Below are 57,671 nucleotides of genomic sequence, written 5' to 3'. Positions count from 1 at the left end.
TTTGCGGAAAACATCGCGTTCATGCAGCAGCTCATGGCGCGCACCGGTGACGGGAAGAAGCTGTGCCGCCCGGAAATTGCGCGACAGTTCTTCCTGCGCTTTATAGGGCGTAATCGTATCCAGCATCGGCGCCAGAATGAGGGTGGGGATGGTGATGTTCGTCAGATGATCCTGACGGGTCACCCGCGCCATGGCCTTCAAGGCTTCATAGACCCAGCGCGCCGTTGGCGCACCGATGAACAGTTCCGGAAATTGCCGGTGCAGCAATAGATTTCGCGCAAAACGCTTCGCATCCGAGGTCAGCGGGTTGCCATCGAAATCCCGCTCACGTTGATCCTTGCCGAGCTGAATTCTTCCCAGGCCAATGAGACTTAAGACCGTCGAGACAAGCCGGATGACGGGCGAGGGAATGGATTGCTGGCTGTCCAGCTCGATGAATGGCGAGCAAAGCGCCAGTCGATCTATCCGGTTGGACAGGTCGGGTGCCGCCGCAAGTGCTGCAAGCGCACCGGTGGAATGCGCGATCATGAAGAATGGCAGCCGTGTATCCGGCAACACCACCTGCTCGAGAAACAGGCTGATATCGCGCTGATAGTCGGAAAACCGCCGAACATGCCCGGCGCCCGGCCTCTTCAGCAGCCGTTCAGAACCGCCCTGCCCGCGCGTGTCGAAGGTCGCGACCCAGAAGCCCATGGCCGTCAGATCGGCAATCGTTTCGAAATATTTCTCGATACACTCGTTGCGGCCGTGCAGAAGAACCACCGTTCCGCGGGCAATATGGCGGCTGGCGCGAAAGATCGCATATCGAAGCTGCTTGCCGCCATGGCCGGCAAAATATCCGACGGTATGGTTGCCGGGAACCGGGTTATCTTCACTGACGCGCAATGTGGCTTCGATCATCGGTCTTTTCCGGCTTTTCAACTCTTTTCGGATAGGTCGGCGGCGACAGAAGGTCAAAGAAAAAATTGCCGGAACCGTCGGTTAAAGCAGTCGCGGTTCCGGCCAGTAAGACAGAAGAAGAAGGGACGTTATTGCTTCTGTCCACGGAGAATGTCTCCGATGACCGCAGTTTTATGGCGCTCAAACTGAACGATGCCGGAACCGGATGTTCAGCCATGGTTCATGTTGTGACCACCCCTTGACGCAGGCTCCAGCCATTCCCATCTCCTTCATGCGGTCGCCAGAACGGGACCGCGCCCTATGTCCGGCCGTTGCCAGAACGGGACGCCGGATCTAACCGCAAACAGTCGCTTCTTAGGAGGACACCATGCGTCACGTCGATTTTTCCCCCCTTTATCGCTCCACCGTTGGCTTCGACCGTCTTTTCTCGATGCTTGACGGCCTCGGCCAACCCGAGCAGGCCCAGTCCTATCCGCCCTACAATATCGAGCGGACGGGTGAAAACACCTATCGTATCACCATGGCTGTTGCCGGTTTCGATGAGACCGAACTCAGCATTGAATCCCGCGCCAATGCGCTGACGGTGAAGGCTGAGAAGTCCGGGGACGAGAAGTCATCCGAAGGCGAATTCCTGTATCGCGGCATCGCCACGCGCGCTTTCGAACGCCGCTTCCAGCTTGCCGACCACGTCGAAGTCCAGACCGCTTCCTTAAAGAACGGCCTGCTCCATATCGATCTCGTCCGCAATATTCCGGAAGCCATGAAGCCGCGCCGCATCGCGATCTCGTCCGACAGCGCCGATGCGCCGAAGACGATCGAAGCCCAGATCACGCCGGCTCAGGTCAACTAAACTATCGTGAAATGCAATCGGAACGGCCCCTTCACGGGGCCGTTTTTGTTTGCAGAAATTTTTGTGTCAGCGGGTGGATGCCGCCACGCCTTCTGCAGCAGCCGTTTCCATAATCGCTGCCTTCTCATGGGCCTTGCGGGCATAACGCTGGGCCAGCACGGCGCAGACCATCAGCTGAATCTGATGGAAGAGCATGATTGGCAAAACGATTGCGCCAATGCTCTGGCCGGCAAAGATCGCGCCCGCCATGGGCACGCCACTGGCAAGGCTCTTCTTGGACCCGCAGAAGGTGATGGTGATTTCATCCGCCTTGTTGAAACCAAGCGCCCGGCTGCCGAACATCGTCACGCAGAGGACAAACGCCAGAAGCACGATGTTGATGACAATGACCACGCCGATGTCGCGCAGGGAAAACGTCTGCCAGATACCCTCGATGACAGCATCGGAAAAAGCGAGATAGACAACCATCAAGATCGAGCCGCGATCAACGGGAGACAGCAGTTTTTTGCGCGCCCGGATCCAGTCGCCAATCCACGGCTGCAACACCTGACCGACGATGAAAGGCAACAACAGCTGCAGGAAGATTTGCAGGAAAGCGTCCAGCGAAAACCCGTTGCCATGGCCGCCGACCGTAAACAGCAGGCCAACCAGCAATGGCGTCAGGAACATGCCGAAAATATTCGATGCCGAAGCCGAGCAGATCGCCGCCGGCACGTTTCCGCCCGCCATGGAGGTGAAGGCGATGGAGGATTGCACAGTGGATGGCAGGACACAGAGAAAAAGCACGCCCATATAAAGCGGCGCCGGCAGGATGTTTTCGGGAATGAAACCGATCGCCACGCCCAGCAACGGGAAAAGGCCGAAAGTGACGAGCAGGATCGCCAGATGCAGACGCCAGTGCAGGATGCCGGCAATCACCACATCCCGCGAAAGTCGCGCACCATGCAGGAAGAACAGAAGCGCAATCGCCAGCTTCGTCGCAAGGCCGAAATATTCCGCCGGCTGACCGCTGATTGGCAGAAAGGAAGCCAAAATCACGGTGGCCACCAACATCATGGTGAAGCGGTCAGGCAGGAAGCGGGTCATGGGAAAATCTTTCCGGCATCAGTTTTACTTGAAATGTCAGCCACTATCGCTAATCATGAATTCGAATGCAAAGACTAACAGTTATCATGATTTGAGATAATGCTGAACCTTCAACATCTAGCCAGCTTCGTCATGCTTCAGCAAACCGGCAGCTTCACGCTGGCCGCCGAGCGACTGGGTGTCGGCCAATCCACCGTCAGCCAGCATATTCAACGGCTGGAAGCCTCGCTTGGTCGTCGACTGATTGCGCGCAGCACCCATCAGGTGAAACTGACCGGTGAAGGCGAAGCCCTGCTCGGTTATGCCCGCAATATGCTTGACATCGACAGCAAGGTCTCTTCGCTCTTCAGCGAAAGCCGCCTGCGCGGACGGCTGAGGCTCGGTGTTTCCGAAGATTTCGTCGCCAGCCGGCTGACGGCCATTCTGGAAGAGTTCATCCGTCTTTATCCTCTGGTGGATCTGGAACTGACGGTTTCGCTGAGCGGCGTGCTTTACCAGATGCAGGATAATGGCGAACTGGATGTGGTGCTGGCCAAACGCCGTCTTGGCGATAAGCTCGGACACTTCCTCTACCGCGAACCGCTGGTGTGGCTGGCGCGTGACCCCGAGCGCATGCTGAACCAACCGGACGCCCTGCCGCTGATCGCCTTTCCGCCGCCGAGCATTACCAGAAAGGCGGCGCAGGAAGCGCTTGACCGCGCTGGCCTCTCCTGGCGCATTGTCTGCACCTGCGGCAGCCTCAGCGGGCTGACGGCTGCTGCAAGAGCGGGCATGGGCATTCTGGTGCAGCCACGCAGCATGGCGCCTGCCGGTCTCAAGGAGATTGCGGCGGATGTGCTGCCGGCACTCGAAGACGTGGAATTCGTGCTTCAGCCGAGCAAGGGCACAGATACGAAACTGGTGCGCGCCCTTTCCGATCTCGTGTCCAGCAAGAGCATCGCGCCAGGCAGCTTCGTATAGCTTCCCTGACGCATTTCCGGACGCAAAACCGCTTCACACTTTTGCTGGAAATGCTCTAGTTTTCCCGCCGTGAAAGGCACCGGCCGACGCTGTCACGCCAGCCGGCGATGGCGTTTTTCCGCTCCGCCTCGTCCATGTCAGGAGCGAAACGGCGGTCACGTTTCCAATGGGCTGCGAAGGCTTCACGATCCGGCCAGATGCCCGCACGCGATGCAGCGAGCCATGCGGCACCCAGAATGGTCGTCTCCAGAAAGACCGGCCGGTCTACCGGTGCAGCGAGAACATCGGCCAGCCTCTGCATTGTCCAGTCAGAGGCAACCATGCCGCCATCGACCCTCAGCACCGTCTTGCCATTGTCACCCGCCCAGTCCTTGCGCATGGCATCCAGGAGGTCAAACGTCTGATAGGCAACGCTTTCCAGCGCAGCACGTGCGAATTCCGCAGGTCCTGTTCCACGCGTCAGGCCGAAGATCGCTCCGCGCGCATCAGCATCCCAATAGGGCGCACCAAGGCCGGTGAAGGCCGGCACCAGATAAACACGCTGATTGGGATCGGCCTTTTCGGCAAGCGCGCTGACTTCCGAGGCGACCGAGATGAAACCCAACTCGTCACGCAGCCATTGCACCGCCGCACCGGCAATGAAGATCGAACCTTCGAGCGCATAGGTCGTCACACCATCGAGACGGTAAGCAATCGTCGTCAGCAGCCGGTTGGTGGAAGCGACGCGATCCGTGCCGGTATTGAGAAGCGCGAAGCAGCCGGTGCCATAGGTTGATTTCATCATGCCCGGTTCGAAGCAGGCATTGCCGATGACAGCTGCCTGCTGATCGCCGGCAACACCGAGGATCGGGATTTCTGCGCCTAGAAGCGCCTTGTCCGTCACGCCGAAATCAGCGGCGCAATCCAGCACCTCCGGCAGCATGGCGCGGGGAATGTCGAGGACCGACAGCAGCTCGTCATCCCAGGCATTGTCCTCAATATTGTAGATCAAGGTCCGAGAGGCATTGGTGGCGTCGGTCACATGGCGACGACCGCCGGTCAGGCGATAGATCAGGAAACTGTCGACGGTGCCGAAGCAGATGTCACCCCTCACCGCCTTTTCGCGAAGACCGCTGACGCTATCCAGAATCCATTTCAGCTTGGTGCCGGAAAAATAGGGATCGAGCAGCAGGCCGGTCTTTTTCGAAAACAGCGGCTCCAGGCCACGGCGTTTCAGGTCCTCGCAGATGGGTGCGGCGCGCCGATCCTGCCAGACCACCGCACGGTGTACGGCTTCACCCGTGTTACGGTCCCAAAGCACTGTCGTTTCGCGTTGGTTGGTAATGCCGATAGCCTCGATATCGGAAGCGGCGATGCCGGCATCGGCAAGCGCCAGCCGGATGGTTTCGAGCACGCTTTTCCAGATATCCTCGGCATCATGTTCCACCCAGCCCGAGGCCGGGAAATGTTGCGGAAATTCTCGCTGTCCGACACCGATGACCCGCATGTCGCGATCAAAGACCATCGACCGTGTCGATGTCGTTCCCTGATCGATCGCCAGAATATAACCGCCCATTATGTAACTCCCTTTCAGACGCAATGACGGGGCGGCAAAGCCGCCCCGGTTTCAGAGCACGTCGTCGGACGTACTCTGTATCTTTGTTTTCACGCATTTTCCGGACGTAAAACCGCTACGCACTTTTACTGAAAATGCTTCATGTCACGCAGAGATTACTTCTGCCAGCTTTTGACCAGTTCGTCGTAATTGACGGTGACCGGCTTTTCCTTTTCGTTGGCGATCTTCAGCTGCGGAGCCAGATTGCCCTTCGAAACGGCGTCCTTGTTCCAGTAGTCGATATCGTGCTCCTCCGCCAGTTTCGGGCCGATATCACCCTGCACACCGGCGCGCTCGATACGGGCCATGACTTTTTCCTGCTCGGCGCAGAGCGAGTCCATGGCTGCCTGCGCGGTTTTCGCACCCGACGACGCATCGCCGATTGCCTGCCACCACAGCTGCGCCAGCTTCGGATAATCAGGAACGTTGGTGCCGGTTGGAGACCATTGCACGCGGGCCGGCGAGCGATAGAACTCGATCAGACCGCCGAGCTTGGCAGCCCGATCCGTGAAGCTCTGGTGATGGATCGTGCTGTCACGAATGAAGGTGAGACCCACATGACTCTTCTTCACATCCACCGTCTTGGAGGTCACGAACTGCGCGTAAAGCCATGCAGCCTTGGCGCGGTCGTCGGGGGTGGATTTCATCAATGTCCACGAACCCACATCCTGATAACCGAGCTTCATGCCGTCCTTCCAGTAGACGCCATGCGGCGAAGGTGCGACGCGCCATTTCGGCGAGCCGTCCTCGTTGACGACAGGCAGGCCGGGCTTGGCCATATCGGCGGTAAAGGCCGTGTACCAGAAGATCTGCTGGGCAATGTTGCCCTGCGCCGGCACCGGTCCGGATTCGGAGAAGGTCATGCCCTGTGCTTCCGGCGGCGCGTATTTCTTCAGCCATTCGAGATATTTCTCGATGGAATAGACCGAAGCCGGACCATTGGTATCACCACCGCGCGCCACGCAGGAACCGACGGGCTGCGACTTGTCGTTGACCTTGATACCCCATTCATCGACCGGCAGGCCGTTCGGCAGACCCTTGTCGCCGTTGCCAGCCATGGAGAGCCATGCATCGGTGAAGCGCCAGCCAAGCGACGGGTCCTTCTTGCCATAGTCCATATGGCCGAAGACCTTCTTGCCGCCAACATCGCGGCCGGTGAAGAATTCGGCGATATCCTCATAAGCCGACCAGTTGACCGGCACGCCGAGGTCGTAGCCGTATTTGGCCTTGAAATCGGCCTTGTTCTTGTCGTCGTTGAACCAGTCGTAACGGAACCAGTAGAGGTTCGCGAACTGCTGGTCGGGAAGCTGGTAGAGGTTCTTGTCCGGCGCCGTTGTAAAGGCGCTGCCGATGAAATCCTTGAGGTCGAGACCGGGATTGGTAACGTCCTTGCCTTCATTGGCCATGAAGTCCGTCAGGTTGCGCACCTGCTGGTAGCGCCAATGGGTACCGATGAGATCGCTGTCGTTGACCCAGCCGTCATAAAGGTTCTGGCCGGTCTGCATCTGGGTCTGGATCTTTTCGACGACGTCACCTTCCTGGATGATGTCATGCGTGACCTTGATGCCGGTAATGGCGGTAAAGGCCGGCGCCAGAACTTTCGATTCATATTCATGCGTGGTCAGGGATTCGGAAACGACCTTGATGTCCATGCCGGCGAAAGGTTTCGCGGCATCGATAAACCATTGCAGTTCCTTCTCCTGATCCGCACGGGAAAGCGACGACATATCGCCGATTTCCTTGTCCAGAAACTGCTTTGCTTCCTCCATTCCGGCGAAAGCGGAACCTGTCATTGCCAGCAGCATGGCTGCCGTCGTCGTCATCAGATGCCGTCGCATATCAGTCCTCCCAGGGGTTGCGATTGCATGAAGTCCTCCAGTGCGGTTTTCCTCCGCCGCACCGTTCTTTCTGCTCTAGACGAAACGGAAAACGCCGATGGCGTAGACCACGGACAGAGCGAGAGCCCACCACAGGTTCGGGCCGACCAGCCCGAGCCATGCGAGATGAATGAAGGCGCTGCCGAGCAGCGAAATGAACAACCGGTCGCCGCGCGTGGTTTCAAAGCGCAAGAGGCCGAAACGGGGATTGCCGCCGGGCGAAAAATATTCCCAAACCCACATGCCGACGAGCAGCGCGGCGATGGCGCAGAAAAATGCGGCCGTAGCCCAAGTCCACGCCATCCAGGTAAAATCGGGCATCTTTATCATGGTCAAACCCTCCCCAGCGCAAAGCCCTTGGCGATGTAATTACGCACGAACCAGATCACCAGCGCACCCGGAATGAGTGTCAGCACACCGGCGGCGGCAAGCAGGCCCCAGTCCATGCCGGCGGCGGACACGGTTCGCGTCATCGTCGCGGCAATCGGCTTGGCGTCCGTCGTCGTCAGCGTACGGGCGATCAGAAGCTCGACCCACGAGAACATGAAGCTGAAGAAGCAGGCCACACCGATGCCGGAAGCGATGAGCGGCATGAAAATCTTCACGAAGAATTTCGGGAAGGAATAGCCGTCAATATAGGCGGTTTCGTCGATTTCCTTCGGCACGCCCGACATGAAGCCTTCGAGGATCCACACCGCCAGCGGCACGTTGAACAGGCAATGCGCCAGCGCCACAGCAATATGCGTGTCGATCAGCCCGAATGCCGAATAAAGCTGGAAGAAGGGCAACGCGAACACGGCGGGCGGCGCCATGCGGTTGGTCAAAAGCCAGAAGAACAGGTGCTTGTCGCCGAGAAAACGGTAACGCGAGAAGGCATAGGCCGCCGGAAGTGCCGCTGCAACCGAGATCACCATGTTCATCACGACGTAGATAATCGAGTTGATGTAACCCGAATACCAGGAGGAATCGGTGAAGATCGTCCGGTAGTTCTGCAGCGTCGGCTGATGCGGATAAAGCGTCATCGACGAGACGATTTCCGCATTCGTCTTAAAGCTCATATTGACGAGCCAATAGATCGGCACCAGCAGAAGAATGATGTAGATCGTCGGCACCAGCCAGGAAAAACGCGATGGCCCATGGCGGCGGCGCGATCGTGCCGCAAGGCCCGACAATCCCGCCGAGGCAGCTTTCACCGGGGAATTTCCCATCCGTTCCACGCTTGTGGTGACATCAGAGGCGCTCATGTCTCAAGTCTCCGCGTCGTGGCTGGTCATCACGGTGTAGAACACCCAGGACAACAGCAGGATGATGAGGAAGTAGATCAGCGACATGGCTGCTGCAGGACCAAGGTCAAACTGGCCGAGCGCCATCTTCACGAGATCGATGGACAGGAAGGTGGTGGAATTGCCCGGGCCGCCGCCGGTGACCACGAAAGGCTCGGTATAGATCATGAAGCTGTCCATGAAGCGCAGCAGGAAGGCGATGAGCAGTACGCGTTTCATCTTCGGCAGCTGGATGAACCGGAATACGGCGAAACGCGATGCGCCATCGATCCTGGCCGCCTGGTAATAGGCATCCGGAATGGAAACGAGGCTGGCATAGCAGAGCAGCACGACGAGGCTCGTCCAGTGCCAGACATCCATGATGACGACCGTGATCCATGCATCGAGCGGATCATTGACGTAGTTGTAATCAAGCCCAAGCTGGTTGGCGTAATAACCGAGCAGCCCGATATCGCTGCGCCCGAACACCTGCCAGATTGTGCCGACCACGTTCCACGGCACGAGAAGCGGCAGCGCCATCGTCACAAGGCAGACAGGCACGCCGATGCCGGATTTCGGCATTTTGAGCGCGATGAAAATGCCGAGCGGAATTTCAATCGCGAGGATGATGCCGGAGAACAGCAGGTTGCGCCCCAGCGCATCCCAGAACCGGGCCGATGCCAGAATTTCTTCGAACCATTGTGTGCCCGCCCAGAAGAACTGGTTATTGCCGAAGGTATCCTGCACCGAATAGTTCACGACGGTCATCAGCGGAATGACGGCGGAAAAGGCGACCAGTACCAAAACCGGCAGCACCATGAACCACGCCTTGTTGTTCCAGCTCTTTTCCATGGTCAGGCCCCCATCTTCACACGCCAGGAATCGGCAAAGACGCCGATGGCGGCCGGGTCGAAGCGAACACCCGCCTCCGCCGGAATTTCCTCGTCTTCGGCAACGACAATTGCCAGCTTCTGGCCGGCAAACCGGGCGCGGACGATTTTCTGCCGGCCGATATCTTCGACCTTGTCGACGGTGATCGGCATGCCGCCCCGTTCCAGCCGGATGAATTCCGGGCGAACGCCGATCTCAATGCGCTGCGCTCCATCAACCTTCGGTACACCGGCAAGCGGCACACCGAGGTCGCCGATCATAGCGGTTGCGCCGTCTATCCTGGCGGGCAGCACGTTCATGCCAGGCGAGCCGATGAAGTAACCAACAAATGTATGCCCAGGCCGCTCGAAAAGCTCCGCCGGCGTGCCGATCTGGACGATCTGCCCGTCATACATCACCACCACCTTGTCGGCGAAGGTCAGCGCTTCGGTCTGGTCATGCGTCACGTAGACCATGGTGAAACCGGATTGCCGGTGCAGCCGTTTCAGCTGCGAGCGCAGCACCCATTTCATATGCGGATCGATAACCGTCAGCGGCTCGTCGAAGAGGATGGCGTTGACGTCGGAACGCACGAGGCCGCGTGCCAGCGAAATCTTCTGCTTCTGATCTGCCGTCAACCCGCGCGCATGGCGTTTGGCCATGCCGGAAAGATCGGTCATCTCAAGGATGTCCCGCACCCGGCGATCCACTTCTGCTTCCGGCACATGCCGGTTGCGCAGCGGAAAGGCCAGATTGTCGTAGACCGTCATCGTGTCGTAGACGACCGGGAACTGGAATACCTGGGCGATATTGCGGTCTTCGGTGGCAAGATCGGTCACGTCAGTTCCGTCGAAAGCGATACGCCCTTCGGAGGGGCGCAGCAGCCCGGAAATGATGTTGAGCAACGTGGTCTTGCCGCAGCCGGAAGGCCCGAGCAGCGCATAAGCCCCGCCGTCCTCCCATTCGTGATGCACTTCTTTCAGGGCATAATCGCCGGCTGCCTGCGCCTTGGCGTTATAGGCGTGGCGGATGTGATCGAGCGTGATGCGTGCCATGACCGATCTCCCTTTAAGCCGCTTTGCCGATGGCGCGGCCATTCGCGTCAAAGGCCATCAAATGCCGCGTATCAAGAAACAGTTCGATGTCCCTGTCCGGCTCGATATCGTGAATGCCGTGCGCCAGCATGACCCAGCGCCGGCCCGAAAATTCCACATGCACGAAGCTTTCCGATCCGGCGATTTCCGAAATCAGCGTTCGCGCCCGAATGGATTGCCGCGCTTCTCCCTTCGCATAGGGGAAGAGGTGGTGTGGCTGGAAGGCAATGGTGACGGGACCATCCGGCATGCTGGCAAGATGTGCGGGGACTGCCACGACGGCATGGTCCGCACGGGTGAAAGCATTGCCGGCCTTGATGACCTCGATGGTGTTAAGCGGCGGATCTGCGAAGATTTCCGCAGTCACGATATCCACCGGATGCCGGTAAACCTCGATGGTGCGGCTGAACTGCGTCACCCTTCCCTCATTGAGCGTCGCGGTATTGCCACCCAGCAGCAGCGCCTCGGAAGGTTCGGTGGTGGCATAAACGAAGATTGCACCGGATTCCGCGAAAATGCGCGGCAATTCCTCGCGCAACTCCTCGCGCAGCTTGTAATCAAGATTGGCCAACGGCTCATCAAGCAGCACCAGATTGGCGCTCTTGACGATGGCGCGGGCGAGCGCCGTGCGCTGCTGCTGGCCACCGGAAAGATTGAGTGGAGTCCGGTCGAGATAGGGCGTGAGCTTCAGAAGCTCGGCGGCCTTTCTCACCTCCCGATCAATGGTTGCCTGGTCTTTACCGGCGACCCGCATCGGCGAGGCGATGTTTTCGTAGACACTCAGCGCCGGATAATTGATGAACTGCTGATAGACCATGGCGACGTTGCGCTTCTGCACCGGCCAGCCCGTCACGTCCTCACCATTAAAGAAGATCGCGCCGCCGCTCGGCTTGTCCAGCCCGGCCATCAGCCGCATCAGCGTCGTCTTGCCCGAAAGTGTCGGTCCAAGCAGGACGTTCAGGCTTCCGCGCTGCAACGTCAGATCGGTCGGGTGAATATGATATTCACCGCCGGCCATCTTCGAGACGTTTCGCAATTCAAGCATGTTGATCCAAAGCCTCCTCCGCTTTTCGATCGGATCGTCAGATTGCCTTCAAGCGTTCCCCTGCAATGTCTTCGATATAGTCCTCCAGCCCGCGCACCTCTTCAGGAGTGAAAAAAAGCCCCTGCTTGGTGCGGCGCCACAGAATATCCTCCGCCGTCAGCGCCCATTCCCGCGCCATCAGCCAGTGAACCTCGACCTCATAAAGCGTACCGCCGAAATGACGGCCCAGTGCTGCGGCTTCCGTGGCAGAACCGATCATTGCCGTCGCATCCGTTCCGTAGCAGCGGACGAGCCGCCCGGCATGTCGCTCTTCCAGGAAGGGGTAACGCGAACGCAGGGCCGAAACCTCTGCACCGTAAGCCTCTGCACCGAAGTTCCCGCCCGGCAAATGCGAACCCGCCGTCCAGGGCGCACCCTTTTCACCCAGCGCATCGCCGATTTTTTCAAGAGCATGTTCGGCAAGCCGCCGATAAGTGGTGAGCTTGCCGCCGAAAATATTGAGCAAAGGTGCTTCGCCCTCCGCTCCATCAGTTTTCAGCACATAATCGCGGGTCGCTTCCTGCGCTTTCGACGCGCCGTCGTCGAACAGCGGCCGCACGCCGGAATAGGTCCAGACGATATCGTCCTGCGTAACCGGTTCGGCAAAATATTCGCTGGCCGCGCTGCAAAGATAGCTGATTTCCTCCGCGGTGATCTTAACAGCGCGGGGATCGGCGGTATAGTCGCGATCCGTCGTGCCGATCAGCGTGAAGTCCTGTTCGTAAGGGATGGCGAAGATGATCCGCCCGTCTGGATTCTGGAAAAAATAGGCGCGCGGATCGGCAAACTTCTTGCGCACGATGATGTGGCTGCCCTGCACGAGGCGGACATTGTGAACGTTGTTTTTGCCGAATGCCGAAGACAGGACCTTGTCGACCCAGGGGCCGGCGGCATTTACCAGCATGCGTGCCCGGTAGGTCGCGCTTTCCCCGGCTGCGCTCCGGGTTTCAACCCGCCAGAAGGCGCCTTCGCGTCGCGCTGAAACCACCTGCGTGCGGTTGAGGATCAGGGCGCCACGATCAGCGGCATCGCGGGCGTTCAGCACCACAAGCCGGGCATCATCCACCCAGCCGTCAGAATATTCGAAAGCGCGGGCGAAAATCGGCTTCAGCGGTTTTCCGGCGGGATCGCGGCGCAGATCAAGCGAACGGGTGGCAGGCAGAAGCTTGCGGCCGCCGAGGTGATCATAAAGAAAAAGTCCGAGACGCACGAGCCAGGCCGGACGCACGCCACCTTTCTGAAACGGCAGAACGAAACGCATGGGCCAGATGATGTGCGGCGCCATGGCCCACAACACCTCCCGCTCCATCAGCGCTTCGCGCACCAGACGAAACTCATAATGTTCGAGATAACGCAAACCACCATGGATGAGCTTGGTCGCGGCGGACGAGGTGCCTGAGGCAAAATCGTTCATTTCCGCAAGTGCAACGGAATAACCCCTGCCAACGGCATCACGCGCAATGCCGCAGCCATTGATGCCGCCGCCGATCACGAAAATATCGTGGATTGCCTCGTCAGACATGAATTCTCCCGCGCTTTCATCGACGCTCTCCTCATCGATATATTGAAAGCATGGACATCTAATTCGAAGACAAAACGAATGTCAAACGAAATTCCGATGGCGCAGGATCAGGTCTCCCGCGCCTCGGTTTCAATAAGCCGAACGTCATGATCGGCACAGATGGAACGGATCGAATCGACCGGGCAATGGTCGGTAATAAAAGTATGCACCTGCGAAAGATGGCCGATGCGCACCGGGGCCGTCCGCTCGAATTTGAGCGAGTCCGACACCAGAATGACATGGCGGGCATTGGAAATGATCGCCTGCGCGACCTTGACCTCGCGGAAATCGAAATCCAGCAGAGCGCCGTCCTCATCAATGGCCGAAACGCCGATGACGGCAAAATCGACTTTGAACTGGCGGATGAAGTCGACCGCCGCCTCACCGACGATGCCGCCATCGGAACCGCGCACCACGCCGCCGGCAATCACCACTTCAATGCCCGGGAAAACCCGCAACCTGTTGGCAACATTGATATTGTTGGTGATGACCATCAATTCGTGGTGGTCCGCCAAAGCTTCACCCACCGACTCGGTCGTCGTGCCGATGTTGATAAAAAGCGACGAGTTATTGGGAATGAGGGCAGCGGCAGCAGCCCCGATCGCCTGTTTTTCAACAGATGCAATCGCGCGGCGCGCTTCGTATTTGACGTTTTCATTGCCGCTTGGAAAAAGTGCGCCGCCATGGATGCGCGTCAGCACCCTGGTGTCGCAGAGATCGTTCAGGTCCTTGCGAATTGTCTGGGGAGTCACCGAAAAGCGCGCCGCCAGCTCATCGACCAGCACCCGCCCGTTCACTTTCGCCAGCGCAACGATTTCATCCTGACGCGGTGTGAGCAGCATTTCACCCTCCCTCCTCTTTCAATTTTTTCGTTTTATTGAAGAGCGAACGAAAAACCAATGTCAAGGGAAGGTTTGTGGCGGTGCGTTCTACCTGTCTGCGAATATGCCTAAAACACGCAATGGCGTTGCCCACGAACTCACTAGCCGGCTTTCTGAGCCATCCTTGAGGCGACACCCTGCATATCGATACCGGAGAATCCCGAAGACGCGGCACTGAACGCATCGCCGATACCGATCAGGATAGGTTCGTTCACGCCCAGTCTCTCGACTGCCGCAGCCAGTTGCGCGAGCGAACCGCACCAGCGCTGTTCATTTGCCCGGCTGACGGCAATCATCACCGCCACGGGCGTCGAGGCAGGCATGCCGTTAGCGAGCAGGTAAGACTGGATATCAGCTGCAGTGCGGCCGCCCATATAAAAAACAGTGGTCACGGCGGGATTGGAAAGCGATGCCCAATCGATATTCTCCGGTAACTTTCCCTGTCGCGAATGACCGGTGACGAAGCGAACAGACTGCGCATGGTCGCGATGCGTCAGGGAGACGCCGAGGCGGGAGGCCATGGCACTTGCGGCGGTAATGCCCGGCACGACGTCGACCGGGATATTTTCAGCCTCCAGCGCGGCGATCTCCTCGCCGGCGCGCCCGAAAATCATCGGATCGCCGGATTTCAGCCGCACTACCCGTTTGCCGGCCTTGGCGAGGCGGATCATCATGTCATTAATGTCTTCCTGCTTGCAGCTTTCCCGGCCACCGCGCTTGCCGACCAGCATGCGCTTCGCCTCCCGCCGCGCCAGTTCCAGTACCTCCGCTGACACGAGATCATCGAATAAGATGACATCGGCGGCCTGCAGGGCGCGAACCGCTTTCAGTGTCAGAAGCTCAGCGTCACCGGGACCGGCCCCCACGAGCGTTACGCGTCCGTGCCCTGAGCCCGTGCGCGCGTCCTGCATTCCGATATCCGTCAGCAGCCGCTCTTCGCTGCTCTCATCCAGCCTTTCGGTAAAGGCCCGATCGACGAAATTTTCCCAGAAAGATCGCCGTGACGGGCCGGGTGCGAGCCGCAGATTGACGCGATCACGGATCGTCTGGGCAAGTGCGCCCCAATCCTTCAGGGCCAGCGGCAGCAATGTCTCGATGCGCCGGCGGATGGCCTGCGCCAGAATGGGGGCTGCGCCATCGGTGGAAATCGATACCACCACCGGCGAGCGATTGACGATGGAGCCGAACTGGAACTGGCAAAATTCCGGCTTGTCGATGACATTGACGGGAACGCCGGCAGCCCGCGCAGCGGAATAAAAGGCTTTTCCTTCCACATCCGTTTCGCAATCCGCCAGCGCCAGTTCGGCATTGTCGAATATGCCATAATGCCAGGATTGGTCGTGAAAGCTCAAGGCCGGGTTCTTTGCAATAAGGGTCGTGAATGTCTCCGACAAATCTTGCTTGTCGCAATAGACATGCACCGTAGCACCGCAGGCGAGCAGCAGTTCCGCTTTCCAGGCGGCCCCATCCGACCCTCCCGCAAGCACCACACGCTTACCCTCCAGCCCCCAGAAAACTGGTAATTTGGCCAACTTTTCCATGCGCGCCGGTTCATTCCGCTGCGGTTTTAAGGCATCCATCGATGATCCCCCTGATTTCGGCGCGGCACGAGCCGCAATTGGTTCCGGCATTCAACGCCTTGCCGATGGCTTCGACGCTGTGGCAGCCATCGCGGATGGCGGCGGTGATCTGATTGACCCCAACATTAAAGCAGGAGCAGACCGTCGCACCCGGATCGGCCCGCCCGGCACCGGGGCGACCGGCAACCAGCGCAAAGCGCATGCGCAAATCCTCATGGCGCTCGGTCAATTGCGATATCGCCCAGTTGCGGGCGACGGCCACCGGCTGATTGGCGATGAACAGCGCTGCCAAGAGGCTCTCACCATCGAAAAAGGCAAGCCGCAGATTGCCCGTCTGCCGGTCGTTGTAACCAAGCGGCTCGACCCTGACATCGATGCCGAAAACCTGCCGCGCCCAGAGCGTCCAGTCCTGCGGTTCTTCCTCGAAGGCCAGCTCCATGCGATAGCCGCCATCCGCCTTGGCTGTCGCCCAATAGGAGCAATCCGGTGCATCCGGCCGGGTGCGGGAGATGGCGAAGCCATAGGCCTTTGCCGCAAAACGCCTTGCCCTCACCGCCACGTTTTTAGAAGCCGGCTGGCCGGAATGCGGGTCCGTGACCGGCGCAACAACCACATCGATGCGCGCCCGCGAGGCGAACTGGTCGTTCCAGTGCATTGGCGCAAAGACCGATCCACGCGCCTGCCTTTCGCTGACCAGTGCGCGCAGCAGAACCTTGCCGTGCGGGCTTTCCAGTTCCACCAGATCGGCGCTTTCGATGCCCAGCGCCTGCGCATCACGCGGGTGAAGTTCGGCGAAAGGCTCGGCGATATGGGCGGTCAGCCGCGCACTTTTGCCGGTACGGGTCATGGTGTGCCATTGGTCGCGGATGCGGCCGGTATTCAGCGTCAGCGGATAATCGGGCGACGTTCTGCCGGTCTCCGGCAAGGCTGTGGCGATGAACCGCGCCTTGCCATCGGCATGGTAAAAACGACCATCCGCGAAAAAGCGCGTTTCGGCATTGCCACCGGTTACGGTTTTCGGCCATTGAAAGGGTGGCATCTCTCCATAGGAATCCGGCTCGATCCCACTAATATCAAAATCCCGGCTGCCCGCATTCTCAAAGCCGGAAAGGGCCGCGTGTTCGGCAAAAATCTCCGATGGCTGGCGATAAGCGAAAGCAGCGTCGAAACCCATGCGCCGGCCCACTTCCGCCATTTGCCACCAATCGGCCTTGGCTTCGCCGGGCACAGGGAGAAAACCGCGCTGACGGGAAATGCGCCGTTCGGAATTGGTAACCGTGCCGTCCTTTTCGCCCCAGCCGAGTGAAGGCAAAAGCACATGGGCATGACGGGCCGTATCGGTATTGGCCATGACATCGGACACCACGACGAAAGGACAGGCCTTGATCGCGGCTTCGACGGCACCGGCATCCGGCATCGAGACGACGGGGTTGGTGGCCATGATCCACAATGCCTTAATGCGGCCGTCGGCCACGGCCCGGAACATGTCCACCGCCTTTAGCCCGGGCTTTTGCGCAATGGCGGGCGAGGCCCAGAAACGTTGCACCCGGTCGCGGTCCTCAGCGCTTTCGAGGGCCATATGGGCGGCCAGCATGTTGGCGAGCCCGCCGACCTCGCGCCCGCCCATGGCGTTCGGCTGGCCGGTCAGCGAAAACGGCCCCATGCCCGGCCTGCCGATACGGCCGGTTGCGAGGTGGCAGTTGATGATCGCATTGACTTTGTCTGTGCCGCTTTGCGACTGGTTGACGCCCTGGCTGTAACAGGTGACGGTTTTTTCCGTGCGTTCGAACAATTCGTAAAAGGAAATCAGTTCGGCGATGGTCAGGCCGGTGGCTTCGGCGATCCCCGGCAGGCTATGCTCGCTTGCGACCTGCATGGCGGCGTCGAAACCGGCCGTGTGGTTTTGCACGTAAGCACTATCGATCACGGAACTGCCGGAAAGATGCGCCAAAAGACCGGTAAACAGCGCCACATCTCCATCCGGGCAGATGGCGAGGTGCATATCGGCAATATCGGCGCTCATCGTCCGGCGCGGATCGATGACCACGACCTTCATTTCCGGCCGTGCGGTCTTTGCCGCCGCCAGCCTTTGGTAGAGAACCGGATGACACCATGCGAGGTTGGAACCGGTGAGGATCACCAGATCGGCAAGCTCCATATCCTCATAGGTGCCCGGCACCGTATCGGCTCCGAAGGCGCGGCGATGGCCGGCGACCGAAGACGACATGCAAAGCCTTGAATTGGTATCGATATTGGCCGAGCCGATGAACCCCTTCATCAGCTTGTTGGCGAGATAATAATCCTCCGTCAGCAATTGGCCGGAGACGTAAAAGGCAACCGAATCCGGGCCGTGTTCGGCGATGGTTTCGGAGAAGCGGGAGGCGACGAGGTCAAGTGCTTCGTCCCATGCAACTTGCCTGCCGGCAATTTCAGGATAGAGAAGACGTCCTTCGAGGTCTATGGTTTCGGCGAGAGCCGAACCCTTGGAGCATAGCCGACCGAAATTGGCAGGATGGTCCTGATCGCCCTTGACGGACACGACGCCGGTGTCGCTGACGGTGGCGATGACGCCGCAGCCGACACCGCAATAAGGACAGGTGGTTTTTGTTTCAACGGGCATGGGTTTGCCCTCTCGGTGAGCGGCGTTTACCCCCCTCTGTCCTGCCGGACATCTCCCCCTCAAGGGGGGAGATCAATTGCGGTGCCGGCTTTATTTCAAAACTTGAGTCGCCGACAACAGAGATGAGGCTGGAAGCACGCCGCTTGTCAATCTCCCCCCTTGAGGGGGAGATGCCCGGCAGGACAGAGAGGGGTAACGCCACCGCCATCGCCATTCACTCCGCCGCAATCATCAGCGTTTCGAACGCTATCGAAAGCCGCCCATCCAGATTACGCACCGGAATAGTCCGCACCTCGCCCTCATCCGCCCCCAGCGCCTTGCCGGTTTCCAGCGAAATGACCCAATTGTGCAAGGGACACGTCACCGAAGCCCCATGCACGATGCCCTGGCTCAGCGGCCCGCCCTTGTGCGGGCAATGGTCCTCAATGGCGAAGACCTGATTTTCCGCCGTGCGAAACACCGCGATTTTGCCCATCGGCGTTTTCACGCAGCGCGCGCCACGCAATGGAATGTCGGAGATGTCACCAATGTCGATCCAGTTGCTGTCCATCGTTCTCACTCCGCTGCCTGGTTGAAACCGATTGCCGCCATGGGCCTGAACTCATGCTTGTCGTGACCGGACACACGTTCCGACCAGGGATCGACCTGCGCGAATTTCTGGCTGAAGACGAAGCGATCGAAATAGGCCCGGCGCTTTTCGGCGTCGTCCATGATCTGGCGGCGAACCTCGTCGTAACCGATGCGCTTGGCCCATTTATAGATGCGCTCGAGATAGCGCGCCTGTTCACGATACATCTGGGTCAGCGCCACGATATGCTCCAGCGCGTCGTCTTCATTGTGGACGAGCCCCAGAATTTCAGTGCCCTTGATATCGAGACCGGCGGCACCGGCGAAATGGATCTCGAAACCGGAATCGACGCAGATGACGCCGATATCCTTGCAGGTGGCCTCGGCGCAGTTGCGCGGACAGCCGGAAACGGCAAGCTTCAGCTTGGCAGGCGTCCACGAACCCCACATGAATTTTTCAATGCGGATGCCGAAGCCGGTGGAATCCTGCGTGCCGAAGCGGCACCATTGCTGGCCCACACAGGTCTTTACCGTGCGCAACCCCTTGGCGTAGGCCTGACCGGAGATGAAACCCGCCTTGCCGAGATCGGACCACACCGCCGGCAGATCCTCCTTCTCGATACCGAGAAGATCGATACGCTGGCCGCCCGTCACCTTCACCATGGGTATGTCGAACTTGTCGACCACATCCGCAATCGCTCTCAACTCCGAGGAAGAGGTGACACCTCCCCACATGCGTGGCACAACGGAATAGGTGCCGTCCTTCTGGATGTTGGCGTGGACACGCTCGTTGATATAACGAGACTGATAATCGTCGGCATATTCATCCGGAAAATCGCAGACGAGATAATAATTGAGCGCCGGCCGGCATTTGGCGCAGCCGCAGGAGGTTTTCCATTCCAGTTCCTGCATCACGGCCGGGATGGTCTTCAGGCCCTTGGCCTTGATGAGACGGCGCACATCGTCATGGCCGAGATCGGTGCATTTGCACATCGGCTGCACGGCAGCGGGATTGTAGCTGTCGCCGAGCGTTATCGTCATCAGCTGCTCGACAAGGCCGGTGCAATTGCCGCAGGAGGCTGATGCCTTGGTGTGGGCGCGTACATCGTCCAGCGACGTCAGCCCCTTGGAGGTGATGGTCGAGGTAATCTTACCCTTGCAAACGCCGTTGCAGCCGCAGATTTCCGCATCATCCGGCAAGGCTGCAACGGCCGCCATAGGGTCCAGCGGCGACCCTCCCTGATAGGCCTGGCCGAAGATCAGGGTTTCACGCATAGCGGAGATATCGGTCGATTTTTTCATCAGGTCGAAGAACCACGACCCATCACCCGTCTCGCCGTATAGCACTGCACCGATGATGCGATTTTCCTTGAGGATCAGGCGCTTGTAGACACCGGCCGTGGCATCACGCAGCACAATTTCCTCGCGGTCGTCACCTTCAGCAAAATCACCGGCGGAAAACAGGTTGATACCGGTGACCTTCAGCTTGGTATTGGTGACCGAGCCGTGATATTCGGCCGAACCGCCACACAGCCGGTCGGCCAGCACGCGGGCCGATTCATAAAGCGGCGCAACGAGGCCGTAACACATGCCGCGATGTTCGGCGCATTCGCCGAGCGCATAGATCGAGGCATCCGACGTCATCATGCCGTCATCCACGACGATGCCGCGATTGACGGCTATACCGGCCTCCTTGGCGAGACCCGAAGCGGGACGGATACCAACCGCCATCACCACCATGTCGCCCTTGATGACACGGCCGTCTTCCAGCTCGATGCCTTCAACCTTATCCTCGCCGAGAATGCATTTGGTATTGGCCTTGGTGATGATGTCGATACCGCGCTCATTGAGCGCCTTTTCCAGGAGATAGGCCGCTGCCGGATCGAGCTGACGCTCCATGATCGTCGGCATCAGGTGGATGACGGTGACATCCATGCCCTGCCGCTTCAGGCCATAAGCCGCTTCAAGCCCCAGAAGCCCAGCGCCGATGACGATGGCGCGGCCCTTGCCCTCGGCAATCTCCAGCATCTTCGTCACATCATCGAGATCGCGATAGGCGAGCACCCCCGGCAATTGATGGCCGGGAACGGGAATGATGAAGGGCAGGGAGCCCGTGGCGATCACCAGCTTGTCGTAGGAAGCCGTGATGCCGTTTTCGCTGGTCACGGTTTTCTTGTCCCGGTCGATGCCGGTGACTTTCGCGCCCTTGTGCAGCGTCACGTTATTGGCGGCGTACCATTCGTCATTATGGATGACGATATCCTCATAGCTCTTTTCGCCTGAGAGCACCGGCGAGAGCATGATGCGGTCGTAATTGACGCGCGGCTCGGCGTTGAAGATCGTGACGTCATAAAGGCCGGGGGCGGTTTCGAAAAGGTTTTCCAGCATGCGCCCCGGCGCCATGCCATTGCCGATGATGACGAGTTTTTGCGTCATGGTCGTTACTCCGCGGCTTCGACAAAGCGGTGACGTTCGTAAAGGAACTTCAGCACGGCTTCGCGGCATTTGAGATAGGTCTTGTCGGATGCAAGCTCGATGCGGTGGCGCGGGCGTGCCAGCGGCACATCAAGCACTTCGCCGATATGGGCGGCGGGACCGTTGGTCATCATCACGATGCGGTCCGAAAGCAGCACCGCCTCATCGACATCATGGGTGATCATGACCATGGTATTTCCAAGCCGGGCATGGATTTCCATCACCGCGTCCTGAAGGTGGGCGCGGGTCAGCGCATCCAGTGCACCGAAAGGCTCGTCCAGCAGCAGGATCTTCGGCTCCATGGCGAGCGCGCGGGCGATGCCGACGCGCTGCTTCATGCCACCGGAAATTTCCGAAGGCTTCTTGTCCTTGGCATGCCCCATCTGCACGAGATCGAGATTGCGCATGACCCAGTCATGCCGCTCGGCCCGGGTTTTTGTTCTGCTGAACACTTTCTCCACGGCGAGATTGACGTTTTCATAAACCGAAAGCCAGGGCAGCAGGCTGTGGTTTTGAAACACCACGGCACGTTCCGGGCCGGGTTCGTTGACTTCGCGGTTTTCAAGAAGGACCGCCCCGGCGGAAACTTTCGTCAGCCCGGCGATGAGGTTGAGCATGGTGGACTTGCCGCAGCCGGAATGGCCGATGACGGAGACGAATTCACCTTTTTCGATAGTGAGGTTGACGCCTTTCAACACCTCGGCACGCGAGCCGCCCTTGTCGAAATATTTGTCGATGTGATCGAGCTTCAGGTAAGCGTTCATGATTTTTGGCCCTCTCAATTCGCCGCAGCGCCACGGGTGATGACTTTGCCGAGCGCCGCCACCAGCTTGTCGAGCATGAAGCCCACGACACCGATGTAGGCGAGTGCCACGATGATGTCGGGCAGGCGCGAGGAGTTCCACGCATCCCAGATGAAGAAACCGATGCCGACGCCGCCGGTCAGCATTTCAGCGGCGACGATGGCGAGCCACGACAGGCCGATGCCGATGCGCAGGCCGGTGAAGATGTAGGGCGCTGCCGATGGCAGCATGATCTTGAAGAAGAATTCGAGCTGGTTGAGCCGCAGCACCTGCGCGACGTTGCGGTAATCCTGCGGAATGTTGCGCACGCCGACCGCCGTATTGATGATGACCGGCCAGATGGAGGTGATGAAGATCACGAAGATGGCCGACGGGTTGCTGTCCTGAAAAGCGGCCAGCGAAAGCGGTAGCCAGGCAAGCGGCGGCACGGTGCGCAGCACCTGAAAGATCGGGTCGAGGCCGCGCATCGCCCAGACCGACTGGCCGATCACGGCACCCATGATGATGCCCGCGATGGCGGCAAGGCCGAAACCGTAAGCAACCCGCTCCAGCGAGACCAGCACGCGCAGCCCAAGGCCGATATCCTGCGAACCATTATGGAAAAACGGCGATACGATGAGATCGTAGCTTTCCTCGAAGACCTGGCTCGGCGGCGGCAGCGATGAGCCGGGGGCGGAACAGAGCAGCTGCCAGACACCGAGCAGAACAGCGAGGACGACAAGCGGCGGTATGGTGTTGCGGGCCGCTGCCGCACCCCATTTGCGCAGATCGATCCGCGACAGGTGTTTGGGCGAAAGCGCTACGACATTTGCCTTTTGCGCTGCCGGCTGCTGAGGCTCTTCGTTGTATTTTCGGGCCAATGCGGACATGGGCGTTTCCTCTTGATTTCGATTGCAGTTGGGTCTCGCCCCTCACCCGGTCTTCAGTCTCAGCCGGTGAACGGCGGCAACTGGCGGATGAAGGGCGAAACCCGGTCTCCTCCTCAGGAGGCCGCCTTGATGGAAAGACTTTCGAGATAAGCGGACGGATTTTCCGGGTCGAAGACCTTGCCGTCGAAGAAGGTTTCCTTGCCGCGCGAGGTGGAAGCAGGAAGATCGGTTACGCCGAGATCCTTGGCCGCAGCACGCCAGATATCCTCGCGGTTGACCTTCGCAACCAGCGCCTTCACGTCGGTATCGGGCGCAAATTTGCCCCAGCGGATATTTTCCGTGATGAACCAGCTGTCATGGCTGTGGAAGGGATAGGAGGCGTGGTCCTGCCAGAACTTCATCTGCAGGCCGGTGTTTTCGAGCACACGGCCGTTACCGTAATTGATATTGCCCTTGAGACGGCCGAGAACATCCTTCGGCGGCACGTTGAACCATTGGCGCTTGCCGAGGATGGTGGACATCTCTTCCTTGTTGGCCATCTCGTCGCACCATTGCTGCGCTTCCATCACAGCCATCAGCAGTGCCTTGGTGGCGTTGGGGTTCTTTTCCACCCAGTCGGCGCGCATGCCGAGCGCCTTTTCCGGATGACCCTTCCAGAGTTCGCCGGTGGTACAGGCGGTGAAACCGATGCCCTGATTGACGAGCTGCTCATTCCACGGCTCGCCCACACAGAAGACGTCCATGTTGCCGACCTTCATATTGGCGACCATCTGCGGCGGCGGAACGACGATGGTGGAGACGTCCTTGTCCGGGTCGATGCCGCCGGCAGCGAGCCAGTAGCGAATCCAGAGATCATGCGTGCCGCCGGGGAAGGTCATCGCCGCCTTGATTTCCTTGCCTTCAGCCTTCTTTTTCTCGAAAGCCGCCCTCAGCTTCGAAGCATCCAGCTGAACGCCGGTATCTGCATATTCCCTGGCGACGGAAATGCCCTGGCTGTCGAGGTTGAGGCGGGCGATGAGCGCCATCGGCACCGGCACGTTATTCTGGGTCACCTTGCCGGTATGCATGAGATAGGGCATCGGGGTCAGAATATGCGCGCCATCGATGCCATTCGAGGCGCCGCCCAGCACGAGATTGTCGCGTGTTGCACCCCAGGAGGCCTGCTTTAGAACTTCGACATCAGGCATGCCATGCTTGGCGAACAGCCCCTTTTCGGCCGCGATGACGAGCGGCGCGGCATCTGTCAGCGCGATAAAGCCGATTTTCGCGCCTTTCACCTCGGGTTCTGCGGTGGCGGCGAAAGCGCCAGACGGAAAGGCATTGCGCACGGCGGTGACAAGGGCTGCGGTGGCAGTCGTCTTCAATATCGTGCGGCGGCTGACAGCACCCGAGAATATCTTTTTCATTCGCATGTTCCCCTTATTGAGCCACCTTTGCCGGTGGCGTTTTCGCTTGCGAAAAAAGCCTGAAAATAAAAAAACGCCGCTCGGTGTCTGCGCCTGCGGAACGGGAGGTGTTCCGGGCAGCAAAACCTTGCGACGTCTATGTCTTTGAAAGCGCCTATGCCGCGCCTTGCCTGCCCCGATCGCCGTTGACCGGTGCAAACAGGAAGAAGCAAGAGGCGTGCCAGTTTATGAAAAACGAACTATCACACTGAAATTAATCGGTAATTTTTATATTTTTGCGATGTGATTAAATTTTAATCAGTGTATTTTTTGTCTTCTGTTTGTGCAAAGCAAAAAATTCCGCGCTTGAAATTTGCGCAGCCTGCAAGGCGAAACGTCAGTCACGCCTCTCCGGAAGACGGGGAAAATGGCGCGGATGTCCGCACCGTAAAGCCGCTCACATAGCCTTCAATGTCAGCGGGATCGAACACGAAACCATCCACGAAACGGTCGCCCTCTTGCCTCCCTTCGATACGGATATCGGCATCGTCAGGTGCATTGGTCTCTCCCAGCGCCGCCCGATAAATATCCGGCCGATAGGCGGAAAGTGCTGCTTCCACGCCCGCTTGCGAAAACTCTGCTTGGCCCCAGCGGATCATCTGGCTGTAAATCCACAATGCCTGGCTTTGGCGCGGATAATTGGCATGGCCTCTGTGGAAAAGGAAATAATTGTCGATCACCCGGCGATTGCCCTGGCTGTCGATGCTGAATTCACCTGACAGCACCCGGCGGATGATGCCTTCAGGCGCGCCAATGTAGCGAGGGTCGGCAAGAGCCGTGCTCAGATCGTCGTGATTTTCCGCAACGTCGCACCAGCGAGCGGCCGCATCCAGCGCCGTCAGCAGCCGGCCGACCGTCTCTTGCTGGCTTTCCGCCCATTCGGGCCGCATACCGATCACCTTTTCCGGCGCGGACGGCCACAGGTCCTGCTTGGCCGCAACGATCCTGCCGACGCCGCGCTCGGCGGCGACGATGTTCCAGGGCGCTCCGACGCAGAAGCCATCAATGGCGCCCGCCTCCAGTGCATCCGACGTCAAGGGCGGCGGCACCACCACCAGCTTGACATCGTGATCGGGGTGAATGCCGCCGGCTGCGAGCCAGTAGCGAAATTCGTAATTATGCGAGGAGAACGGATAGGTCATGCCAAGCGTCGGCGGCGCTTCGCCACGCGCCCGCATATCATCGAGCACCCGCTTCAAGGCCTTGGCGTTTTCAAGCGCTCCTGCCGTTTCAGACAGCCCCGTCAATGCCTTCATCCGCCCAAACAGCCGGGTCGAAAGCGTGATCGCATTGCCACCGCGCCCGAGCGAAAAAGGCGTGATCGTCGGTAACGGATTGGAACCGAGGCCGAGCATCGAGGCAACGGGCATGGGAGACAGCATATGGGCGATATCGAATTGTCGAAACGCCAGCCGGTCGCGCACATTCGCCCAGGACACGTCCTTGACGAGATCGAGTGACAAGCCTTCGCGCTCGGCAAATCCGAATTCGGCCGCCGCAACCAGAACGGAGGCGTCGACAAGCGGAATAAAACCCGCACGCAGAATTTTCTGCCGGTCACTGCTCACAATTGCCGGCGCGCCAGTCTCTACGCTATCCGATCCGGCCAATTTTCCCGGTGCCGCCATGTCATTCACTCCACACTGTCCGGCTGGTCTTTGTCACATCAATAGACCGGCCGCGGTGACCACGCTTTGCGCGATCTCGGAAATTTTCTTTTTCTCGTTCATTGCCGTTTGCCGCAAAAGCGCAAAGGCCTCCTCTTCGGAAAGGCCACGCATCTTCATCAGGATGCCCTTGGCGCGCTCGATGACCTTGCGTTCCTCCAGCGCCGATTTCGCCTCGGCAAGTTCCCGCTGCAGGCGGCTGAATGCATTAAAGCGGCTGACCGCCATATCGAGAATGGGTTTGACCCGCTCCTTCTTCAGCCCATCCACCACATAGGCGGAAACACCCGCCTCGACGGCCGCCTCGATAGACGCCGTGTCGGAACGATCGACGAACATGGCGATCGGCCGGCCGACTGTGCGGGTAAGCTGGAACAAATGCTCCATCATGTCGCGGTTGGGATTTTCAAGATCGATGAAGATGACATCGGGCTGCAGCATCTCGATGGTGCGCGCCACACCGTTCACTTCGTGGATAACGGTGACGCGATGATAGCCGGCCTCGCGCAGCCCCTCCTCGATGATGGAGGCGCGGATCGCGTTTTCGTCTATGACAAGAATGGTAAGGTCGCGAAGCGTCATGTCAGCATTGATGACGCAGTGCAGCAAACTTGGCAATCGGCTGCCGACGCAAAAATGAATGGAGGGACAAGGGGCTTTCTCTCCCTGCCGCCTGCCCTGTCAGGATGCGTGTTCGACGGCGCGTTCAAGCGCCTTCAAAACCGTGCGCTCGGAGAGATTGAGATAAATTTCCATCTCGTTGCCAGCCTCGGCCGCTTTGCCCTCTTCCATGAGCGATAGAATCTTGCTGTTCATGTCCACAAAGGGCGAATGAAGCTGCTCGGGATCTTTCAGCAGGCCGAAACAAAGCCTGAGCTCAGCAGCGATACGCTCGTAAAAATCGCTGAGGCGGGCGCTGTCCAGGAGATCGACCACCGCGGCGTGAAACTTCATGTTGGCACTGCCCACGCCCAGCCAGTCAGCCGTTTCACGCTTCACCTTGGCATCTTCGACCGCTGCGCGCATGGTCCGGATGGCCGGGTGCTTGTGCCAGGCCTGGCGCAGCGCGCCGCATTCCACCATGCGCCGCACACGGTAGATATCGATCACCGAAGCCATGGTGGGAACGGCAACGAACACGCCGCGATTGGCCTCGTGGCGCAACAACCCGTCCTTTGTCAGAAGCCGGAAGGCTTCTCGCAACGAATTGCGGGAGACATCGAAACGTTCACTGAAGGCTGCCTCTGAAAGGCGTTGCCCCGGCATCAGCTCGCCCGAAATCAGCAGGGTACGGATACCCTTGGCCAATCGGTCCGCAAGCGGCAGAGCCTCTATCGTTTCCGTCATGGCGCTCCTTTCCTAAGAGCAATGCGGCATCGGGAATTCCGTGACAGGCATGTTCGGACACGGCATGTTCTGCCCATAGCACAAAGCATTAGCAAAGCACGAAAAAAACGTGATTAAATCGCGGTCATTGCGTCCAACAAATAGACAAAATGAAAGAACGATAACTTTATATTGTTCAACAAAGTTGACAATTTCGCAGAACAGGACAAGATCGGCCGCATAAAGCATCCGCGAGGGGCGGATTGCGACAGGAGCGGAGAAAATCCATGGAGCAGAAAATGCCCACGCCCGCCGACCCGAATGCGGCGGCACAGAAGGCAAAAACCCAGCGATATGCCTTGCTTTCAGCCATGTTCTTGATGTCGATGTCAGCCGTAGGGCCTGGCTTCATTACTCAGACGGCGAATTTCACGGTGAAACTGGGCGCCGCATTCGCATTCGCCATTCTCATTTCCATCCTGATCGACTTTGTGGTGCAGGCCAATATCTGGCGTATCGTCACCATCACCCGCATGCGGGCGCCGGCCATCGCCAATGCCGCCATTCCAGGCTCAGGTTATCTGCTCGCCATCCTCGTCATCATCGGCGGCCTGTTCTTCAACGTCGGCAATATCGGCGGGGCCGGCCTTGGCTTTAACGCCATGATCGATCTCGACCCGAAGATCGGCGGCGCAATCGGCGCGCTGGCAGCCATCGGCATCTTCCTGTCGCGCCGGGCCGGTATCGCCATGGACCGCGTCGTTTTCGTGGCTGCTTTCGTCAAGCTCGCGCTGATCCTTTATGCGGCATATGTTTCCGGTCCCCCGGTGGCAGAAGCTTTCCGCCAGACCTTCTTGCCTGATACCATCGATTTCGTCACCATCACCACCATCGTCGGCGGCACCGTCGGCGGCTATATCACCTATGCCGGCGCGCACCGCCTGCTGGACAAGGGCATGGTCGGCGTTGAAAATATCAGCGCGGTCAATCGCGCCGCACTCAGCGGCATCGCAATAACAGGCGTGCTGCGCTACATCCTGTTCCTTGCCATTCTGGGTGTCGTCGCAAGCGGCGTGATCATCGATCTCTCCGGCAAGGCGGCAAACCCGGCAGGCCAGGCGTTCCACGCCGCCGCCGGCAATATCGGCTACCGTCTGTTCGGTGCGGTGTTCCTCGCCTCTGCCATGACCAGCATCATCGGCGCGGCCTATACTTCCGTTTCCTTCCTGACGGCTTTCAAGCCGGAAATGACGGAACGCCAGCGCAATTTTGCTACCGTCGGCTTCATCGCCATCTCGCTGATCGCTTATATCATCATCACCACACCGCCCGCGGCCATGCTCGTCTTCGTCGGTGGCCTGAACGGTCTCGTTCTACCGATCGGCCTTTCGATCTTCATGTATGCAGCATGGAAACGCGCCGACCTGATGCACGGTTATCATTACCCGCGCTGGCTGCTGATACTTGGTGTGCTGACCTGCGCACTCACCTGGTATATGGCCTATAAATCGGTCGGCGCGATCTTCGGCCTGCTCGGCTACTGACAATAAAGGGAGGCAAACATGGCCGCTATCGATCTCAACAGTGATCTTGGCGAAAGTTACGGCGCGTGGCGTATGGGTGATGACGAGGCGATGCTTGCCATCGTTTCCAGCGCCAACATAGCCTGCGGATTTCACGCAGGTGACCCGGCCGGCATCTACCGCACAGTCAAGGCCGCTGCCGAGAAAGGCGTGGTCGTCGGCGCCCATGTCTCCTATCCGGACCGCGTCGGCTTCGGCCGCCGCGATCTGGACGCAACCTCGGAAGAACTGATTGCCGATGTCATCTACCAGATCGGCGCGCTGAAAGGCGTTGCCGCCACTGCCGGCACCACGGTGCGTTACGTCAAGCCGCATGGCGCGCTCTATAACCGCATCGCCAATGACGCAAAACAGGGACAGGCCGTCATTGATGGCATCAAGGCCATCGATCCGTCGCTGGTCCTGATGGGCCTTGCCAATGCCCCCATCCTCGATCTTGCCCGCAAGGCGGGCCTTTCTGTCGTCGCCGAAGCCTTTGCCGACCGCGCCTATACGCCTGAAGGCCAGCTCGTGTCGCGCCGGGAAGCCGGTGCGGTATTGCATGACGCAGCAAAAATCGCCGACCGTATGGTTCAGCTTGCCGGCGAAGGTACGCTGGAGGCGATCGATGGCAGCATCATAAAAATCGAGGCGCAATCCATCTGCGTGCATGGCGACAGCCCGGGCGCTGTCGCCATCGCTCAGGAAATTCGCCGTCGTTTCGAGGCTGATGGCATCGACATCCGCTCCTTCGCATCCAATCGCTGAAAGGGGTAGTCAATGACGATACCAACATCCTATCTCAACCATACCGACGCCGAAGTCGCCCGAAACGCTCGCGCCACCTATCGCGACGGCCTCGTCGCCCCCACTTCCGGCATTGCGCCCGGCTTCACGCAGGCGAACATGATCGTGCTGCCGCGCGACTGGGCCTTCGATTTCCTGCTCTATGCGCAGCGCAATCCAAAACCTTGCCCGGTGCTCGATGTCTCCGATCCCGGCTCGCCCACCACGCTTCTGGCGCCCGGCGCTGATCTGAGAACCGACTTGCCGCTTTACCGCATCTGGCGGGACGGCAAGCTTGCCGAGGAAACCGCTGATGCCACCGCCGCCTGGACGGAGCGCGATGATCTCGTTGCCTTCCTGATTGGCTGCAGCTTCACCTTCGAAACGCCGATGGTGGAAGCGGGTATCGAAATCCGCCACATGACCGACAAGAGCAATGTGCCGATGTACCTCACCAACCGGCCCTGCCGCCCGGCCGGCCGGCTGAAGGGCAACATGGTCGTTTCCATGCGGCCGATCCCGGCATCACGCGTCGCCGATGCGGCCACCATTTCCGGACGTTTTCCGGCGGTGCATGGCGCACCCGTACATGTCGGCGCGCCGGAGGAAATTGGCATCACCGACCTCGCAAAGCCTGATTTCGGCGATGCTGTTCGGATCGAACCGGGCGAAGTTCCGGTATTCTGGGCCTGCGGCGTGACCCCACAGGCCGCCGTGATGGCATCGGGTGTTCCCTTTGCCATTACCCATGCGCCGGGCCACATGTTCATCACCGATATTCCCGACACTGCCTATCACGCGTGAGGATATGATGCGTTTTCTCCCCGTCAGCCTCACCACAATCCTTGTCGAACTCGCCGATCTCGATGAAACGCTGGCGCTGTTCGCCTCGCTTCAGAACGATCCGGTCGAAGGCATTGAAGAGACGGTGCCGGCTGCCCGTACCCTGATGATCCGTTTCCGCCCTGAGAAGATCGATGCCGAAGCGCTGGCCGCGCGGCTGGCAAGTCGCGATCTCTCGGCAAAAATCGCGCCTTCGGACAATCTCGTGGAAATCCCCGTCCATTATAATGGCGAGGATCTCGCAGACGTTGCCGAACTGACCGGCATGAGCATCGAAGAGGTCATTCGCCGTCATACCGAAAGTGAATTCACCGTGGCCTTCTGCGGGTTTGCGCCCGGTTTCGGTTATCTGGTCGGCGGCGATCCGGCCCTGCATGTGCCACGCCGGCAAAGCCCGCGCACCCGTATTCCCGCCGGCTCGGTGGCATTGGCCGGCGCATTCAGCGGCGTCTATCCGCAGAACAGCCCCGGCGGCTGGCAGATCATCGGTACCACGCCGGTCAAGATGTGGGACATTGACCGCGACCCCGGCGCGCTTTTCCAGCCGGGTTATCGGGTGCGGTTCTTCGACATGGACAAGGCCGGTCGAACGGTGGATATCCCCGTCCCGGCTGCGCGCGGCTCCGAGAAGGCGCCGACAAAAGACGGTCCGCATTTCGAGGTGCTAACCGCGCCGATGCCCGCCATCTTCCAGGATCTTGGCCGTTTCGGCCAGACCGGGCAGGGTGTTTCCGCCTCCGGCGCTCTGGATCGCGGCGCATTTAATGCCGCAAACCGCATCGTCGGCAATCCGGTCAACACGTCCTGTCTCGAACTGACGCTTGGCGGTTTCTCCTTCAAAAGCGCAAGCCGCACCGTCATCGGTATAACCGGTGCGCCCTGCCCCGTTACCATCACTACCGCGGATCGCAGTTTCGCGGCCAAGACCCCTGGTCTGGTCTCCCTCGAGCCCGGCGATATTGTTACCTTCGGCCAGCCGCCGAAGGGAATGCGCTGTTATCTTGCCGTGCGCGGCGGTTTTGATGTCGAGCCGGTGCTCGGCAGTTTCGCAACGGATACACTGGCTGTTGTCGGCCCGAAACCCGTGGGTGCAGGTGCAATCCTGCCGCTCAAGGGCGAGAAGTCCGGTCTTTCCAGCGTGTCGATCGATGAGGTTCCGGCCTTTGATCCTCCGGCAACCGGCGAGGTCGTGACACTGGATGTCGTTCTCGGGCCTCGCACCGACTGGTTCACACAGAAAGGTATCGAGACCCTGACCGGCCAGCTCTGGCAGGTCACGCCGCAATCAAACCGGGTGGGCATCCGCCTTGCCAGCGACGTGGCAGTGGAACGTAAGGACAGCGCCGAATTGCCAAGCGAAGGCACGGCGACCGGGGCAATCCAGATTCCCCATAGCGGCCAGCCGGTTCTCTTCCTTGCCGATCACCCCTTGACTGGCGGTTATCCCGTCATCGGGGCGGTAGCGGAATATCATCTCGATCTTGCGGGACAAATTCCCGTCAACGCCAAAATCAAGTTCCGCCCGATCGGCCCCTTTGCCGAAATCGTGGCCAAAAACACATAATTCCGAGGAGAAGAGCGATGAAAAAAGTGCTGATTGCCAATCGCGGCGAGATCGCCGTGCGCATCATCCGCGCCTGCCGCGATTACGGCCTGCAATCGGTCGCCGTTTATGCCGATCCAGACCAGGATGCGCTTTTTGTCCGGCTGGCGGATGAGGCCTATGCGCTGGAGGGCGTGCGCCCTGCCGAGACCTATCTCGATATCACCAAGCTGATCACGATTGCCAAACGCGCCGGTGCCGATGCCGTCCATCCCGGCTACGGCTTCCTGTCTGAACGCGCCGAATTTGCGCAGGCTGTTCTCGATGCCGGACTGATCTGGATCGGCCCCAACCCTGATGTCATCGAGGCACTGGGCGACAAGGTCGAAGCACGGCGCATCGCCACCGGCGTCGGCGCGCCGCTGGTTGCCGGCAGCGACGGCCCGGTTTCTTCCGCAGCCGAAGTCACTGCCTTTGCCGAAGAGTACGGCCTGCCCGTCGCGATCAAGGCGGCGCATGGCGGCGGCGGGCGCGGCCTTAAAGTGGCGTGGAAAATGGAGGAGATTGCCGATCTCTATGAATCCGCCGTGCGCGAGGCGACAGCCGCCTTTGGCCGTGGCGAGTGTTTTCTGGAACGCTTTCTCGACCGCCCACGCCACATTGAGGCACAGGTTATCGCTGACAAGCACGGCAATGTACTGGTGCTCGGCACCCGCGACTGCTCGCTGCAGCGCCGGAACCAGAAACTGATCGAGGAGGCTCCTGCCCCCTTCCTCTCCGACGAGCAACGCCGGAAAATCCATGACGCCGCCAAGGCAATCTGTGCCGCAGCCGGTTATTCCGGCGCCGGCACCGTCGAATTCCTGCTCGGCGTCGACGGCACGATTTCCTTCCTCGAGGTCAATACGCGCCTGCAGGTGGAACATCCCGTTACCGAAGAAACCACCGGCATCGATCTCGTCATTGAGCAGTTCCGTATTGCTGAAGGCCACAAGCTTCGTGTGCTTGAAACGCCGGAACCGCGCGGCCACTCCATGGAATTCCGCATCAATGCCGAAGATCCCGGCCGCGGCTTTCTGCCGACGCCCGGCTCGATCTCGGTTTTCGATGCGCCCTCCGGCCCCGGCATTCGCACGGATAGCGGCGTTGTCAGTGGCTCCAGCGTGCCTGGTGTGTTCGATTCGCTGATGGCGAAGCTCATCGTCACCGGTGTGGATCGCGATCAGGTTCTGCGTCGTGCCCGCCGCGCGCTCAAGGAATTCCGCATCGAGGGTATCGCCACCGTTCTGCCATTCCATCGCGCCGCAATCGAGACTGATGATTTCATCGGCACGGATGGCTTCAAGGTTCATACCCGCTGGATCGAGACCGATTTCGCCGCCATGCCCGACGCCATGGAGCGCCCGGCACCGGCCGATGATCCGTCGATAACCCGCACCTTTCTGGAAATCGACGGCAAGCGCGTCTCCGTCGGCCTGCCGAGCCTGCTGCTATCAGGGCTTGGTGCCGTCAGCGGCAGGAATACGGCTGCTCCCGGTGCTGCGATCAAGGAAAAGGAAGGCGAAATCATTGCCCCCGTTTCCGGCACCCTGCAATCTTTCAAGGTGAAAGACGGTGATGTGGTTTCCGAAGGCGATCTGCTGGCCGTCATGGAAGCCATGAAGATGGAGACGCAAATTGTCGCCACCAAGGCCGGAAAAGTACGCCTGATCGTCCAGGAAGGCGACTATCTGCAGGCGGGCGCAGCCCTCCTCGACATAGCCGGCTAATATACGTCGGACCTGCCGGCCTCACAATTGCAGATCGCGCATCTCCGGCGGCGGAACCCTTTCGCCGCCGGGCCGTTTATGGCGCGACCTGCTAACCATCGTGAGGGAAATATGGCCGGACGCACCTTGCTTCAATTCTTCCATTGGTATTATCCGGACGGAGGGAAATTATGGAGCGAGGTGGCCGAAAAGGCCGAAAGCCTTGCCAACATGGGCATCACCGATATCTGGCTGCCACCGGCCTACAAGGGCGCTGCCGGTGGTTATTCGGTCGGGTACGATACCTACGATCTCTTTGACCTCGGCGAATTCGACCAGAAGGGCACCGTCGCCACCAAATACGGTGATCGCGCCGCCCTTGAACACGCCGGCCGGACGCTGAAGGAAAACGGCATCCGCGTCATTCATGATGTGGTTCTCAACCACAAGATGGGGGCGGATGAGAAGGAGAAAGTTCGGGTTCGCCGCGTCAATCCCGAAGACCGCACTGATATTGACGACGAGGATTTTCAGGCGCTCGCCTATACCAAATTCACTTTTCCCGGGCGAAAAGGCGCACATTCCAAGTTCATTTGGGATTTGAAATGCTTCAGCGGCGTGGACCACATCGAGGAGCCGACTGAAGACGGCATTTTTCGTCTCGTCAACGAATATGGCGATGGCGAGTGGAACGAAGAGGTCGATCAGGAAAACGGCAATTTCGACTATCTGATGGGCGCTGACGTCGAGTTCAGAAATCGGGCGGTTTACGAGGAGGTCAAATATTGGGGCCGATGGCTCTCCGAGCAGGTGCAGGTCGATGGCTTCCGTCTGGATGCCGCCAAACATATTCCGGCATGGTTCTTCCGCGACTGGGTCGGCCATATGCGTGAGACTGTCGATCCCGATCTTTTTGTCGTGGCGGAATATTGGCATCCCGATATCGACGCGCTGAAAAGCTATCTTGAACTGGTCGACAAGCAGTTGATGCTTTTCGACGTCGCCCTTCACCATCGCTTCCACGACGCCGCAAAACAGGGTGGCGATTTCGACATGCGCAGCATCTTCGACGGCTCGCTGGTAGCGGCCGTTCCCGACCATGCCGTCACGCTGGTCGACAATCATGACACGCAGCCGCTGCAATCACTGGAAGCGCCGGTGGAACCCTGGTTCAAACCGCTGGCCTATGCCATCATTCTGCTGCGTGAAGAGGGCGTTCCCTGCGTCTTTTATCCGGATTTGTTCGGCACGAGCTACACCGACACTGGCAATGACGGCAATGAGCACAAAATCGACATTCCAGCGATCGAATGCCTGCCGAAGCTCATTGAAGCGCGCAGCCATTTCGCAAACGGTTCCCAGACGGATATTCTCGATGATCCAAGCTGCATCGCCTTTATCCGCCACGGCACTGCCGATGCCCCGGGCTGCGTTGTGGTGATGTCGAATGGCGAACCGGCGGAAAAGCAGATTGATCTAGGACCGGACCATGCAGGCACGGTCTGGCGGGACTTTCTGGGGCATCGAGACGAAAAAATCACCCTCGACGATAGCGGCAGGGGCGTTTTCCCCACCAATGGCGGCAGCGTCAGCGTGTGGGTTTCAGCCGAAGCCGAGTGAGGGCAACCGCCAGGAAATATCCCTCATTCACCGGGTACGAGACGGCGCGGACCTGCGCCGTCATCGGCTAGGACATCGTTCGGATTGCGTAGCGGACAATCGTCCAAAGAAAGGCAACCGCAACCGATGCAGCCGGTAAGCTGGTCGCGCAGCATCACCAGATTGTTGATGCGAAGCTGAAGCATCTCCCGCCACGACTGTGAGAACCGTCGCCAGTCCGCCGCCGTCGCTACCCGATCCTGTGGCAAATCCGCCATCGCATCCCTGATGATGCTGAGCTGGATACCGGCCCGCTGGGCGATGCGGATGATGGCTATACGCCGAAGGACGGCACGATGATAACGGCGCTGATTACCGGCAGTCCGCCAGCCCTCGATCAAGCCCTTTGCTTCGTAAAAATGGATGGTGGAAACCGCAACGCCGCTACGATGGGCAACCTCCCCCACCGTCAGGCTGTGCTTGAACACGGTACTTTCCATTCTGGCTCCTGTTTCCGGAACGATTTCCGCTCGGAAACGCGGAAACTCGTTGAAGAGCAGCCGGTATAATTCCTCAACTATAGTTGAGGTCAATAGGTGAATGGTAAAAAAAGAGGCGCCCGGTGGGCGCCCCTTCAGATCCTGCAAACAAAGCGTGATCAGAACTTGGCCGTCATGCTGATCCAGAAACGGCGGCCTTCCATGACAGTGTTGAAATCGTCAGTGCCAACATCTTTGTCGAAGACGTTGTAGACTGCAGCGTTAAGATCGACATTTTCGGCAACCGCATATTTCGCGCCGATATCGAGGGTGGTGTAGGCCTCATATTTGCGCCCGGCCATACCATTGATCGTCACCGGCGTACCATTGGTGCCGATGCGCGGTCCGGCATTGATTTCCGATCCGTGATAGTTGACCGAGGCCCAGGCTTCGAGACCATCGATCGGTGTCACCCAGTCACCCCGCAGATTGGCCATATGCTCCGGTGTCCGCGCCAGCGGGAAACCTTCATAATCGCCGGTTTTCTGTTCGGAATGTGTGTAGGTATAGTTACCACGCAGCGTCAGTTCCGGCGTGGCGTACCAGGTTGCGGTCAGCTCCACACCCTGAATCACCGCATCGTCGATATTGTAGTTATACCAGAGGCGATAATTGCGGTCCTCGCTCCAGCGGGCAGGCGTTCCATCCGGATTGAGCACCAGCGCGTTGGAAATCTTGTCCTTGAAATCGGTGTAGAAATAGGTAGCGCCAAGCGCGACATCGCCATTGTCCCAAAGTGCGGCCACTTCGTAGCTCGTGCTCTTTTCCGCCTCCAGGCTAGGATCGCCGATAATCACGCCGCAAGTGCCACTCGGACCATAGGTGCAACCACCGCCGCCGGTCGTATAGGCATAACCCGGCGCGACCTGGCGGATTTCAGGGGCGCGGAAACCGGTGGAAATGCCGCCCTTGATGGTCAGCTCCTCCGTCGCACTCCAGACGCCGTAAAGCCGCGGGCTGAAATGATTGCCGTATTTTTCGTGGTTATCCAGACGAAGACCGCCCGTCAGCGCGAAATTATCGACAATCCGCCATTCATCCTCGACAAAAAGCGCCCATTGGGTCGCCGAGAAGGTTTCGTCGAGATTGGTGCGACGTCCCGGGTTCTGGTCCGTAAGACGCGCCTCAAAATATTGGCCGCCGGTCACCAGCGTGTGGTTTCCGTACAATTCGAAGGGCGTGGTGAACTTGCCGTCCAGAACGGTGTTGCGCACTTCCGGCGAGCGCGGATTTTCGGTCACGCGCCCCGTGCGGATATTTCGGGTGAAATTGGTGCGCTCGGCCCATTCCTGCTGGAAGGAGAATTCAGATGTGGTCGGCCCCCACCGGCCGGTATGCGACAAGGACCAATGGTCGCGCGTATTGGTGTTGTAGGTGCCGTTGGCGTCAGTCGCCGCCAGCGTGTCGCCAGGCTCAGCGCTGCGGCGAAGCCGAGTCTTGCCACCTTCAAGATAGATGTCGTGGTCTTCATTCGGCGTAAACGTCAGACGTCCGTTGAAGTCATATTCCTTGGCGCCCGTGGTGCCGTTGAGGACGCTATCTTCGCCGCGTGTGAAGCCCCTGCCCCAGACCTGCAGGCCCAGCTGGTCCTTCAGGATCGGCCCATTGGCATACCAGGAGACCTGGCCGCTATTGCCGAATTTGGAATGCTGCTGAACCGTACCCTCGGTGGTGACGGAGCCTGACCAGACATCACCAACCTTACGGGTGATGATGTTGATGACGCCGCCCATCGCATCTGAACCATAAAGCGAGGACATCGGCCCACGCACGACCTCGATGCGCTCAATCGCCGAAACCGGCGGCACGAAGCTCTGTTCGAAACCGGAGTTACCGTTAGTGCGGGCATCGCGGGTGCTCTGCCGCTTGCCGTCAACGAGGACCAGCGTGTAAGCGCCGGGCAATCCGCGAATGAAAATATCCTTTTCATTGGCGATGCCGGTGACAGATACACCCTGCACTTCACGCAGAGCATCCGTCAGATCGCGATAGGATCCCTTTTCCAGATCCTCGCGCGTGACAACGGTGATGCTGGCAGGCGCATCCTTCACATTCTGCTCGAAGCCGGATGCAGTGACGACGATCTGCTGGAGAACCGTCGTTCCATCGGATGCCTGCTGCGCATAAACGGGCAGAGCAAAGCCCAGCGCCGTTCCGGCCATTGCTGCCGAAAGACCGGCCTTTATTATTGTCGCAGCGTTGTTCCGGCCGCGGTACTTCAATTCCATGTTACGCCCCCGCATTTAACTTGATAATTTAACCCCACTTATTTAGGAGGGAGTGCGGGCGCAATGCGTTTGTTTTCGAACCATTCTAAATTCCAGAAATTGCAAAAAGGGCTCCTCCACTCAGCGGCGGAGTAAAAAAATCGCAAGATGACAACCGGCAAGAGAAAAGAACAATCAGCTTCCCCGACAAAGCCCGACAGGCTTGGACAGCTGAAATTACTTGTCGCTTTCGACGCGTTGCTGCGGGAAGGCAGTGTCAGCCGAGCCGCGGCCGGTATGGGAATGCCTGTTTCCTCGATGAGCCGCATATTGCAGCAGCTGCGGGAGAAATACGGAGACCAGCTGTTTCTACGCACCGGCCAGGGCCTGCGCCCGACCCCCTTTGCCGAGAACATGCGGTTGCGGATCCGCTCGCTGGCAGCGGAAGCGGATAACCTGATCGATTATTCACGGGAGAAACCGGAACTACCCGCCGCTGCCAATAAAAGTGGCTGGGAACGGCCGGTGCTGATGAAGGCGCCACCGCTTTCACTTCGCCCGAGCGTTGTGCTGGAAGGCCAGCCGACGCCGGAAAACATCGCTGATCGTCTCGCCCGTATCGGCCACAATGCCGATCCGCAGCAGCGACTTGCCAAATATATCGCGACCTCGGCAATGGGCATCGGCAATAGCCGCCCGCTCAGCCAGGAGGAGGCGATGGATGCGCTGGCGATCATTCTCGACGGCAATGCAGATCCGATCCAAATCGGGGCGCTGCTTGCAACCATGCATTATCGTGGTGGGACCGCAGCGGAGCTTGCCGGTTTCATTGAAGCCATGTGGCAGCATATAGAAAGAGACCGGCAGCGGCCTGCCGCCGTTGATCTCGACTGGCCGGCCTATATGTCGCCCAAACATCGTGACGCACCCTGGTTCCTGCATTCCGCCCGCCTCGTTTCCATGGCGGGATACAGCGTTTTGTTGCACGGCCATGTGGGTCAGGGGGAAAATGGCGGCAAGCTCGAACTTGCAGCTGAAGCCTGTGGAATTCCCCTCTGCCATTCCCTTTCGCAGGCGGCCGAGGCCACAGCCTCGGAACAGATCGCCTATTTGCCGATTGGCGGCCTGTCTCTGCAGTTCCAGAGCCTGCTTGGCCTGCACGGCATTCTGGAAATGCGCCTGCCGCTCAATACGGTCGTGCATCTTCTCAATCCGCTGCGCGCCAGAAGCGCCATCATCGGTGTCGCCCGCCCCTCCTATCAGGAGCTTCACCGCGACACTGCGCGGCTGCTTTCGGTGGAAAACCTCGCCATTCTCGGCAATACGCGGGATTTTGCGCAATTCACGCCGTTTCGCAGCACCCGGATTTTTGGCCTTTCCAAAGGCAAGGATGTGGAATTCGTCATTCCAGCCCGCGAAACGCCACCCGCCGAAATGCCCACCATGTTCACCACCTTCGAATATTGGCGGGCAGTCTGGACGGGGGCAGCCAGAGACGAAAGGGCGGAAACCACCATCATCTCCACGGCTGCAATCGCGCTGATGCTGGTCAACGACATGACCATGCCATTTGAAGAGGCCTATGCCCGCAGCCTGCGGCTGTGGCACGACCGGGCGCGTAATTTCGCCAATGTCTGAAAGCTCAGGGCCCGAGAGTTCAGGCGGTGGCGACTGATTTTTTCAGTGCTAGATACTCCCACACGGCAACGAGCAGCAGGACGCCCGTGCTTGCCAGTTGCAGAATATAAAGCGGTATGCCCGGCACCGGCAAAAACAGGCAGAGCGCCACCAAACCGGCAAAATGCGAGACGGGCCGCTGGTAAGTGGCGGCAATCTTGACACCGATATTGCCGGCCAGAAACAAAACCGGGCCGCCAAGAATAGCGACGGCCTCCCTCAGCGTTGCGCCCTCCCGGGCGTGGGAAAGGCTGAAATCCTCTCCCACAGCCGTCAGGATAATGCCTGCCACGATAGGCAGGTGGCCATAGTTGAAGAGATTATGGGCGATCTTCGCTTTCTCTTCGGCGTTCTCAGCCTTTCTGGACGCTTCCTCCTGCCCGTGATGGAAATAAATCCACCACATCACTACGGTGCTGACGAAGGCCGAGCAGAAAACGATGAATGTCAGGGTCGAATTCATATATTCGGTGGCCGTGCGGCCGGTGGTGAGAATGGTTTCGCCCAAACAGATGATCACGAACAACGCACAGCGCTCTGCCAGGTGTTCGCCGGAAAGATGCAGCCGGTCCTCGTCGCTGGATGCCACACCCGGCACCACATAACGGCAGGCCGGCCCCGCATATTCGATCGCCAGTGCCACACCCCATAGGAGAATACGGTCCGTTAGATCGACCAAGCCGCCAGCCAGCCAGAACAGGCTTGATATGACGAGCCAGATCGTCACGCGCACGAAAACCAGAAACGACTGCCGGTCTTCTCCCTTGAAAGCATAGAGCGCAAAAAGGCTCCGTCCTACCTGCATCGTGCTGTAGATGAGGGCGAAAACGAACCCCTGTTCGGCAAAAGCTTCCGGCAGAGCGATGGCCAGCAGAACTCCACCGAACATCAGCACGAAGAGCAGAATCCGGACCGGCTCCTTTTCCGTATTCAGCAGATTGGTGATCCAGGTGGTGTGTATCCACAGCCACCATAAAGACAATATCAGGATGCCTGCCTCAAGCGCAGCCGTTGGCCCGAAATCCTTTGCCAATGCATGCGAGAGCTGGATGAGCGCGAAGACAAAAACCAGATCGAAAAACAACTCGGGGAAAGTCGCCTTTTCCGCGTCCTGTCCTTCCCGCCTGATCCAGCTTTCCACAGCCGGCGTGCACCCGGAGATCTCTGTTTCAGTTCCCATTCTGCTTCTGCTTCTGCGCCTGTTCGTGAACTATAAAGTCGCCGCTGTTCCCCTCTCACCGTTGTGAGAGATCAGCATCCACGCCGGACGTATCGAGGCTCGAAGTTCGTCCGGGAAACTCGAGCGCGCGCGCACTGTCTGGATAAAAGCGCGGCCCTACCATTCTTATCTTCCTGCCCAGGACGTCCGTAATATAATCGGGTGCGGCAGATGCCTCAGAGAACGTGACGCTCCGGGCATTATCATGCTCCAGCGTGCTGACCTCGATGGGCTGGGCAACTACCGGCAGCGCCGTCACGCAGATGAAGGCAGCGGCGAGAAAAATGGACTTGGGCAACATCGGTCTATCCCTGGCGTAATTATTTGCGCCATAAACAGCCTGCACCCGTTTTTGTTCCGACGCTGTTCAGGCCTCTCCATTGAGATAGCTGCGATATTGCACATAATCAGCGCTTGGTTGCCCATCGACAATTTCAGGCGGCCGGCCAGTGCCTCCCACCAGATAGCCAGCGCTTTCTAGCTCCGCTTTCAAGAGCTTCTCAATCGCCACGTGCCGGGGCAAGGCATTGTCCGCCATATAAAGAGCAACGGCCAGCTCCATATCGTCTGGGAAAATCATGGGCGCGGCGTTCCTTTTCAACAATCAGGCGGAAACGACGCAATGACGTCGAAGGTTCAATCCTGCCGATTTGTGCCTGCATTTCCGGCCAGCAATCGTCTGCAAAATGATTGCCTCTGGCCGCTACCAAAACATCGTGAGCAACAGTTTGGTCGTCAGTTAAAGGGCTTACCCTTCCGCTTTTTGCGGGGGAATGAGACCTAAAATAACACGTATATTACCCAATCGGTACCGCTAGGCGACCAAAACACCTCGGACTCAAGCGATTGAAACCAATCGTTGAAAACCGCAAACGAAAGCTAAGTTGTATTTAACTTTCATTACCTTGCATTAACCATAGGAGTTCTCGTTGGCTGAATGCTGGTGTGTTTAACAGCAGCTTTGCCGCGAATCTCTCTGGGGTTCTGAAAACAGTGCAAATCTACCTGCGGACAGGCTTTTTCGCAAGCTATCGCCATTTCTCCAGCGGTTCAGGTTTTACACTCGCATGGTCGCCTCCAGCTTGTCCGTGCGACCGCGCAGCTGCGCCAGCAGCATGGCTTGAAGATCAAAACCACCCTCCTGTGCCTTCCGGGTCAGATTGCGGAGATATCCACCCAGCGAACTGATCTGCTCCGCCTTCTGCAGCAGGCAGGCAAGGATAGCCGCCGTTCCCTGTCGACCGAAGGCGGTAAGCGCCTCCTGATAAGCCGACTGGCTGATGTTGAACATGGTTCTGATGACGGAGGTTGCCACCTCCAGGTCACGCCAGCCCGTCATCGCTCCGCCTGGGGCATAGAGCGAGATATCAGGGCAAGCCTTCAAAACCAAAACAATATCAGGAACAAAAAATTGCTTATGAACAACAGGCTTGAGCGGTGGTGGCGAAGTGTTTGCACTGGCAGGTGCCGCATATGCTGGCTGAGCTGCGGTGTTTGCGACCGGTGGAACGGTTGCCGGTTCACGCAAATCTTGCGGTTTAGATATGGATTCGGATTCTGAATTCTTTATGAGGCGCTCATTTTGGCAGTCATTGCCGCTCAAATCTTCGGATTTTTCAATATTTTCCAGATAGTTGGTCACTTCTGCGCGTAGCGAGGCCAGAAAACCGGCGATTTCCTTGAGCTCAGCGGGTTTTGAATTGCGGCCAAGCGAGCGGGCAACGGCATTGTAGCGGGTCTGAAACCCTTCGACTGTTTCAGTCTGGCCGCTGGCCGCAATCATTTCGCAGAGTTTCTGAATATCACGGCGGCAAAGGCTGATGCTTTCGCGAAGCCGTTGAAGATCGAGCCGCTCGCGAATGATGCGTTCAGCCAAGTCTTCAATTTCTGCCTTACGGGCAAGAAGCGGCGCCAGCGAGAAACCATAGGCTTCGCTGATCTCCCCTCCCCTGTGCTTGCGGGCGTAGCGTTTTCCGTTTGGACTATCTTTACGGATAATGAGACCGGCTTCGACGAGAGCCGAGAGATGCCGGCGCAACGTCTGTTCGGCCATACCATGGGCTCTCAGCGACAATTGCGTATTGGACGGGAAGACGACCAGACCGGCTTCGCTGGAGAGCTCGTTCTTTGGATAGAAACTCAAAAGCGCGTTCAAAACCGCAAGCGATCGATCGGTCACGCCAAGCAATGGTCTTGCTTCACAGACCGAACGATAGAGTTTCCATTTATCGACCGCTTCGGTTTTCCTGTTTTTCTGTGCGGCAAACTGAGTTGCGAGAACGCCAAACGACATCGCTCGCCGCCCAAAGGGCGTCGTTACATGTGTGCTGTCCATGTCTTTCACCTTTCACAAGGCAAAAGAAAATCGCTCACCGAAAAATTCGATGCCAAGACTCTTGACTATGATTCGCGGAAATGAGATTCTTTGGTTGCTTAGATCAAAGAAAGGCTTCCGTGCGGCAACGTTCGGGGGCTTTTTTCTTTTGTAATGCGTCTCCTGTTAGTCGTTCGAGTTAAAAATCACTGCTTGGATCGGTATTCGGCAAACAGCGCCTGCAGATGTTCCAGAACGAATTCGGCAAATTCCGGGGCTTCGTTCTTGTCGATTGAGATGTCCAGCTTGCGGTCGCTCTCAACCACCTTTGCCAATCGACCACCGGTTTCCGACGACCAGACACCGGCTTTTTTTGCCTGGGCCTTGGGCTTCAGGAAATCCAGAAGTGATTTGAATCTGTCTTCGGAGACAAGCGCAGCAACGGAAGGCTCCCTGACATAGGCGCGGGCAGCTTCCTTGACCTGCGACGAGGAAAGCTGATCGGCAAGATCCATCCAGTTACGGCGACCGACGCTGGGCGCGGGACCGATAAGATCGACCAGGTCCTCCGGAATGCGGCCGACGACTGACAGCATGTTGGAAAGATCGCCTTTATGCAGCGACATTGCCGCCATGATCGTATCACGTGGAAACCGCATCTGCAGTTTCTGGGCAAAGCGCGCCTTTTCGATATAGGTGAGATCGCGACGCTCGTTGTTTTCCTGTCCCTGCGCTACGACCAGCTGTTCATCACTAAGATCGCGAACGACGGCCTTGACCGGAATACCAAGGCTCGAGACGGCACGCAGACGGCGATGACCGAAGGCAACCTGATAGCGGCCCGGAAACTCGGGATGCGGGCGCACCAGAATGGGAACCTGCTGTCCCTGCTCGCGAATGGCTTCCACCAGACCTGCATCCGCTTCTTCGGAAGCCGGCATCCGATCCGGTATGAACGAAGGATCAATATCGGCAGGATTGAGTGAAACGATCGTCAGACCCTCGGCTAGCCGCTTTTCGATCTCTTCAGCACGCTTTGCACGTTCAGAAACTTCGTTCAGGGACTGGCCGATCATACCAACCGGTGAGTTGGCAACATCAGTCACCAGATCGGGAGAACCAAGGATGGGCCTGATGCGTGGCCGCGCCCGCTCAGTAGCTACGTCGTTGTTGTCGGTAGATGGTGTACCGAGATTTGCGAAAATCTGCTTTCTGCTCATGCCGCCCTACCCCACGCTTTTTTGATCAGTCCTTCGACTTCAGCGTTTACATTGTTCATGGCTTCCAGCGCGCGATCATAGGTCGAGCGGGTGAACTGGGTTCTCTCGACCTCGAAAAGCGTCTGGTTGGTCAATCCAGCATCGGAGACAGCCGTGCTCTTCAGCATCGGATGATTGAGGACGTTTTCACCGAAGATCGAACGCAGGAAAGCAACCATCTGGTTTTGCGGGCCGTCACTGGGTTCAAACCGGGTGATGAGATAACGCATCCAGTTATAGTCCGATCGCGCACCTGCCCGGCCGATTTCGGCGAGAAGATCGCCGGTCATGGCGAGAAACTGGTTCATGGACATGACGTCCAGCATCTGCGGATGAACGGTGACGAGAACCGAGGTAGCTGCCGTCAATGCCGAAAGTGTCAGGTAACCGAGTTGCGGTGGGCAATCGATCACGACGACGTCATAGAAATTCTGGGCCTGGGCGATTGCCTGACCGATGCGGGCAAAAAACAACGTGTCACCCGGAGCGCGACGCATCAGTGCGCGAGGCGTGTCGTGTTCAAACTCCATGAGCTCCAGATTGCCCGGAACGATGTGAAGGCCGGGAATATAGGTGCCGCGAACGATCTCGGCGATCGGACGACGTTCCTCGTCATAGCGGATCGCGCCATAGAGTGTTTCATTCGGGCCGACATCGATCTCCGGCTGATGACCGAAGAGAGCGGATAAACTGGCCTGCGGATCAAGATCGATTGCGAGAACCCGATAACCGCGCAGCGCCAGATATTGCGCCAGATGCGCTGATGTTGTGGTCTTTCCGGAGCCGCCCTTGAAATTCATGACGGCGATAACCTGGAGTTCTTCGCCGTCACGACGGTGAGGCAGGTAGCGCCGTGTGCCACGTGCGCCCTGATCGAGAAGCTTTCTGATCTCATGCATGTCTTCAACGGAATAGGAGCGGCGGCCTGAGGCCTGTGCTGCGTCAAGTTCCGGACGCTCAGCTGCGATCTGGCGAAGATAAGCCTCGCCAATTCCAATCAGCCGCGCGGTTTCGGCAGGCGAGAAATGTCGCATGCTCTTTTCGGTGTGGGGTGAAAATGTATTTGCATTATGCGCCTGCAATTGGGCTGACAGTGCAGCCGAATGCTGTTGTATAAGGCCCGTCAGGTCGGGGGCCCCTGCAGCACGTCTTGAGTCGGCACTCTGTGTCATTTGTCTTCTTTCGCTCGATATCGCAGTGGCGGTTTTTTTCGAAAAAGGCGGTTTTTTCCGCAACTGAGATATAAGCGCCGATTCTCTTTTCGGCGCAATAGGCTTTTTTCCCGGTTGCGAAAGTGCCGCTAAAGCATTGTGGAAGAATCACATTTGGTTTTTGTGACGGTTTGACGGTTAGCCGCGGCTAACTTCTTTAATATTGGTCGGCGGGAGCGATTGCCGACTATCCGACCGTCGGCGATTCAGACCCTTTGGAGTTAGCCGCGGCAAACTTTCTGCAGCGGATATAGAAATGTTCGACTTTCGGCCAGACGCGGTGAGGAAAAGTGAAGGGTGGACATTCGCAGGCGTTTAATCTCTACTTATTGACTAGAGTATCGTTGGGCCGCGCGCTCCCGGGTGGCTATTCATACGTCGCAGATTGGAGGAATGAATGTCCTATGATGTTGCTCTCGTCGGGTCCGGCTTCGCTGCCATCTGTACTGCCGCCCATCTTCTCTCTTCTCTGCCAGCGAAGGCCTCGATCGTTATTGTTGGAGATGAGTCTGACTTTGGGCGTGGAACGGCCTATCGTACCGAACTACCCTATCACCGGCTGAATGTACCGGCTGGACGCATGAGTGTTTTTCCTGACCGCCCGAATGATTTCATCGACTGGCTGAGGGAAAGCGGGATAGGGGACGATCCGCTACTGTTTGCATCGCGCGGAGACTATGGTCTCTATCTGAGAGACAGATTGGCCACCCTGTTGAGAAGTCGGGAACAGAGGGCGAGGGTAGATTTCATTCGGGCCAAGGCCTCCACCTGTCGCCCGGCCGATGCGGGCGGATTCACCTTCGTGCTCGAAAACGGCGAGACCATGCGGGCGCAAAACGTTGTTCTGTGTGTGGGTGTCGGGGCGGCCAGTTTGCCGGTGCAAACTGTCGCGAATGACGAGGGCAGGGCGCAGCGGATCATCGGTCACTGCTGGCAGCCGGGATGGTTGTCGAAGGTTAAGACGGGCGATCGCATCTGTATTCTCGGTTCCGGGTTGACGATGATTGATCAGGTGCTGACCCTGCGGGGAAAAGGGCACACGGGGCCAATCCATGTTCTGTCTCGTCGCGGGCTTGTGCCGCATCCGCATATCAGCCCCCCTTTGCCTCCCGTCGATCCGATATTACCAGAGGAAACCACTGAGATTAGCCGCCTGTTACAGTCTTTGCGCAAACAGGTGAGGGACGGCGCGCCATGGCGGACGGTGATGGATGGATTGCGGCCGAGAACGCAGTCGCTTTGGCAAGTTCTCACGGTTGCTCAAAGAAGCAGGTTTCTTCGGCATGCCCTGCCATGGTGGAATATTCACCGGCACCGCATCGCGCCGGAGGTTCATACGGCTTTTGAGAAACTGCTTGCGGATGATGTTCTGGAAGTCCACGCGGGTTATCTGAACTCCGTTGAAGAGCAGGATGAAGGTATTAGCCTGCGCTACCGCCGCCGGCATACGCAGATATCGAAAAAGCTGCAGGTGGACTGGGTTGTCAATTGCACCGGTATGGAGCGAGCGGGCATTGGGCATTCGCGCCTTTTGGAAAACATGAGAAATGACGGTGTGCTTTTACTGGATCCTCTGGGTCTCGGCGTTGAGGTGGACGACGAGTCTCGGCTGTTGCGAGCGGATGGACAAAGCTGGCTCGGCCTCTTTGCCGCTGGCGCGCTGACGGCGGGCCGCTTGTGGGAAATAACCGCTGTGCCGGATATTCGCGTACAGGCGCAAAAAATTGCGCAACACGTTACAGGCAGGGTGTCAGCGCAGGGGTAAATTGCTGATATGCAATATCGGAAACATGAACTGTGCTCGAGGCATATTTGTTCGCCGCTGGTCATCTCCGGATTGACCATCCCTGGTGTTAGCCGCGGCAAACTTTCCCAGTTCGCGAATAGCTAACGAACGAACAGTTGTTGATTTCCAAACCTGAAGGCACGGGTCGGAACCACTTGCCTGGAAGTGGTGGATGGGAACCTATCGAATGTTCTTGCAGCAAGAGTTGATTTCTCGAGAATAATGCTAATTCCTGATGTAAGGCCGGATTAGCGATTTCCTGCCGATAATGTCGCGACAGGCGCGTTTCCTCCAGTTTGCTAAATAATTTACATCACTTATGGAATGTTGCAATGAAACCGGCTATAAATTCCGGAAAATGCTATAATGATGAAAATTATTTGCGAGGTTTTGATGGAAAAGCAGAAGCTGGTGAGGTTCGCAACGGCTGATAATCAGGCTGGCGGCCAACGTCGACCATTTGCCAAGGCCGTTCGGGCCGGCGATTTTGTCTATGTTTCCGGGCAGGTGCCGACTATTGACGGGGAAGTGGTGACCGGCGGCATCGTGGCCCAGACCGAGCAGGTTGTGGCCAATATCAAGGATGTTCTGGCGCTTGCCGATTGCACGCTTGCCGATGTGGTGAAGGTTAATGTCTGGCTGGACGATGCCCGCGACTTTTCGAGCTTCAATGCTGTTTTCCAGAAATATTTCATTGATCATCCGCCGGCCCGCTCCACCGTGCAGTCGCCGCTGATGATCGATGCAAAGGTGGAAATGGACGTTATCGCTTATAAGCCTTTGGCTTAACTATCTGATTTTTATGGCTTTGAGAGCATATGATGACCTATCCCTGGCCTGAAGAGGGCACACCACTCGATGCGATTTCAACGCCGATGCCGGTGATCGATGAAGATCGGCTTGCGGCCAATATTCTCAAGGCGCAATCCTATCTCGATGGGCATGGCAAGGCCTTCCGGCCGCACATCAAGACGCACAAGATACCGGCTATCGCCAGGCAACAGCTTCAGGCCGGCGCGATCGGCATCAATTGCCAGAAGGTCAGCGAAGCGGAAATTTTCGCGGATGCCGGCTTCGACGACATCCTGATTACCTTTAATATTCTTGGCGCAGCGAAATTGTCGCGACTAAAGGCGCTGAATGCGCGTATTGGCCGGTTGAGTGTCGTTGCCGACAGCGCCGCGACGATTGCTGGCCTTGCTGGCACATTTGATGCGGAAAAGCCGCTCGCCGTGCTTGTCGAATGCGATACCGGCGGAAAGCGCTGTGGCGTGCAGACGCCGGAAGCCGCCCTGGTGCTTGCAGAAAAGATCGATACGGCTCCGGGTCTCGTTTTCAAAGGCATTTTGACCTATCCGGCACCGGGCGGCGCTGAAAAGGTCGAGAGTTTCATTCGCGAGACAATGGCGCTGCTGGCGGCGAAAAGCATCGAATGCCCTGTGCGCTCCAGCGGCGGTTCACCGGATTTTTACGCCGCACACCTCGTGCCTTCGGCAACCGAACACCGGGCGGGCACCTATGTCTATAATGACCGTGCCATGCTGCGCGCCGGTCATTGTGCGGCTGGTGATCTGGCAATGCATGTTCTTGCCACTGTTGTGTCGCGGCCCACACCCGATCGGGCCGTGCTCGATTGCGGTTCCAAGGCTTTGACCTCCGATCTTCTTGGTTTCAGCGATTACGGGCTGATCGAAGGTTATGAGGGCGCAAAAATCATCTCGCTTTCGGAAGAACATGCAGTTGTCGATCTATCCGGGTGCACGTCCGGCAGGCCGGAAATCGGTGATGTGGTCAAGGTCGTGCCGAACCATACCTGCGTCGTCAGCAACCTTTTTGACAGGATGGTGTTTCATCGAAACGGCCTTGTGACCCGGGTTGAAGACGTGGCCGCACGTGGTACCGTCTGGTAAGATTACCCGGCTAATCACATTAAGAGACAGAAAACTGCCTAAAGCAGTCCCGGTAACGAGAAATACAAAAATGCGTATATTCACGGCGTCGCTCGCCACCGAAACCAATACGTTTTCGCCCGTCCCGACGGATATGGATGCTTTTCGCGCGGCTTTTTATGCCGGGCCGGGCGAACATCCGGAAACGCCGACGCTCTGCTCTTCGCCGGTGCCAATCCTGCGGCGTCGCGGCAAGGCGGAAGGGTTCACGGTGATTGAGGGCACGTCCTGCTGGGCGGAGCCTGCAGGTCTCATCCAGCGCCAGACTTATGAAACGCTGCGCGATACTATCCTTGCGGAGCTCCGGGAAGCACTGCCGGTTGATGCGGTCGTTCTTGGTCTTCACGGCGCAATGGTGGCGCAGGGTTATGATGATCCGGAAGGTGATTTTCTGTCGCGCGTGCGCGCAATGGTCGGGCCCGACGTGTTGATCGCGGCGGAATTTGACCCACACAGCCATCTGACGGCGCTGCGAGTTAAAAATCTCGACCTCATGGCGACGTTCCTGGAGTTTCCCCACACCGATTTCGAAGAACGCGGCGAGCATGTCGTTGAACTGGCGCTGCGTACCCTGCGTGGTGAGATCGAGCCGGTCATTTCCACGTTCGATTGCCGCATGATCACCATTTATCCGACCAGCCGCGAGCCGATGCGGTCTTATGTGGACCGTTTGAAGGCGATGGAAGGCAAGGACGGCATCCTGTCGATTTCGGTCATCCACGGTTTCATGGCGGGCGATGTGCCGGATATGGGCACGCGGATTGTCGTCGTTACAGATGGAGACCGGGAGAAGGGCGATGCGCTGGCCGAAAAGCTCGGCCATGAACTTTATGCCATGCGCAAAGTAACCGCCATGCCCATGCTGGATACGGAGTCAGGCCTCGACAAGGCACTTGCCATTCGCAGCAGCAATCCGGACAAGCCGGTGGTGGTGTCGGATATTTGGGACAATCCGGGAGGTGGCGTTGCGGGTGATGCCACCTATATCCTGCGGCGTATGGTGGAGCGCGGCATGGATAATATCGGCGTCGCGACGATCTGGGATCCCATTGCGGTCTCTTTCTGTCACGCCGCGGGCGAGGGGGCAGAGATCGATCTGCGCATCGGCGGCAAATCCAGCCCCGAGGGCGGTGAGCCGCTCGACTTCCGCATAAAAGTGATGCGCACCGTTGAGGCCGGCTGGCAAAGTTTCCGCAACAGCCGCGTCACGCTTGGCCGCGCTGCGGTTGTCCGGCCGGTTGGCACAGAGATCGATATCATCCTCATCACCAGTCGCACCCAAACTTATGAGCCGGATATCTTTTCCAATCTCGGGATCGATTTCGCTAAAAAAGACGTCCTGTTGGTCAAGTCAACCAATCACTTCCATGCGGGTTTTGCGCCGGTCGCCTCGGAGATCGTCTATATCGCGGCACCGACCTCTTATCCGACCGATCCGGCTAAAACCGCTTATCGCAAAGCGAGCCTCAAGCTCTGGCCACGTGTGGCCGATCCGCTGGGTCTGGACTAGGACTTTTCCAGTAAAAGCGGAATTGCCCCAGGCGTACGGTCGCTTCAGAGGGGCTGAAGTGTGATGAGGAAAAACGCGCCCGTATTTTGATCGGGCTCGACAGTGAAAGGCCGACTGTTTTCGATCAACAGGCTGTCCAGCCGATCGAGATTGGCTTTTTCATCGCCGCTGGAGACCACAAGCGCATCGAGCGCGAGGACGAGTGTCGTGACACCCTCTGCTGTCGCGGAAAATGTGCCGGAGCGCTTTTGCACGGCATGGCGGAAAGCCGAGCGGCGGGTCATGACGTTCAGATCGACGATCGGGCCGCCGGGCAATGTCGCATTGACAGGAACATCCGCCGAAAAGGGCAGGGGAGCACTCTCCATCGTCAGCAGCAGTGGCTCGTTGGCTGCGATCGCAAGCGCCATGCCATTGCCCTGAAGAATGGACAGGGTGCGGTCGATGCCGGGAAAAATCGAAAATGGTCCGTCGCTTGCAACCGTCGCCATGCTGATTCGCCAATCGAAATCATTCACGGAGGCGGCTGGCGGGAAGATGGCGATTTCTACGGTTTCGCCACCGCCATTTTTCCAGGGCATGCGTTTGTAATCGCTTGCGCGCAACAGGGTCATGATTTTCCAACTCCGCACGGTGCTGGCCGGAAACGCCTTCCGCATTTCCGGCCAAACACGAATCAATTGCCGAGAATGCCAGGCAGGCGCAAGCCCTGCTCCTTGGCGCAATCCACGGCGATCTCATAACCGGCATCGGCATGGCGCATGACACCGGTTGCCGGGTCGTTCCAGAGCACACGCTCAAGCCGGCGAGCGGCATCGTCGGTGCCATCGGCGCAGATGACCATGCCGGAATGCTGGGAAAAGCCCATGCCGACACCGCCGCCATGGTGCAGCGAAACCCAGGTCGCGCCGGAAGCGGTGTTGAGCAACGCGTTGAGCAGCGGCCAGTCGGATACCGCATCCGAACCATCCTTCATGGCTTCGGTTTCGCGGTTGGGCGAGGCGACGGAACCGCTGTCGAGATGGTCGCGGCCTATGACAACAGGCGCCTTCAGCTCGCCGTTCTTCACCATTTCGTTGAAGGCAAGGCCAAGACGATGGCGATCACCAAGCCCGACCCAGCAGATGCGCGCCGGCAGGCCCTGAAACGCGATGCGCTCGCGTGCCATATCCAGCCAGTTATGCAGGTGCTTGTTGTCAGGCAGCAGTTCCTTCACCTTGGCGTCGGTCTTGTAGATGTCTTCCGGATCGCCCGAAAGTGCCGCCCAACGGAACGGGCCGATACCGCGGCAAAACAGCGGACGGATATAGGCCGGAACGAAACCGGGGAAGGCGAAGGCGTCTTCAAGACCCTCATCCTTGGCGACCTGGCGGATATTATTGCCGTAATCGAGGGTCGGAACACCGGCGTTCCAGAAATCGACCATTGCCTGCACATGCACCTTCATCGAGGCGCGGGCGGCAGCGGAAACGGCCTTCGGGTCGCTTTCCTGCTTGGCGCGCCATTCGGCAACTGTCCAGCCGGCCGGCAGATAACCGTGGATCGGATCATGCGCCGAGGTCTGGTCGGTGACCATGTCGGGGCGAATGCCACGGCGAAACAGTTCAGGGAAGATTTCTGCCGCATTGCCGATCAGGCCGACGGATTTTGCTTCGCCTGCCTTGGTCCATTGGTCGATGAGTGCCAGCGCCTCATCCAGTGTGTGTGCCTTTGCATCGACATAACGGGTGCGCAGACGGAAATCGACGCGGGTTTCATCGCATTCGACGGCTAGGCAGCAGGCGCCTGCCATGACGGCGGCCAGCGGCTGTGCGCCGCCCATGCCGCCAAGACCGCCGGTGAGGATCCATTTGCCCTTGAGGTTGCCGCCATAGTGCTGGCGGCCGGCCTCGACGAAGGTCTCATAAGTACCCTGCACGATGCCCTGCGTGCCGATGTAAATCCACGAACCGGCCGTCATCTGGCCGTACATGGCGAGCCCCTTCTTATCCAGCTCGTTGAAATGGTCCCAGTTGGCCCAATGCGGCACGAGATTGGAATTGGCGATCAAAACCCGCGGCGCATCCTTGTGGGTGCGAAATACGCCAACCGGTTTGCCAGACTGCACGATGAGGGTTTCGTCCTCGGTCAGATCCTTCAGCGTCGCGACGATGCGGTCGAAATCTTCCCAGGTGCGGGCGGCGCGGCCGATGCCGCCATAAACCACCAGTTCATGCGGCCGCTCGGCGACATCAGGGTCGAGATTGTTCATCAGCATGCGCAGCGGCGCTTCCGTCATCCAGCTTTTGGCGTTCAGCTCATTGCCCTGCGGCGCGCGGACTTCGCGAATATTGTGGCGCGGATTATCCATGTGATTTCCCCTTATCGTTGCGTCTCGAGCGCGAAATTTTCCATACGCGTGAGAATGGTTTTGAGATGGTTGCGCAGGCGTTCCGCCTTTTGCGCGTCATAGGCGAAAGGCGGTACCTCACTTGCGAGATGGGTGGATTGCGCCAACTCCATCTGGATAGCGTGCACGCTGGCTTCCGGTTTTCCATAATGCCGGGTCGTCCAGCCGCCCTTGAAGCGGCCGTTCAGAATGCTGTCGTAACCCTCTGCGGCTGCGGTCACTTCCACGGCAATCTGTTCGATGGCCGGGTCGCAGGTCTTGCCCATATCCGTGCCGATGTTGAAATCCGGCAGCTTACCCTCGAACAGAAAGGGGATATGCGAGCGGATCGAATGGCAATCATAGAGAATGGCGATGCCGTGAATGGCCTTCACCCGCTCGATTTCCGCGGCTAGGGCTGCATGATAGGGCGCGTGGAAGTTTTCCAGCCGATAGGCGATATCAGCGTCATCCGGTTGCTGCCCCTCGTTCCAGATGGGCTTGCCGTCGAAATCGGTTTCCGGAACCAGTCCCGTCGTGTTCTGGCCCGGATAAAGGCTCACTCCGGCCGGGTCGCGGTTGGCATCGATGACGTAGCGGTGGAAGGTCGCCCTTACGGTTGTCGCGTTATCGAGAAGCCCTTCATAGAGTTCATGGATATGCCAGTCGGTATCGGCGAGAATCCTGCCGTTATCGTTGAGGCGATCCCAAATCGCAGCCGGCACATCCGTACCGGTGTGAGGCAGCCCGAGAATGATCGGCGAGGTGCCTTGGTGAAGCGAGAAAGGGGCGTTCATTGGTTACCCCCCTCTGCCCTGCCGGGCATCTCCCCCTCAAGGGGGGAGATCGGCAAGCGGATAGCACCTTGCCTAGGGAACGAGCGGACGCGGCATGTGATCCCCCCCCTTGAGGGGGAGATGCCCGGCAGGGCAGAGGGGGCTAGCCCCAACGCACCGGAGGAAAACAATTGGCTTGTCATCTCAAACCTCCAGCTTCGGCAGAATGCCATCCGATATTACGGAGACCAGAGCGCCGGTAGCAATCAGCTCCGCTGCCGCCTTCAGATCCGGCGCCATATAACGGTCCTCTTCCAGCGAGGGGATTGATGCACGCAGCACGGCAATCGCCTTTTGCAGTTCCGGGCTGGTTTTCAGCGGTCCACGCAACTCCACGCCCTGGATGGCGGAAAGGGCTTCAATCCCAAGGATGGCGAAGAGATTTTCGGTCATTGGCAGCAGGCGACGAGCACCATGGCAGGCCATGGACACGTGGTCTTCCTGATTGGCGGAGGTCGGTGTGGAATCCACCGAGGCCGGATGCGCCATCTGCTTGTTCTCGCTCATCAGCGCTGCGGACGTCACTTCGGCGATCATCAGGCCGGAATTCAGACCCGGCTTTTTGGAAAGAAAGGCGGGCAGACCGTAGGAAAGGGCCGGATCGACCAGTAGTGCCACGCGTCGCTGGGCGATCGCGCCGATTTCGCAGATGGCAAGTGCCGTCTGGTCGGCGGCAAAGGCCACTGGTTCGGCGTGGAAATTGCCGCCGGATACGACGGAATTGTCTGATAGCACCAGCGGATTGTCGGTCACCGCATTGGCTTCGATTTCCAGTGTGCGTGCCACCTGCCGTAGAAGATCAAGGCAGGCGCCATCCACCTGCGGTTGGCAGCGAATGCAATAGGGATCCTGCACCCGCTCGTCACCCTCGATATGGCTGACGCGGATTTCCGAACCTTCCAGCAGATTACGCAACGCCGCACCGGCATCAATCTGGCCCTTGTGGCCGCGCAGGGTGTGAATATCAGGATGGAAAGGAGCCGACGAACCCATGGCGGCATCGGTAGAAAGTGCGCCGGTAATCAATGCGGCCTGTGCGGCGCGATGGGCACGGAAAAGACCGGCCAGCGCCAGCGCCGTCGAGGTCTGCGTGCCATTGATCAGCGCCAGGCCTTCCTTGGCGGCGAGAACGACCGGTGTCAGCCCGGCTTTCGCAAGCGCTTCGCCGGCGGGCAGAAGCGTGCTTTGATAAAAAGCCTCGCCTTCGCCCATCATCACGGCGGCCATATGGGCGAGCGGCGCAAGATCGCCGGAGGCGCCGACCGAGCCCTTTTCCGGGATGACCGGGATGACGCCCTTTTCCAGCATGGCCTCGATCAGCCGCACCAGTTCCAGCCGTACACCGGAGGCGCCGCGGCCGAGTGAAATCAGCTTCAGCGCCATGATCAGCCGCACGACATTTTCAGGAAGCGGAGCGCCCACACCGCAGCAATGCGACAGGATAAGGTTCCGCTGCAGTGTCGCCACATCGGCCGCATCGATCTTGATGGAAGCGAGTTTTCCGAAACCGGTATTGATTCCATAGACAGGCGCGTTGCCAGCGGCGATCTCCGCTATGCGCGCCGCCGCCTTTTTTATGCCCGCGTCGAATGAGGGGTCGAGCTTCGCAGCGCCATTGTTCCAGTAGATATCGGCGAGGTTGGCAAGGGCTACATTGCCGGGGTGAAGCGTGATGGTCTTCATGGTCATGACGAAACCTTCTGTCCCTTGAAAATGCGGGCATGGAGCGGGTTGAAACCGATGCGGTAGACAAGCTCGGCCGGGCGCTCGATATCCCAGATAGTGAAGTCGGCGGATTTGCCGGCCTCCAGCGTGCCGGTTTCCGCAAGCAGGCCAAGCGCCTTGGCGGCATTGCGCGTCGTCGCCGCAAGGCACTCTTCCACGGTCATGCGGAAAAGCGTGGCACCCATATTCATGGTCAAAAGCAGCGAAGTCAGCGGTGAAGTGCCGGGATTGCAATCCGTCGCCAGCGCGATTATCGCGCCCGCATCGCGCAGGGCCTGAACCGGCGGGGCCTGTTTTTCCCGGAGCGCATAAAAGGCGCCGGGCAAAAGCACGGCCACGGTTCCCGCTTTCGCCAGCGCCTTTGCGCCTGTCTCATCCAGATATTCCAGATGATCGGCCGAAAGTGCGCCATAGGAGGCGGCAAGCTTTGCCCCGCCAAGATCGGAAAGCTGCTCGGCATGCAATTTGACGGGAAGACCAAGCTGCCGGGCTTTTTCGAAGACGCGGGTGATCTCCTCGACGGAGAAGGCGATACCTTCGCAAAAGCCGTCCACCGCATCCACCAGCCCTTCGGCATGGGCTCTTTCCAGCCCCGGCAGAACGACATCGGTAACGTAAGCGGCGTTGCGGCCCTTATACTCGGCGGGCGTCGCATGGGCTGCCAGATAGCTGGTGACGATCCGCACCGGCCGCAGCGTTTCAAGCCTGCGGGCAACACGCAGCATTTTCAGTTCAGTCTCTATATCGAGACCATAACCGGATTTGATTTCAATGGTGGAGATGCCCTCGGCCAGCAGCGTGTCGAGACGTGGCAATGCCTGAGCCACCAGAGCGTCTTCCGAAACGGCGCGCGTATCGCGCACCGAAGAAACGATGCCGCCGCCCGCCTTGGCGATCTCTTCATAGGTCGCGCCATTCAGCCGCATTTCGAATTCCATCGCCCGGTTGCCACCGAAGACGAGATGAGTATGGCAGTCGATCAAGGAGGGGGTGACCCAGCGGCCACTGCAATCGGTGATCTCATCGGCTGTGGCCAGATCGACAGGCAGATCTTTTTCCGAGCCGGCAAAGGCGATGCGGCCGCCGCGCACGGCAATAACGGCATTTTCGACCGTACCAATGCCTTGCATGGCTGGATCAAAAGTCGCCAGCCGGGCGTTGCGCCACAAGGTCGTGGTGTCTGCCGCTGCCGTTCCCTTTACGGATTTGTTCCCGGGCATTTGCTTTTCGCCTTTCCTTTATGACTTAAATGTATATACATAATAATCGGCTTGGCAAGCCGCAATTTCATGTCTGAAATGGCCTTGCCCATAACGAAAAGAGGAGAGGGTGGCATGACGGCAATTCACGCGGGCACAGCACTGATGGCCGGGGGATGGGTGCAGGACGTTCGCATTGTTTGCGATGGTGGCGTTGTTTCATCGGTCGAAACCGGCGTTTCCCCTCAGCCGCAGGATGAACGCCATGCCGTCATCGTTCCGGCCATGCCCAATCTCCACAGCCATGCCTTTCAGCGGGCCATGGCCGGGCTTGCCGAAATTCGCGGGCCGGCCGATGACAGTTTCTGGAGCTGGCGCACGGTCATGTATAAATTCGCGCTCTCCATGACGCCTGACCAT

The 57,671-nt window shown here is 58.6% G+C and carries 49 protein-coding genes (2 of these 49 running past the window's edge); 14 read left to right on the top strand and 35 right to left on the bottom strand.

Annotated features, from left to right (window positions below; translation table 11 throughout):
• A protein-coding gene (locus QSV77_RS23470; protein ID WP_302735243.1) for an alpha/beta fold hydrolase crosses the window boundary here: on the bottom strand, positions 1–900 show its 5' portion. The gene continues 42 nt to the left of window position 1, outside the view; the window shows 900 of its 942 coding nt (coding positions 1–900); the start codon lies at positions 898–900; its stop codon lies off the left edge, out of view.
• Entirely contained in the window at positions 872–1,045 is a 174-nt protein-coding gene (locus tag QSV77_RS23465; protein WP_193559526.1) for a hypothetical protein, read from the bottom strand. Before QSV77_RS23465 ends, QSV77_RS23470 begins: the two co-directional genes overlap by 29 nt.
• A 222-nt stretch (positions 1,046–1,267) precedes the next feature.
• Here QSV77_RS23465 and hspL point away from each other — a divergent pair, with 222 nt between their 5' ends.
• Positions 1,268–1,750, top strand: coding sequence for a heat shock protein HspL (gene hspL / locus QSV77_RS23460; protein WP_046799048.1), 483 nt, complete (start codon positions 1,268–1,270; stop codon positions 1,748–1,750).
• Positions 1,751–1,816: 66 nt separating this feature from the next.
• Here the strand turns inward: hspL and QSV77_RS23455 are convergent, their stop codons facing one another.
• A complete protein-coding gene (locus QSV77_RS23455) occupies positions 1,817–2,836 on the bottom strand; it encodes a bile acid:sodium symporter family protein (RefSeq protein ID WP_302735242.1) in 1,020 nt (339 codons plus the stop codon).
• Positions 2,837–2,935: 99 nt separating this feature from the next.
• On the opposite strand from QSV77_RS23455, the gene QSV77_RS23450 reads away from it, so the two are divergent.
• Positions 2,936–3,796: a LysR family transcriptional regulator gene (locus QSV77_RS23450; protein WP_142841715.1), complete on the top strand. Its 861-nt coding sequence runs from the start codon at positions 2,936–2,938 to the stop codon at positions 3,794–3,796.
• A 55-nt stretch (positions 3,797–3,851) separates the two neighbouring features.
• Here QSV77_RS23450 and glpK read toward each other — a convergent pair whose 3' ends face one another.
• The 19 genes from glpK to QSV77_RS23355 all read right to left on the bottom strand — a co-directional run bounded on the left by glpK (position 3,852) and on the right by QSV77_RS23355 (position 27,392).
• Positions 3,852–5,351, bottom strand: coding sequence for a glycerol kinase GlpK (gene glpK, locus QSV77_RS23445; protein WP_142841716.1), 1,500 nt, complete (start codon positions 5,349–5,351; stop codon positions 3,852–3,854).
• Between the two features lie 155 nt (positions 5,352–5,506).
• Positions 5,507–7,228: an ABC transporter substrate-binding protein gene (locus QSV77_RS23440; RefSeq protein ID WP_302735241.1), complete on the bottom strand. Its 1,722-nt coding sequence runs from the start codon at positions 7,226–7,228 to the stop codon at positions 5,507–5,509.
• Positions 7,229–7,303: 75 nt separating this feature from the next.
• Positions 7,304–7,597 carry a DUF2160 domain-containing protein gene (locus tag QSV77_RS23435; RefSeq protein ID WP_271362027.1) on the bottom strand — a complete coding sequence of 98 codons (294 nt, stop codon included), beginning with the start codon at positions 7,595–7,597 and terminating at the stop codon, positions 7,304–7,306.
• Between the two features lie 2 nt (positions 7,598–7,599).
• On the bottom strand, positions 7,600–8,511 hold the full coding sequence (locus QSV77_RS23430) for a carbohydrate ABC transporter permease (RefSeq protein WP_137087126.1): 912 nt from the start codon (positions 8,509–8,511) through the stop codon (positions 7,600–7,602).
• Positions 8,512–8,514: 3 nt separating this feature from the next.
• On the bottom strand, positions 8,515–9,381 hold the full coding sequence (locus QSV77_RS23425) for a carbohydrate ABC transporter permease (protein ID WP_046799053.1): 867 nt from the start codon (positions 9,379–9,381) through the stop codon (positions 8,515–8,517).
• Between the two features lie 2 nt (positions 9,382–9,383).
• Positions 9,384–10,454 carry an ABC transporter ATP-binding protein gene (locus QSV77_RS23420; protein ID WP_142841719.1) on the bottom strand — a complete coding sequence of 357 codons (1,071 nt, stop codon included), beginning with the start codon at positions 10,452–10,454 and terminating at the stop codon, positions 9,384–9,386.
• A gap of 13 nt (positions 10,455–10,467) precedes the next feature.
• A complete protein-coding gene (locus QSV77_RS23415; protein ID WP_302735240.1) occupies positions 10,468–11,538 on the bottom strand; it encodes an ABC transporter ATP-binding protein in 1,071 nt (356 codons plus the stop codon).
• Between the two features lie 37 nt (positions 11,539–11,575).
• Entirely contained in the window at positions 11,576–13,099 is a 1,524-nt protein-coding gene (gene glpD, locus QSV77_RS23410; protein WP_302735239.1) for a glycerol-3-phosphate dehydrogenase, read from the bottom strand.
• 107 nt (positions 13,100–13,206) lie between these two features.
• Positions 13,207–13,980, bottom strand: a complete 774-nt coding sequence (locus QSV77_RS23405; RefSeq protein WP_302735238.1) for a DeoR/GlpR family DNA-binding transcription regulator — start codon at positions 13,978–13,980, stop codon at positions 13,207–13,209.
• A 140-nt stretch (positions 13,981–14,120) separates the two neighbouring features.
• Positions 14,121–15,599: a siroheme synthase CysG gene (gene cysG / locus QSV77_RS23400; protein ID WP_302735237.1), complete on the bottom strand. Its 1,479-nt coding sequence runs from the start codon at positions 15,597–15,599 to the stop codon at positions 14,121–14,123.
• The gene (locus tag QSV77_RS23395) at positions 15,571–18,219 is read right to left on the bottom strand and encodes a nitrate reductase (protein ID WP_302735236.1); all 2,649 of its coding nucleotides are present in this window, start codon (positions 18,217–18,219) and stop codon (positions 15,571–15,573) included. Before QSV77_RS23395 ends, cysG begins: the two co-directional genes overlap by 29 nt.
• 214 nt (positions 18,220–18,433) lie before the next feature.
• On the bottom strand, positions 18,434–18,769 hold the full coding sequence (nirD, locus tag QSV77_RS23390; RefSeq protein ID WP_142841724.1) for a nitrite reductase small subunit NirD: 336 nt from the start codon (positions 18,767–18,769) through the stop codon (positions 18,434–18,436).
• A gap of 5 nt (positions 18,770–18,774) precedes the next feature.
• Positions 18,775–21,222 carry a nitrite reductase large subunit NirB gene (gene nirB / locus QSV77_RS23385; protein WP_269698887.1) on the bottom strand — a complete coding sequence of 816 codons (2,448 nt, stop codon included), beginning with the start codon at positions 21,220–21,222 and terminating at the stop codon, positions 18,775–18,777.
• Between the two features lie 5 nt (positions 21,223–21,227).
• Positions 21,228–22,025 carry an ABC transporter ATP-binding protein gene (locus QSV77_RS23380; RefSeq protein ID WP_302735235.1) on the bottom strand — a complete coding sequence of 266 codons (798 nt, stop codon included), beginning with the start codon at positions 22,023–22,025 and terminating at the stop codon, positions 21,228–21,230.
• Between the two features lie 14 nt (positions 22,026–22,039).
• The gene (ntrB, locus tag QSV77_RS23375) at positions 22,040–22,933 is read right to left on the bottom strand and encodes a nitrate ABC transporter permease (RefSeq protein ID WP_302735234.1); all 894 of its coding nucleotides are present in this window, start codon (positions 22,931–22,933) and stop codon (positions 22,040–22,042) included.
• A gap of 113 nt (positions 22,934–23,046) precedes the next feature.
• Positions 23,047–24,339, bottom strand: a complete 1,293-nt coding sequence (locus QSV77_RS23370; RefSeq protein WP_302735233.1) for a CmpA/NrtA family ABC transporter substrate-binding protein — start codon at positions 24,337–24,339, stop codon at positions 23,047–23,049.
• 380 nt (positions 24,340–24,719) lie between these two features.
• Positions 24,720–26,006, bottom strand: coding sequence for a CmpA/NrtA family ABC transporter substrate-binding protein (locus tag QSV77_RS23365; protein ID WP_302735232.1), 1,287 nt, complete (start codon positions 26,004–26,006; stop codon positions 24,720–24,722).
• 33 nt (positions 26,007–26,039) lie between these two features.
• A complete protein-coding gene (locus QSV77_RS23360; protein WP_271362044.1) occupies positions 26,040–26,627 on the bottom strand; it encodes an ANTAR domain-containing response regulator in 588 nt (195 codons plus the stop codon).
• A gap of 99 nt (positions 26,628–26,726) precedes the next feature.
• On the bottom strand, positions 26,727–27,392 hold the full coding sequence (locus QSV77_RS23355) for a GntR family transcriptional regulator (RefSeq protein WP_142841730.1): 666 nt from the start codon (positions 27,390–27,392) through the stop codon (positions 26,727–26,729).
• A gap of 266 nt (positions 27,393–27,658) precedes the next feature.
• Here QSV77_RS23355 and QSV77_RS23350 point away from each other — a divergent pair, with 266 nt between their 5' ends.
• From QSV77_RS23350 to amyA, 6 genes are all read left to right on the top strand, one after another.
• A complete protein-coding gene (locus QSV77_RS23350) occupies positions 27,659–28,915 on the top strand; it encodes an NRAMP family divalent metal transporter (protein ID WP_142841731.1) in 1,257 nt (418 codons plus the stop codon).
• Between the two features lie 18 nt (positions 28,916–28,933).
• Positions 28,934–29,701 (top strand): LamB/YcsF family protein, encoded by a 768-nt coding sequence (gene pxpA / locus QSV77_RS23345; protein ID WP_302735231.1) that lies wholly within the window; start codon positions 28,934–28,936, stop codon positions 29,699–29,701.
• A gap of 12 nt (positions 29,702–29,713) precedes the next feature.
• Positions 29,714–30,523: a putative hydro-lyase gene (locus tag QSV77_RS23340; protein WP_302735230.1), complete on the top strand. Its 810-nt coding sequence runs from the start codon at positions 29,714–29,716 to the stop codon at positions 30,521–30,523.
• Between the two features lie 7 nt (positions 30,524–30,530).
• Positions 30,531–32,126, top strand: a complete 1,596-nt coding sequence (locus QSV77_RS23335) for a 5-oxoprolinase/urea amidolyase family protein (RefSeq protein WP_302735229.1) — start codon at positions 30,531–30,533, stop codon at positions 32,124–32,126.
• A gap of 17 nt (positions 32,127–32,143) precedes the next feature.
• Positions 32,144–33,874, top strand: coding sequence for a biotin carboxylase N-terminal domain-containing protein (locus tag QSV77_RS23330; protein ID WP_302735228.1), 1,731 nt, complete (start codon positions 32,144–32,146; stop codon positions 33,872–33,874).
• 111 nt (positions 33,875–33,985) lie between these two features.
• Complete coding sequence (gene amyA, locus QSV77_RS23325) at positions 33,986–35,473, top strand: alpha-amylase (protein ID WP_302735227.1); 1,488 nt, start codon at positions 33,986–33,988, stop codon at positions 35,471–35,473.
• Positions 35,474–35,496: 23 nt separating this feature from the next.
• Here amyA and soxR read toward each other — a convergent pair whose 3' ends face one another.
• Together soxR and QSV77_RS23315 are read right to left on the bottom strand one after the other, a co-directional pair.
• Positions 35,497–35,952: a redox-sensitive transcriptional activator SoxR gene (soxR, locus tag QSV77_RS23320; protein ID WP_142841737.1), complete on the bottom strand. Its 456-nt coding sequence runs from the start codon at positions 35,950–35,952 to the stop codon at positions 35,497–35,499.
• Positions 35,953–36,110: 158 nt separating this feature from the next.
• On the bottom strand, positions 36,111–38,219 hold the full coding sequence (locus QSV77_RS23315) for a TonB-dependent siderophore receptor (protein ID WP_142841738.1): 2,109 nt from the start codon (positions 38,217–38,219) through the stop codon (positions 36,111–36,113).
• Between the two features lie 147 nt (positions 38,220–38,366).
• On the opposite strand from QSV77_RS23315, the gene QSV77_RS23310 reads away from it, so the two are divergent.
• Positions 38,367–39,836, top strand: a complete 1,470-nt coding sequence (locus tag QSV77_RS23310; RefSeq protein ID WP_302735226.1) for a glycosyl transferase family protein — start codon at positions 38,367–38,369, stop codon at positions 39,834–39,836.
• 19 nt (positions 39,837–39,855) lie between these two features.
• On the opposite strand, the gene QSV77_RS23305 is transcribed toward QSV77_RS23310, so the two are convergent.
• From QSV77_RS23305 to repA, 6 genes are all read right to left on the bottom strand, one after another.
• Positions 39,856–41,055 carry a low temperature requirement protein A gene (locus tag QSV77_RS23305; protein WP_302735225.1) on the bottom strand — a complete coding sequence of 400 codons (1,200 nt, stop codon included), beginning with the start codon at positions 41,053–41,055 and terminating at the stop codon, positions 39,856–39,858.
• Positions 41,056–41,110: 55 nt separating this feature from the next.
• Positions 41,111–41,395: a hypothetical protein gene (locus tag QSV77_RS23300; protein WP_302735224.1), complete on the bottom strand. Its 285-nt coding sequence runs from the start codon at positions 41,393–41,395 to the stop codon at positions 41,111–41,113.
• Positions 41,396–41,461: 66 nt separating this feature from the next.
• Complete coding sequence (locus tag QSV77_RS23295; protein WP_302735223.1) at positions 41,462–41,674, bottom strand: hypothetical protein; 213 nt, start codon at positions 41,672–41,674, stop codon at positions 41,462–41,464.
• A gap of 477 nt (positions 41,675–42,151) precedes the next feature.
• On the bottom strand, positions 42,152–43,429 hold the full coding sequence (gene repC, locus QSV77_RS23290; RefSeq protein ID WP_302735222.1) for a plasmid replication protein RepC: 1,278 nt from the start codon (positions 43,427–43,429) through the stop codon (positions 42,152–42,154).
• A gap of 185 nt (positions 43,430–43,614) precedes the next feature.
• Complete coding sequence (gene repB, locus QSV77_RS23285; protein WP_302735221.1) at positions 43,615–44,628, bottom strand: plasmid partitioning protein RepB; 1,014 nt, start codon at positions 44,626–44,628, stop codon at positions 43,615–43,617.
• Positions 44,625–45,839, bottom strand: coding sequence for a plasmid partitioning protein RepA (gene repA / locus QSV77_RS23280; protein WP_142841745.1), 1,215 nt, complete (start codon positions 45,837–45,839; stop codon positions 44,625–44,627). Before repA ends, repB begins: the two co-directional genes overlap by 4 nt.
• Before the next feature lie 436 nt (positions 45,840–46,275).
• Between repA and QSV77_RS23275 the strand changes: the two genes are divergently transcribed.
• The 4 genes from QSV77_RS23275 (at position 46,276) to QSV77_RS23260 (ending at position 51,123) form a co-directional block, all read left to right on the top strand.
• Complete coding sequence (locus QSV77_RS23275) at positions 46,276–47,643, top strand: FAD/NAD(P)-binding protein (RefSeq protein WP_302735220.1); 1,368 nt, start codon at positions 46,276–46,278, stop codon at positions 47,641–47,643.
• A 414-nt stretch (positions 47,644–48,057) separates the two neighbouring features.
• The gene (locus tag QSV77_RS23270; RefSeq protein WP_302735299.1) at positions 48,058–48,453 is read left to right on the top strand and encodes a RidA family protein; all 396 of its coding nucleotides are present in this window, start codon (positions 48,058–48,060) and stop codon (positions 48,451–48,453) included.
• Between the two features lie 32 nt (positions 48,454–48,485).
• Positions 48,486–49,574, top strand: coding sequence for a D-TA family PLP-dependent enzyme (locus tag QSV77_RS23265; protein ID WP_302735298.1), 1,089 nt, complete (start codon positions 48,486–48,488; stop codon positions 49,572–49,574).
• 70 nt (positions 49,575–49,644) lie between these two features.
• Complete coding sequence (locus QSV77_RS23260; RefSeq protein ID WP_302735219.1) at positions 49,645–51,123, top strand: M81 family metallopeptidase; 1,479 nt, start codon at positions 49,645–49,647, stop codon at positions 51,121–51,123.
• Between the two features lie 44 nt (positions 51,124–51,167).
• Here the strand turns inward: QSV77_RS23260 and QSV77_RS23255 are convergent, their stop codons facing one another.
• The 5 genes from QSV77_RS23255 to hutI form a co-directional block, all read right to left on the bottom strand.
• Positions 51,168–51,737 (bottom strand): HutD family protein, encoded by a 570-nt coding sequence (locus QSV77_RS23255; protein WP_302735218.1) that lies wholly within the window; start codon positions 51,735–51,737, stop codon positions 51,168–51,170.
• A 62-nt stretch (positions 51,738–51,799) separates the two neighbouring features.
• Positions 51,800–53,473: a urocanate hydratase gene (gene hutU, locus QSV77_RS23250; RefSeq protein ID WP_302735217.1), complete on the bottom strand. Its 1,674-nt coding sequence runs from the start codon at positions 53,471–53,473 to the stop codon at positions 51,800–51,802.
• An 11-nt stretch (positions 53,474–53,484) separates the two neighbouring features.
• Complete coding sequence (hutG, locus tag QSV77_RS23245) at positions 53,485–54,288, bottom strand: N-formylglutamate deformylase (protein ID WP_302735216.1); 804 nt, start codon at positions 54,286–54,288, stop codon at positions 53,485–53,487.
• Between the two features lie 183 nt (positions 54,289–54,471).
• Positions 54,472–56,016, bottom strand: a complete 1,545-nt coding sequence (gene hutH, locus QSV77_RS23240) for a histidine ammonia-lyase (RefSeq protein WP_302735215.1) — start codon at positions 56,014–56,016, stop codon at positions 54,472–54,474.
• Positions 56,013–57,272 (bottom strand): imidazolonepropionase, encoded by a 1,260-nt coding sequence (gene hutI, locus QSV77_RS23235; RefSeq protein ID WP_302735214.1) that lies wholly within the window; start codon positions 57,270–57,272, stop codon positions 56,013–56,015. Before hutI ends, hutH begins: the two co-directional genes overlap by 4 nt.
• A 114-nt stretch (positions 57,273–57,386) precedes the next feature.
• On the opposite strand from hutI, the gene QSV77_RS23230 reads away from it, so the two are divergent.
• Positions 57,387–57,671, top strand: partial view of a formimidoylglutamate deiminase gene (locus QSV77_RS23230; RefSeq protein WP_302735213.1) — the 5' end (the start) only. The gene runs 1,062 nt beyond the window's last position; only the first 285 of its 1,347 coding nucleotides appear in the window; it begins with the start codon at positions 57,387–57,389; the stop codon falls past the right edge of the window.

Origin of the sequence: Agrobacterium sp. V1, from assembly GCF_030518355.1 — a bacterium.
GTDB classification, from domain to species: domain Bacteria; phylum Pseudomonadota; class Alphaproteobacteria; order Rhizobiales; family Rhizobiaceae; genus Agrobacterium; species Agrobacterium cucumeris.
This window is presented reverse-complemented; position numbering and strand designations above follow the sequence as displayed.

Bases quoted from the DNA above. Each gene is read 5' to 3' on its own strand.
- hspL (WP_046799048.1), top strand. From the start codon at position 1,268: ATGCGTCACGTCGATTTTTCCCCCCTTTATCGCTCCACCGTTGGCTTC.
- QSV77_RS23455 (WP_302735242.1), bottom strand. From the start codon at position 2,836: ATGACCCGCTTCCTGCCTGACCGCTTCACCATGATGTTGGTGGCCACC.
- QSV77_RS23450 (WP_142841715.1), top strand. From the start codon at position 2,936: ATGCTGAACCTTCAACATCTAGCCAGCTTCGTCATGCTTCAGCAAACC.
- glpK (WP_142841716.1), bottom strand. From the start codon at position 5,351: ATGGGCGGTTATATTCTGGCGATCGATCAGGGAACGACATCGACACGG.
- QSV77_RS23440 (WP_302735241.1), bottom strand. From the start codon at position 7,228: ATGCGACGGCATCTGATGACGACGACGGCAGCCATGCTGCTGGCAATG.
- QSV77_RS23435 (WP_271362027.1), bottom strand. From the start codon at position 7,597: ATGATAAAGATGCCCGATTTTACCTGGATGGCGTGGACTTGGGCTACG.
- QSV77_RS23430 (WP_137087126.1), bottom strand. From the start codon at position 8,511: ATGAGCGCCTCTGATGTCACCACAAGCGTGGAACGGATGGGAAATTCC.
- QSV77_RS23425 (WP_046799053.1), bottom strand. From the start codon at position 9,381: ATGGAAAAGAGCTGGAACAACAAGGCGTGGTTCATGGTGCTGCCGGTT.
- QSV77_RS23420 (WP_142841719.1), bottom strand. From the start codon at position 10,454: ATGGCACGCATCACGCTCGATCACATCCGCCACGCCTATAACGCCAAG.
- QSV77_RS23415 (WP_302735240.1), bottom strand. From the start codon at position 11,538: ATGCTTGAATTGCGAAACGTCTCGAAGATGGCCGGCGGTGAATATCAT.
- glpD (WP_302735239.1), bottom strand. From the start codon at position 13,099: ATGTCTGACGAGGCAATCCACGATATTTTCGTGATCGGCGGCGGCATC.
- QSV77_RS23405 (WP_302735238.1), bottom strand. From the start codon at position 13,980: ATGCTGCTCACACCGCGTCAGGATGAAATCGTTGCGCTGGCGAAAGTG.
- cysG (WP_302735237.1), bottom strand. From the start codon at position 15,599: ATGGATGCCTTAAAACCGCAGCGGAATGAACCGGCGCGCATGGAAAAG.
- QSV77_RS23395 (WP_302735236.1), bottom strand. From the start codon at position 18,219: ATGCCCGTTGAAACAAAAACCACCTGTCCTTATTGCGGTGTCGGCTGC.
- nirD (WP_142841724.1), bottom strand. From the start codon at position 18,769: ATGGACAGCAACTGGATCGACATTGGTGACATCTCCGACATTCCATTG.
- nirB (WP_269698887.1), bottom strand. From the start codon at position 21,222: ATGACGCAAAAACTCGTCATCATCGGCAATGGCATGGCGCCGGGGCGC.
- QSV77_RS23380 (WP_302735235.1), bottom strand. From the start codon at position 22,025: ATGAACGCTTACCTGAAGCTCGATCACATCGACAAATATTTCGACAAG.
- ntrB (WP_302735234.1), bottom strand. From the start codon at position 22,933: ATGTCCGCATTGGCCCGAAAATACAACGAAGAGCCTCAGCAGCCGGCA.
- QSV77_RS23370 (WP_302735233.1), bottom strand. From the start codon at position 24,339: ATGAAAAAGATATTCTCGGGTGCTGTCAGCCGCCGCACGATATTGAAG.
- QSV77_RS23365 (WP_302735232.1), bottom strand. From the start codon at position 26,006: ATGGCGGCACCGGGAAAATTGGCCGGATCGGATAGCGTAGAGACTGGC.
- QSV77_RS23360 (WP_271362044.1), bottom strand. From the start codon at position 26,627: ATGACGCTTCGCGACCTTACCATTCTTGTCATAGACGAAAACGCGATC.
- QSV77_RS23355 (WP_142841730.1), bottom strand. From the start codon at position 27,392: ATGACGGAAACGATAGAGGCTCTGCCGCTTGCGGACCGATTGGCCAAG.
- QSV77_RS23350 (WP_142841731.1), top strand. From the start codon at position 27,659: ATGGAGCAGAAAATGCCCACGCCCGCCGACCCGAATGCGGCGGCACAG.
- pxpA (WP_302735231.1), top strand. From the start codon at position 28,934: ATGGCCGCTATCGATCTCAACAGTGATCTTGGCGAAAGTTACGGCGCG.
- QSV77_RS23340 (WP_302735230.1), top strand. From the start codon at position 29,714: ATGACGATACCAACATCCTATCTCAACCATACCGACGCCGAAGTCGCC.
- QSV77_RS23335 (WP_302735229.1), top strand. From the start codon at position 30,531: ATGCGTTTTCTCCCCGTCAGCCTCACCACAATCCTTGTCGAACTCGCC.
- QSV77_RS23330 (WP_302735228.1), top strand. From the start codon at position 32,144: ATGAAAAAAGTGCTGATTGCCAATCGCGGCGAGATCGCCGTGCGCATC.
- amyA (WP_302735227.1), top strand. From the start codon at position 33,986: ATGGCCGGACGCACCTTGCTTCAATTCTTCCATTGGTATTATCCGGAC.
- soxR (WP_142841737.1), bottom strand. From the start codon at position 35,952: ATGGAAAGTACCGTGTTCAAGCACAGCCTGACGGTGGGGGAGGTTGCC.
- QSV77_RS23315 (WP_142841738.1), bottom strand. From the start codon at position 38,219: ATGGAATTGAAGTACCGCGGCCGGAACAACGCTGCGACAATAATAAAG.
- QSV77_RS23310 (WP_302735226.1), top strand. From the start codon at position 38,367: ATGACAACCGGCAAGAGAAAAGAACAATCAGCTTCCCCGACAAAGCCC.
- QSV77_RS23305 (WP_302735225.1), bottom strand. From the start codon at position 41,055: ATGGGAACTGAAACAGAGATCTCCGGGTGCACGCCGGCTGTGGAAAGC.
- QSV77_RS23300 (WP_302735224.1), bottom strand. From the start codon at position 41,395: ATGTTGCCCAAGTCCATTTTTCTCGCCGCTGCCTTCATCTGCGTGACG.
- QSV77_RS23295 (WP_302735223.1), bottom strand. From the start codon at position 41,674: ATGATTTTCCCAGACGATATGGAGCTGGCCGTTGCTCTTTATATGGCG.
- repC (WP_302735222.1), bottom strand. From the start codon at position 43,429: ATGGACAGCACACATGTAACGACGCCCTTTGGGCGGCGAGCGATGTCG.
- repB (WP_302735221.1), bottom strand. From the start codon at position 44,628: ATGAGCAGAAAGCAGATTTTCGCAAATCTCGGTACACCATCTACCGAC.
- repA (WP_142841745.1), bottom strand. From the start codon at position 45,839: ATGACACAGAGTGCCGACTCAAGACGTGCTGCAGGGGCCCCCGACCTG.
- QSV77_RS23275 (WP_302735220.1), top strand. From the start codon at position 46,276: ATGTCCTATGATGTTGCTCTCGTCGGGTCCGGCTTCGCTGCCATCTGT.
- QSV77_RS23270 (WP_302735299.1), top strand. From the start codon at position 48,058: ATGGAAAAGCAGAAGCTGGTGAGGTTCGCAACGGCTGATAATCAGGCT.
- QSV77_RS23265 (WP_302735298.1), top strand. From the start codon at position 48,486: ATGACCTATCCCTGGCCTGAAGAGGGCACACCACTCGATGCGATTTCA.
- QSV77_RS23260 (WP_302735219.1), top strand. From the start codon at position 49,645: ATGCGTATATTCACGGCGTCGCTCGCCACCGAAACCAATACGTTTTCG.
- QSV77_RS23255 (WP_302735218.1), bottom strand. From the start codon at position 51,737: ATGACCCTGTTGCGCGCAAGCGATTACAAACGCATGCCCTGGAAAAAT.
- hutU (WP_302735217.1), bottom strand. From the start codon at position 53,473: ATGGATAATCCGCGCCACAATATTCGCGAAGTCCGCGCGCCGCAGGGC.
- hutG (WP_302735216.1), bottom strand. From the start codon at position 54,288: ATGAACGCCCCTTTCTCGCTTCACCAAGGCACCTCGCCGATCATTCTC.
- hutH (WP_302735215.1), bottom strand. From the start codon at position 56,016: ATGACCATGAAGACCATCACGCTTCACCCCGGCAATGTAGCCCTTGCC.
- hutI (WP_302735214.1), bottom strand. From the start codon at position 57,272: ATGCCCGGGAACAAATCCGTAAAGGGAACGGCAGCGGCAGACACCACG.